Annotated in this window: 42 protein-coding genes, 1 pseudogene and 1 riboswitch; of the genes and pseudogenes, 32 read left to right on the forward strand and 11 right to left on the reverse strand. The window is 41.4% G+C overall.

Annotation, left to right across the window (positions count from 1 at the left end):
* Positions 1 to 143: 143 nt before the first annotated feature.
* Positions 144 to 830, forward strand: coding sequence for a hypothetical protein (locus EV207_RS17560; protein ID WP_132747457.1), 687 nt, complete (start codon positions 144 to 146; stop codon positions 828 to 830).
* Positions 831 to 942: 112 nt separating this feature from the next.
* Here EV207_RS17560 and EV207_RS17565 read toward each other — a convergent pair whose 3' ends face one another.
* The 4 genes from EV207_RS17565 to EV207_RS17580 are packed head-to-tail and all read right to left on the reverse strand — an operon-like array spanning position 943 to position 5,089.
* Entirely contained in the window at positions 943 to 2,142 is a 1,200-nt protein-coding gene (locus EV207_RS17565; RefSeq protein WP_132747458.1) for a Ger(x)C family spore germination protein, read from the reverse strand.
* Positions 2,139 to 3,740: a spore germination protein gene (locus EV207_RS17570; protein ID WP_132747459.1), complete on the reverse strand. Its 1,602-nt coding sequence runs from the start codon at positions 3,738 to 3,740 to the stop codon at positions 2,139 to 2,141. Before EV207_RS17570 ends, EV207_RS17565 begins: the two co-directional genes overlap by 4 nt.
* Positions 3,740 to 4,864 carry a GerAB/ArcD/ProY family transporter gene (locus EV207_RS17575; protein ID WP_132747460.1) on the reverse strand — a complete coding sequence of 375 codons (1,125 nt, stop codon included), beginning with the start codon at positions 4,862 to 4,864 and terminating at the stop codon, positions 3,740 to 3,742. The genes EV207_RS17570 and EV207_RS17575 overlap by 1 nt, the downstream gene beginning before the upstream one ends.
* Before the next feature lie 21 nt (positions 4,865 to 4,885).
* Positions 4,886 to 5,089 carry a hypothetical protein gene (locus tag EV207_RS17580; protein WP_132747461.1) on the reverse strand — a complete coding sequence of 68 codons (204 nt, stop codon included), beginning with the start codon at positions 5,087 to 5,089 and terminating at the stop codon, positions 4,886 to 4,888.
* A gap of 368 nt (positions 5,090 to 5,457) precedes the next feature.
* On the opposite strand from EV207_RS17580, the gene EV207_RS23175 reads away from it, so the two are divergent.
* From EV207_RS23175 to EV207_RS17605, 6 genes are all read left to right on the forward strand, one after another.
* Positions 5,458 to 5,616 carry a hypothetical protein gene (locus EV207_RS23175; protein ID WP_165886994.1) on the forward strand — a complete coding sequence of 53 codons (159 nt, stop codon included), beginning with the start codon at positions 5,458 to 5,460 and terminating at the stop codon, positions 5,614 to 5,616.
* Positions 5,597 to 6,178 carry an SIS domain-containing protein gene (locus tag EV207_RS17585; protein WP_165886995.1) on the forward strand — a complete coding sequence of 194 codons (582 nt, stop codon included), beginning with the start codon at positions 5,597 to 5,599 and terminating at the stop codon, positions 6,176 to 6,178. Before EV207_RS23175 ends, EV207_RS17585 begins: the two co-directional genes overlap by 20 nt.
* A gap of 36 nt (positions 6,179 to 6,214) precedes the next feature.
* A complete protein-coding gene (locus tag EV207_RS17590; RefSeq protein WP_132747463.1) occupies positions 6,215 to 7,756 on the forward strand; it encodes a sulfatase family protein in 1,542 nt (513 codons plus the stop codon).
* Complete coding sequence (locus tag EV207_RS23965) at positions 7,740 to 8,033, forward strand: 2Fe-2S iron-sulfur cluster-binding protein (protein ID WP_132747464.1); 294 nt, start codon at positions 7,740 to 7,742, stop codon at positions 8,031 to 8,033. Before EV207_RS17590 ends, EV207_RS23965 begins: the two co-directional genes overlap by 17 nt.
* A 36-nt stretch (positions 8,034 to 8,069) precedes the next feature.
* The gene (locus EV207_RS17600; RefSeq protein ID WP_279389203.1) at positions 8,070 to 9,536 is read left to right on the forward strand and encodes a sulfatase family protein; all 1,467 of its coding nucleotides are present in this window, start codon (positions 8,070 to 8,072) and stop codon (positions 9,534 to 9,536) included.
* A 149-nt stretch (positions 9,537 to 9,685) separates the two neighbouring features.
* Positions 9,686 to 10,240 carry a DUF2179 domain-containing protein gene (locus EV207_RS17605; RefSeq protein WP_132747494.1) on the forward strand — a complete coding sequence of 185 codons (555 nt, stop codon included), beginning with the start codon at positions 9,686 to 9,688 and terminating at the stop codon, positions 10,238 to 10,240.
* Positions 10,241 to 10,514: 274 nt separating this feature from the next.
* Here EV207_RS17605 and EV207_RS17610 read toward each other — a convergent pair whose 3' ends face one another.
* Complete coding sequence (locus EV207_RS17610) at positions 10,515 to 12,083, reverse strand: glycine betaine uptake BCCT transporter (RefSeq protein WP_132747466.1); 1,569 nt, start codon at positions 12,081 to 12,083, stop codon at positions 10,515 to 10,517.
* Between the two features lie 438 nt (positions 12,084 to 12,521).
* On the opposite strand from EV207_RS17610, the gene EV207_RS17615 reads away from it, so the two are divergent.
* The 9 genes from EV207_RS17615 (at position 12,522) to EV207_RS17655 (ending at position 23,346) form a co-directional block, all read left to right on the forward strand.
* On the forward strand, positions 12,522 to 13,562 hold the full coding sequence (locus EV207_RS17615) for an ornithine cyclodeaminase family protein (RefSeq protein WP_132747467.1): 1,041 nt from the start codon (positions 12,522 to 12,524) through the stop codon (positions 13,560 to 13,562).
* 22 nt (positions 13,563 to 13,584) lie between these two features.
* Entirely contained in the window at positions 13,585 to 15,132 is a 1,548-nt protein-coding gene (gene pruA, locus EV207_RS17620; protein ID WP_132747468.1) for an L-glutamate gamma-semialdehyde dehydrogenase, read from the forward strand.
* A gap of 34 nt (positions 15,133 to 15,166) precedes the next feature.
* Positions 15,167 to 16,327: an aromatic ring-hydroxylating oxygenase subunit alpha gene (locus tag EV207_RS17625; protein WP_132747469.1), complete on the forward strand. Its 1,161-nt coding sequence runs from the start codon at positions 15,167 to 15,169 to the stop codon at positions 16,325 to 16,327.
* Between the two features lie 111 nt (positions 16,328 to 16,438).
* Entirely contained in the window at positions 16,439 to 16,780 is a 342-nt protein-coding gene (locus EV207_RS17630) for a Rieske (2Fe-2S) protein (RefSeq protein ID WP_132747470.1), read from the forward strand.
* A 71-nt stretch (positions 16,781 to 16,851) separates the two neighbouring features.
* A complete protein-coding gene (locus tag EV207_RS17635; RefSeq protein ID WP_132747471.1) occupies positions 16,852 to 18,102 on the forward strand; it encodes an NAD(P)/FAD-dependent oxidoreductase in 1,251 nt (416 codons plus the stop codon).
* Positions 18,103 to 18,304: 202 nt separating this feature from the next.
* On the forward strand, positions 18,305 to 18,967 hold the full coding sequence (locus tag EV207_RS17640) for a TetR/AcrR family transcriptional regulator (RefSeq protein WP_132747472.1): 663 nt from the start codon (positions 18,305 to 18,307) through the stop codon (positions 18,965 to 18,967).
* Between the two features lie 459 nt (positions 18,968 to 19,426).
* Positions 19,427 to 21,028 carry a spore germination protein gene (locus EV207_RS17645; RefSeq protein ID WP_243647130.1) on the forward strand — a complete coding sequence of 534 codons (1,602 nt, stop codon included), beginning with the start codon at positions 19,427 to 19,429 and terminating at the stop codon, positions 21,026 to 21,028.
* A complete protein-coding gene (locus EV207_RS17650; RefSeq protein WP_165886997.1) occupies positions 21,018 to 22,235 on the forward strand; it encodes a GerAB/ArcD/ProY family transporter in 1,218 nt (405 codons plus the stop codon). The genes EV207_RS17645 and EV207_RS17650 overlap by 11 nt, the downstream gene beginning before the upstream one ends.
* Positions 22,195 to 23,346, forward strand: a complete 1,152-nt coding sequence (locus tag EV207_RS17655) for a Ger(x)C family spore germination protein (RefSeq protein WP_132747474.1) — start codon at positions 22,195 to 22,197, stop codon at positions 23,344 to 23,346. Before EV207_RS17650 ends, EV207_RS17655 begins: the two co-directional genes overlap by 41 nt.
* A gap of 42 nt (positions 23,347 to 23,388) precedes the next feature.
* Here the strand turns inward: EV207_RS17655 and EV207_RS17660 are convergent.
* Positions 23,389 to 24,443, reverse strand: a pseudogene (locus EV207_RS17660) (NAD(P)/FAD-dependent oxidoreductase).
* A gap of 129 nt (positions 24,444 to 24,572) precedes the next feature.
* Between EV207_RS17660 and EV207_RS17665 the strand changes: the two are divergent.
* From EV207_RS17665 to EV207_RS23180, 5 genes are all read left to right on the forward strand, one after another.
* Positions 24,573 to 25,421, forward strand: a complete 849-nt coding sequence (locus tag EV207_RS17665) for an ABC transporter ATP-binding protein (protein WP_132747475.1) — start codon at positions 24,573 to 24,575, stop codon at positions 25,419 to 25,421.
* Positions 25,372 to 26,292 carry an iron-hydroxamate ABC transporter substrate-binding protein gene (locus EV207_RS17670; RefSeq protein ID WP_132747476.1) on the forward strand — a complete coding sequence of 307 codons (921 nt, stop codon included), beginning with the start codon at positions 25,372 to 25,374 and terminating at the stop codon, positions 26,290 to 26,292. Before EV207_RS17665 ends, EV207_RS17670 begins: the two co-directional genes overlap by 50 nt.
* Positions 26,293 to 26,330: 38 nt before the next feature.
* Entirely contained in the window at positions 26,331 to 27,335 is a 1,005-nt protein-coding gene (locus EV207_RS17675) for a FecCD family ABC transporter permease (RefSeq protein WP_132747477.1), read from the forward strand.
* The gene (locus tag EV207_RS17680) at positions 27,332 to 28,342 is read left to right on the forward strand and encodes a FecCD family ABC transporter permease (RefSeq protein ID WP_132747478.1); all 1,011 of its coding nucleotides are present in this window, start codon (positions 27,332 to 27,334) and stop codon (positions 28,340 to 28,342) included. Before EV207_RS17675 ends, EV207_RS17680 begins: the two co-directional genes overlap by 4 nt.
* 1,176 nt (positions 28,343 to 29,518) lie before the next feature.
* Positions 29,519 to 30,460, forward strand: coding sequence for a nuclease-related domain-containing protein (locus EV207_RS23180; protein WP_165886998.1), 942 nt, complete (start codon positions 29,519 to 29,521; stop codon positions 30,458 to 30,460).
* Positions 30,461 to 30,580: 120 nt separating this feature from the next.
* On the opposite strand, the gene EV207_RS17690 is transcribed toward EV207_RS23180, so the two are convergent.
* The 3 genes from EV207_RS17690 to EV207_RS17700 are packed head-to-tail and all read right to left on the reverse strand — an operon-like array spanning position 30,581 to position 32,350.
* Complete coding sequence (locus EV207_RS17690; protein WP_132747479.1) at positions 30,581 to 31,090, reverse strand: CBO0543 family protein; 510 nt, start codon at positions 31,088 to 31,090, stop codon at positions 30,581 to 30,583.
* Between the two features lie 4 nt (positions 31,091 to 31,094).
* On the reverse strand, positions 31,095 to 31,562 hold the full coding sequence (locus tag EV207_RS17695) for a hypothetical protein (protein WP_243647133.1): 468 nt from the start codon (positions 31,560 to 31,562) through the stop codon (positions 31,095 to 31,097).
* A complete protein-coding gene (locus EV207_RS17700) occupies positions 31,562 to 32,350 on the reverse strand; it encodes a hypothetical protein (RefSeq protein WP_132747480.1) in 789 nt (262 codons plus the stop codon). The genes EV207_RS17695 and EV207_RS17700 overlap by 1 nt, the downstream gene beginning before the upstream one ends.
* A gap of 261 nt (positions 32,351 to 32,611) precedes the next feature.
* Here EV207_RS17700 and EV207_RS17705 point away from each other — a divergent pair, with 261 nt between their 5' ends.
* From EV207_RS17705 to EV207_RS17715, 3 genes are all read left to right on the forward strand, one after another.
* Positions 32,612 to 33,247: an ABC transporter permease gene (locus tag EV207_RS17705; RefSeq protein WP_132747481.1), complete on the forward strand. Its 636-nt coding sequence runs from the start codon at positions 32,612 to 32,614 to the stop codon at positions 33,245 to 33,247.
* A gap of 305 nt (positions 33,248 to 33,552) precedes the next feature.
* Positions 33,553 to 34,101 (forward strand): DUF2062 domain-containing protein, encoded by a 549-nt coding sequence (locus EV207_RS17710; protein ID WP_132747482.1) that lies wholly within the window; start codon positions 33,553 to 33,555, stop codon positions 34,099 to 34,101.
* Positions 34,102 to 34,177: 76 nt separating this feature from the next.
* On the forward strand, positions 34,178 to 34,384 hold the full coding sequence (locus EV207_RS17715) for a hypothetical protein (RefSeq protein WP_132747483.1): 207 nt from the start codon (positions 34,178 to 34,180) through the stop codon (positions 34,382 to 34,384).
* A gap of 138 nt (positions 34,385 to 34,522) precedes the next feature.
* On the opposite strand, the gene EV207_RS17720 is transcribed toward EV207_RS17715, so the two are convergent.
* Positions 34,523 to 34,783 (reverse strand): efflux RND transporter permease subunit, encoded by a 261-nt coding sequence (locus EV207_RS17720; protein WP_132747484.1) that lies wholly within the window; start codon positions 34,781 to 34,783, stop codon positions 34,523 to 34,525.
* A gap of 381 nt (positions 34,784 to 35,164) precedes the next feature.
* Here EV207_RS17720 and tnpA point away from each other — a divergent pair, with 381 nt between their 5' ends.
* From tnpA to EV207_RS17745, 5 genes are all read left to right on the forward strand, one after another.
* Complete coding sequence (gene tnpA / locus EV207_RS17725) at positions 35,165 to 35,596, forward strand: IS200/IS605 family transposase (RefSeq protein ID WP_132747485.1); 432 nt, start codon at positions 35,165 to 35,167, stop codon at positions 35,594 to 35,596.
* 127 nt (positions 35,597 to 35,723) lie between these two features.
* On the forward strand, positions 35,724 to 35,972 hold the full coding sequence (locus tag EV207_RS17730; protein WP_165886999.1) for a DUF3467 domain-containing protein: 249 nt from the start codon (positions 35,724 to 35,726) through the stop codon (positions 35,970 to 35,972).
* Positions 35,962 to 36,369, forward strand: coding sequence for a hypothetical protein (locus EV207_RS17735; RefSeq protein WP_132747487.1), 408 nt, complete (start codon positions 35,962 to 35,964; stop codon positions 36,367 to 36,369). Before EV207_RS17730 ends, EV207_RS17735 begins: the two co-directional genes overlap by 11 nt.
* A complete protein-coding gene (locus EV207_RS17740) occupies positions 36,335 to 36,577 on the forward strand; it encodes a DUF2283 domain-containing protein (RefSeq protein WP_132747488.1) in 243 nt (80 codons plus the stop codon). The genes EV207_RS17735 and EV207_RS17740 overlap by 35 nt, the downstream gene beginning before the upstream one ends.
* Positions 36,578 to 36,738: 161 nt before the next feature.
* Positions 36,739 to 39,456, forward strand: coding sequence for a cation-translocating P-type ATPase (locus EV207_RS17745; RefSeq protein ID WP_132747489.1), 2,718 nt, complete (start codon positions 36,739 to 36,741; stop codon positions 39,454 to 39,456).
* 43 nt (positions 39,457 to 39,499) lie between these two features.
* Here EV207_RS17745 and thiC read toward each other — a convergent pair whose 3' ends face one another.
* Positions 39,500 to 41,281, reverse strand: coding sequence for a phosphomethylpyrimidine synthase ThiC (thiC, locus tag EV207_RS17750; RefSeq protein WP_132747490.1), 1,782 nt, complete (start codon positions 41,279 to 41,281; stop codon positions 39,500 to 39,502).
* Positions 41,282 to 41,400: 119 nt separating this feature from the next.
* Positions 41,401 to 41,515, reverse strand: a riboswitch (TPP riboswitch).
* Positions 41,516 to 41,670: 155 nt separating this feature from the next.
* Between thiC and bioF the strand changes: the two genes are divergently transcribed.
* From bioF to EV207_RS17765, 3 genes are all read left to right on the forward strand, one after another.
* The gene (gene bioF, locus EV207_RS17755; RefSeq protein ID WP_132747491.1) at positions 41,671 to 42,837 is read left to right on the forward strand and encodes an 8-amino-7-oxononanoate synthase; all 1,167 of its coding nucleotides are present in this window, start codon (positions 41,671 to 41,673) and stop codon (positions 42,835 to 42,837) included.
* A 126-nt stretch (positions 42,838 to 42,963) separates the two neighbouring features.
* On the forward strand, positions 42,964 to 43,821 hold the full coding sequence (locus EV207_RS17760) for an ROK family protein (RefSeq protein WP_132747492.1): 858 nt from the start codon (positions 42,964 to 42,966) through the stop codon (positions 43,819 to 43,821).
* Positions 43,822 to 44,238: 417 nt separating this feature from the next.
* Entirely contained in the window at positions 44,239 to 44,985 is a 747-nt protein-coding gene (locus EV207_RS17765) for a sulfite exporter TauE/SafE family protein (protein ID WP_132747493.1), read from the forward strand.
* Positions 44,986 to 45,103 lie beyond the last annotated feature (118 nt).

The following is a 45,103-nucleotide window of genomic DNA, read 5'->3' on the forward strand; positions in this document are numbered from 1 at the left end:
TTTCATTTATTTGATGCGTAACAGATATTGTGAAATCGCTTGATGGATAAGCATTTTCCGTCTTATTAAGGATTTTCTATGAATAATCTAGGTTAAAAGCTATTAATCCAGATGATTACAATAATAAAGAGTATTTTTTTCATTTGGCTGCCGCATGCCATTATCTTAATAATAAATTAAAGGCATATTTATATGCAGATCAAGCCCTCCAATATTTCAAACAGACAAATAATTTTCGAAGGGTCATTGATACAGAAACTCTTATGTTAGCCCAGACTTGTTATTCCAATGACTTCGAAGAAACTATAGAGCAATACGAAAAGTTAATTAAAAGTTGTAAAATATATAATGAAATTAATAAAAAGAATGTGTTGCTCAATAATTTTGCTTTTGAATATTTTATTAGAAAAAAATATAAAATGGCCAGGCAGTTATATAAAGAATCTATGCAGAGCAGCTTAGCAAACAAAAAAAATGAGTTGTATTTGACTTCCTTAAAAGGCTATATCCATTGCTGTCTTGAGATTGGAAATGTGCATACAAAAAGTGAATTGTTCAACCTGATTCAGGAGGGATTGTCAAAAGCAGAAGATTCCTTTTTACATAAAATGTACTTTACGCTGCTTCTTTCTTTACTTGAAGGTAAAAAAGAAGATTATTATCACAATTTGCACAAAGATGTGATACCGTATCTCAAAAGAATCGGAGATTTATTTACAGCATGTTTTTATGAAAAAGAAATTTACCATTACTTCTTAACGATAGGTGACCTTGAGATGGTTGCCAGGATATCCCGTTCTTTAATTGATAATTATTTAGACTTTAATTAGTGTGTATTTTAATAAAGTGAACCCATGCATCCAAGGCAAACTTAAAGACAATCCCAAGCAAGGGGGAATAGAAGATGCGCCACCTTGCTTTATTGATATATTTTAAACCAACTTATTCGTTTTTCAATTCCGTTAAAAAGCTTTTTGTCCGCACACCAGCACGACGTAAATTCACCTTTACATTGACGGCAATATCAGCCCTAGTAAATTCCTCGTCCCATTTATTTTTCACTTTCTTAAACGCTTGATAATCTTGTCGGTTCATGACGTCACCAAAGCCAAAAATATCGATCTTATATTTATTTTGCACTTTATTAATGGTTGCTGTCATTTTCTGTTCTACATGGTCTTCTATTTTTTTCTCAAGTTTTTTGTAGACGTTAGACTTGGTTATATCAGCATGACAATGGATTTCATCTAACCTTGCTTCCATTTCTATATTTAACTTGATGTTAGGTTCACCCTTTCGATAGTTTGCCTTAATATTTGTCTGTGAATGATAAGCGCGGACGGTAAAAAATTTGTTTTTACCACAGGGAACAGAAATACTTGTGAATTTTAATTTGTTTTGTGTCCAAAGATAATTACGCGTGTCATCGAGTGATAGGTATCCTAATAACTTGTCTCCTTTAAAAACACCAAGGTTAGTGAATGTGACGATTGCCTTTGGTTCCACGTTTTTCCTGTTTTCTACGTTAATTCCTTCTTCAATAGACCCAGTAACGGTAGCCACGGGTATAACTGGTTGCCGACCTTCTGACACCATAGCTGTAATAATGTCTTTCATACGTACCCTTGGGTATGTACCCCATTCTTTTGAACCTGTTTCTAGTTGTGAATAAATTTTCATGGATGGAATATTTTCAGTCGGATATGTCGTGCTCATCAAATCCTCGGCCGAGACTTTTTTCGCTATGATGAAATCAAAATCATTCCGTGTTTCTTTGCTGCTTTCAAAATAATCGAGGAAATCAAGTAAGCCTTCTCGTGCCACTGACTCACCTATGACCAATGTTTGCAAATGAGAAAAATCCAGTTTCTTAGACACCGCAACATTCATCTTATGACTTAATTCAGCTACCGAATTCCCTTCTAAACCATAAACGACAGTCGAAGAATTACCTTTGGATTGTTGTGGAGAAAGTTCGGGAGCATTAATGATCTCTACACTCATTTTTAGCTTTTTTGCCTCTCCCTTATCAATCGCAACGCCTGTTACAATTCCAATTTGATCTAATTCATAAGCATCCCAACAGCCATTAAGTATGAAAGCTATAACAACAATCATGGAAAAAACAAAACAACGATTCATGAATCTGTTCTCCTTTTTGGCGGAGGTGAAGGGGATTTAGCATCATAGGATTTTATGGGAGAACCGGTATTAAGATAGCTCGGCCGTTTCCTAGCCCCCCAAATGGGGAAACGAACAAAAACATCATCCTGATCTTCGATAATAAATGGAGCAACTGGAGCTAAATAAGGAATCCCAAAGGAACGAAGACTAACGAGATGTGCCACTAATAACATCACAATTAAAATAATCCCATAAAAACCCAATAAAGCTGAAAAAAATATAAATAAAAACCTCAACAAACGGGAAGAACTGCCAAAATTATAAACAGGTGACACATAATTACAGATACCGGTTATGGCTACTATAATAATCATTGCATTAGAAACAATACCCGCCTCGACTGCGGCTTGACCGATGACTAAAGCGCCGACAATGGATATCGTTTGGCCCACGGCTCGAGGCATTCTGGCACCGGCTTCACGTAAAAATTCAAATGTTATCTCCATTAACAAAACCTCTACAACAGTTGGAAAAGGTACGCCTTCCCGTTGGGCTGCCAAACTGAAGAATAAACGAGTCGGTATTAATTCATGATGAAAAGTCATAATTGCTACATAAAATGACGGTAACAACAAGGCTATTAGAAAAGCCATATACCGAATGATGCGAAGGAATGAGGCCAAAAAGAAATGTACGTAGTAATCCTCTGATACTTCAAAGAAGTCAGTGAATACGGTAGGCACCAGAAGAATAAAAGGGCTCCCGCCAACAAATATAGCCACCTTCCCCTCAATTAAATTTGATGTTACAGTATCAGGTCTCTCCGTACTATAAATGGTGGGAAAAGGTGTAAATGTTTTATCTGTAATCAACTCCTCAAGGTTGCCGGAATCAAAAATTGCATTTATATCAATACGAGATATTCTTTTGCGGACCTCTGCTATAATTTCTTCGTTGACTGTTCCCTCAATGAAACCAATATTAACTGATGTCAACGTATCTTTCCCAATGTGGTACGTTTCGAACCGGAGGCGTGGGTTTTTAAGTCTTCGACGCACCAAACTAATATTCGTATTAATATCTTCGACAAAAGCATCTTTAGGGCCCCTGACAATGGTTTGGGTTGTGGGTTCTGTAATTGCTCTGGATTCAGTCCCGTTAATTTCGATAGCAAGGGCCTTTGTTATCCCCTCTATGAAGATCACCGCACACCCAGACAGAATGTGCCAAACGGCTTCGTGTTTATAATTGGCAAAATGAAAGTTAATGCCGCCAAAAAAACTTTTGCGAAAGTCGTCTAAATCTTTCACTTTGTTAATCGGCTTTTGCTTAAAAGAACTTTGGGACAATGGCTTCATGATTTGTTCACTAATAAGGCTATGTTTCACCATGCTTTCTAAATAACAAACCAATCCCTCACGGTTTCCGGTATAAACCTTTTCGATATGAAAGTCGCTCGTATCGCCAAATACTTGTTGCAGCAAAGAACGATTTTGTTCCAAATGGTTCTTCAGTCCTGTTTTCTTTTCCCCTTCAGGAACCAATTCTTCACTGGTTGTTTGCGACTGGTGAAATTTGGTTTGCTCTGATGAGGACCATTTTTTAAAAAAATTCATTATCTGTTACCTCCTTTCCGAAAACGGTGTCTTTTCTTTTTCCATATAACAATAAAAAATATTAGTAAAGGAATGTAAATTTGAAACGGCATATGGAAGTATGGGGGAAGAATTTTAAATCCTTTTTCAATGTGCTCCGCAAAGCTTTCCGAATTAATCAAGGAAAATAAAGCGATCAACATTGACATAGGGAAAACAAATGGGCGATACGGCATCCGAAAGACATATTCCAAACCTTTTAGTCCTATAAAGGAAAAAACACTTATTTTTAAGATGATTCCAAACATCATAATAAAGACAATAGTCGCGTCAATTCTCTCAAAGAAGTTAGCAAATGAAACCATCCTCGCGACGCTTAAAAGGGGAAAATCAGAACGTAATTTAATGTCAACTCCCAGTACAGCAATTTGGAGAATGGCTGCCCAAACTAATATGACAGTGCCTGTTCCAAAGGCATACATACCAACTTTGCGAGAATATTTAAAATTACTCGTATGGGCCATTAACACAGTGAAAATAATCGGTATTTCCCCAATCGGGAAACCAAGAAGTTGGGGAAAGATTGCATTCATAATCGGCTGAAAGCCTTCGGATAGGACAGGTTGAAGATTCTTAATTTCGAAATTGCCACTAATCCATACAAATATGGATAAAAGAAAAATAAAAAAGAACATATAAGGCGAAAAAATTTCAGCGACCCGACCGACAACTTCAAATCCAAGGTAAAGGATATAGGCTATGACAAGCATAAGGGTGACAGCAACAACGCCGGAGGGAGTATTAAAAAGGACAGCTGATCCAATCATCTCTACAAAATCCCGTAATACATAACAAGCTAGATAAAAAAAGTATACTGAATATGCTATGGTTAACCCCATAGCGAATTTTCTTCCAAAGGCGACCTCCATAATTTCAAATAAGTTTTTTCCAGGTAAGAGTGACAAAAGATAAGAATACATCCAAATAAGAAGGAAACCAGGTAGGGCTGCGAGAAGAATAGCAATCCATGCATCCTGTTTTGCATCATTTCCGATTCCAACGACAACAGCACTGCCCAACTCAAAAGTGATGGTTAAAACAAAAAACTGCCATAATGAAATATTCTCTTTCATTTCTGCACTCATAAAATAACCCCATTTTAGTCGTTAATTCATCTTATTTTTAGAAAGACGAATATCATTAATCACACTGACAATTAAACCGACAATACTTGCTGCTATGACAATCGTTCTTCCTTCAAACAATGTCTGTAACGAATCAAGAAAATTAGATTTAGAGACGGTCATATCGACAAGACCAATAACAGCTAAAGTAAGAATAAGGATGATGAAATACGCCAAAGTAACCATACTTTTACTCCTATACTAAAATTTTAATTCGTTAAGGCTAGTTTGACTCTGCTGTGATGTTTTATACGAAGCCTTTGACTAAAGTTAGGGTAGAACCCGCATCTCTGGATGAATAGCCAGAAGTTTGTGCCAAGTAAAATTAACGGAAAAGTCTAAATAATATATTGACATAAGAAGTAATCATAAATAAGATTAAAGAATAAATAAATAAAGCCACAAAATACTTCATAAATTTATTTTAATCAGTCATTTCCCAACTATAAAAAACAAGATGCCACACTTAGTTATTTTTAATATATTCACTAATTCCACCACCTGATGGGTGTAGATAGTCTCTCGTTGTATTGATCTTTAGGGAGTGAAAGAGTATGAATCTTCAAAGGCTAACAGGATCTATTGATATTGGAGGGACGAAAACTGCTGTTGGAATAGTAACAAAAAATGGTGCCCTGCTAACCTATGCTGAGTTTCCAACACAACCAAATCGGGCCAATGGGGGGGAAGATCTTGTTCCAAGCTTACTTTGAAAACTATAAGGCCGATTTTATTGCAGCTTTAGGAAATCTGGATTTTTCGGATGTTAATGAGATTTATCAAGTAATAGAAAAGGCCAGAAGGAACAGGCAACAGGTTTTTGTGATTGGGAATGGCGGAAGTGCTGCCTCTGCGGCACATTGGGGCTGTGATTTTGGTAAAGGCATTAATGTGGGAGATAGTGAAAGATTAAAAATCACCACACCTGTAGATGGCATGACTACTTTAACAGCTTTAGCAAATGATATAAGTTATGACGACATATTTAAAGAAATGTTAAAAAACCAAATAAGTGAAAATGATGTTGTGATTGCATTATCTGTTTCCGGCGACTCGGAAAACTTGATTAAAGCACTCGATTTTGCGAAAAAGAAAAATGCTCTAACCGTTGCAATTATTGGTGAAAAAAAGGGCAGAGTCAAAGATTATTCCGATCTAACTCTTATCATTCCATCAGAAGATTATGGCATTGTTGAGGATCTGCATATGTTTATCAATCATGTCATCTCTCAATTTATTAAACAACAAAATAACCAAGCCTTGAAATCAAATTAATTGGGGAACAGTCGTTGGAAAGGTAGATGGGACACAATGAATGTCATTGCAGTGATTATGGATACATTACGAAGGGATCATTTAAGCTGCTACGGTACGGAAAAACCATCAAATTATTTAAACCAGCCCATAGCAACCCCTAACCTCGATGAATTTGCTGCCATGGGAACACTATTTCAGCAGGCATACCTCGGAAGCTTTCCATGTATGCCGGCACGAAGAGATTTATGGACAGGGCGATATGAATTTCCTTGGCGAAGTTGGGGTCCCCTTGAAGACGAAGATCTTGACTTTATCAATTTGCTACGTTCATATGGATGGATCAATATGCTTATAAGCGACCATTATCACCTTCTTGAAAGAGATGCCGGAAACTATCATTTTGGTTTTAACGGCTGGGATATGATAAGGGGTCAGGAACACGATCCGTATATCACCGATCCTTTGGAGGACGGATCGAAAGAAAATATTGATCATCTAACGAGCGGAGCATGGTATCTTCATCAAAAAAATAAGCACGGGGAAAAAAGATATGAAGAAGATTTATACGGACCTCAAGTCTTTAGGCGAGCTATTTCATGGCTTGAAAGAAACGCACTGCCGCAAATTCGGGAGAATAAACCCTTTTTTCTTATGATCGAAAGTTTCGACCCTCATGAACCATGGGATCCGCCATCTTATAGAGCGAAAGGGTTTGATCCAAATTATCAAGGAAAGCTTCCTCACAGTCCTGTCTATGGCTCAGCTGAACGTTTTTCTGAAGCCGAAATCCGGCAAATGAGAGCGCTTTACGCTGGTGAAGTAACAATGATTGATGATTGGTTTGGGCGTTTGCTTGATAAGGTGGACCAGCTTGAATTATGGGATGATACGTTAATCATTATAACGACGGATCATGGCTTCTTTCTTGGCGAACATGGACTTATCGGAAAGCCCGATCTTGTTCCATTATATTCGGAAATGTCCCATATTCCGTTAATGATATACCATCCTCACGGGAAACGTGGTTATTGTTCAAATGAATTGGTACAGCTTGTTGATCTGTTTCCGACAATTACGGATGCTTTGGACATTTCACTGCTGAAAGATATCAGGCGTAATAAGTGGATCCGTGGAACAGGTCACCGCAAAGCTTGGGAAGGCATCAACAAGAGTCAGCTGAATGGTCACGGAAAGAGTTTGCTGCCACTCGTGCAAGGAGAAAGAAGAACGATGCGATCAGCGGCATTCTCTGGGAAATTTGGGGATATTGTGCGTGTTTGTGATGGGAAATGGGCTCTCTATTTAACACCTTGTGAAGGAGTTCCGCTTTATTGGTACGGCACCCGTGAACCAGGGCGGACATTTGCGGGGCGCAGAGGCGTGTATGACCTTGATAACAGGCGTTACCCAGTGACTTATCCAGTTCCGAGATACACTAATGCATTGTACAACTTAGAACAGGATCCAGATGAAAAGCATAATGTCATTGATCAGGAAGAAGATGTTGTAATTAGCCTGATGCAAGCCTTTAAAAAATGGCTGCAAGAAATAGGAGCCCCTTCTGAGGTGACAAGGCGATATGGTGTGCCGAATTAACAAGGTATTCGAAATAAGATGGGAACCTACAGGAGAAGTGTCTCTCGTTTCAGGGGAAAAGATGTTACTGCATAGTCTCTTAGAAAATGGCATTGAACCAGAATTTGATTGCCAGTTCGGTCACTGTGGAAGTTGTATGGTTCGGTTAGTGGAGGGAGAAGTCAGCCATAATACCGTACCGGGTATTTCCCAAGGGGAACTTGATTCGGGGCTTATCTTACTTTGTTCATGTTGTCCAGTAAGCAGATATATTACATTAAATAGGATTTATTTTTAAGGAGCTGAACGGAAACTGAGGAACCAGCCGAACGTCATCCTTATTACTACTGATCAACAGCGATTTGATAGCGTTGGAATGAACGGATCTTCCTTTATCCATACACCAAATATGGATCGGATCGGTAGGGAGGGTGTATCATTCAAACGAGCGTATTGTCCTAACACTGTCTGTACCCCATCAAGAACATCGATGATGACAGGTGTTCATTTATCACGGCACGGGGCTTACAATATCGGTACAACGGCTATCGATAAAAATATTTTTTTTAGCCACTTGTTACGAAATAAAGGGTACCAAACCCATCATATTGGTAAAGCACATTGGTATCCGTGGGGAATTGAAAGTCCAGAAAATGCTATTGTGGATGAAAAAGGAACGCCTTTTAAGGATTTTACAGGTTTTGAAAAAGCTGAACTTAGTGTTGGACACGGGACTTGGGGAGTTACAGGGCATTATAAGAGATGGATTGAGAGTAAGGGCTTTTGTCCCTCGGATTTTAAAGAACAATATATATTAGAAAACGATGCAAACGGGACTGCCGACTGGGAACTGCCAATTGAGCTTCATTCGGGTACGTGGATTGCCGAAAGGGCGGTGGAATTTTTAAGGAACTACGACAACGCCCAGTCATTTTATTTAAATCTGGGATTCCAGGACCCACATCATCCTCATGTCGTTCCTAAAAACTATCAAAGGCGAATTGATGCAGATGATATTCCCTTGACGAATAGAAAATCGTATAATAAGGGACTTTTACCTGAACATATTACTCATTTCCATAACGGTACCATTAATGAAAGTCGATTTAAGGGAAAGTTTGCGATTGCGGGCAATGAAGGTTTTGCGTGGAAGGCTTATTATAATGATGAACCAAAGGCAAGAACGACAAAAGCTTACTATTATACGATGGTTCAACTCATTGATGATCAGCTTGGGGTTATTCTTGAAGAACTAGATAAACTTGGATTATCTGATAATACATTATTGATTTTCACTTCGGATCATGGGGAAATGCTGGGTGATCACTCTATTGGTCAAAAGGGACCAATGGTTTATGAAGGAGTGACACACATACCGCTGCTTATACGTTATCCCAATGGATTTGATCCTTGTGAAGTGGAAGAATGTGTTTCACTTGTGGATCTCGCCCCCACCATTTTGGACTTCTTAAATATAGAAGATTCTATTCAGAGAGACGGCATATCATTAAGGCCAAGACTTGAGAAAGGCAAGCCACTAGAAAGAGATGGTGTGCGAATCGAATATAAAGAAGAACCAAATCGCATTCGTTTTAAATGCTGGGTGACACAAGAATGGAAAATAGCAATCTATTTCGGAGAGTCTTTCGGAGAACTCTATGATTTAAAAAATGATCCCAATGAAATGAACAATTTATTTCAAGAAAGAGGTTTTGAAGGGGTTAAAACAAAATTACTCATTGATCTGTTAAATGATATGGAGCGCAGTGAGCCGCTAAGTAATAGGACTAGCCGAGTATGAAAATATTATAACCCGAATATTAAATTGGAATCGTATTTTATAACAAAAAAAATAGAAAAAGCCAATAAACGACTGATTCCGCATAAATACTCGTATATAATCAGTTCTGTGAGTTATATATTTTGAATATTAAAGGTTGATGCGAGATGATGAAGGAAATTTTAATGATATTGGCATTGCAGTTGATTTATGTTCCTACTTTCACTTTACGGACTATTATGTTGGTTAAAGGTTACACGTTGAACGCAAGCTTTTTAGGTTTTGTTGAAGCCGCCGTTTACGTGTTTGGTTTGTCTCTTGTTTTTAGCGGAGACCAAAACTTTATATCCATGCTCGTGTATGCGCTCGGTTTTGGATTGGGAATTCTTATTGGTTCAAAGATCGAACAGGAACTGGCAATTGGCTATACATCTATTCAAGTCAATACTTTACAAAAAAACGAAGAACTTATCAGCCAATTACGTTTTGAAGGATATGGTGTGACCGTTTTCGAAGGGCATGGCAGAGACAGCATTCGTTATAAAATGGAGATCCTGACCAAGCGAAATCAGGAAGAAGGCTTGTTTGAATTAATTGAGGAATATGAACCGCAGGCATTCATCATCTCATACGAACCGCGAAAATTTCAGGGGGGCTTCCTGTTAAAGGCGATGAAAAAAAGAAGAAGAAAGCGGAAAAAGCTCAAAGAAAATGCGACCTTATAAGGGATGGCGTCAAATAACACCACTTGGTGGCTTTTGGCGCCATCTCTTTTCAGCTCGGAAACATGGTGTAAAGTCCCATAAGCGGAATATAAACTGGGTAAAAAATTACGAAAAATTCGGTGCTGAAAGATTAATGAGAAAGAAACATAAGCTAAATCATTGTCTAAATTCAATATAAGGCTTCTAATCGCATCCAAGCTTAAACTGCTAGATTCCTAAAGGAATGCAACATTCCCCTATAACAAACATATAGTTACCTTCATCTCTATACCAATTATATCTGTTCCGCTTTCTTTGTTTCCGCTATGTTTTCTTTCGTTCTATTTTTCTCTTTTCTAACATTAATCCTTAAGGGTTGTTGGAGATAATCAGACCTAATCGCTTTAAATAAGGAATAGCAAATAAATAACATGATAATTGTAAAAGGAGAAGCTATAACTATTGATATAGTTTTAACTGCTTCCAATCCACCCGCTACAAGAAATACAACGGCAGCCCCTGCAACAATAATCCCCCAGATCATTTTTATTTTTTTCGAGGGATTTAAGTCTCCTTTCATACTAAGAATTCCAAGTACAAAAACAGCTGAATCGGCAGAGGTGATAAAGAAGGTGAAGATAAGAAACATCGCTAAAATACTTAATATTGACCCCATGGGTATGTTGTTAAAGAATAAAAACAATGCCGAAGTCATATCATTGGTAATACTTTTGGCTAGTCCACTGTTATGTAAGTCGTTAACTAGATGGAGTGCTGTTCCTCCTAAAATTGAAAACCAAACAAAAGTAAGCAAGGTTGGCACAATTAAGACACCCATCATAAACTCTTTAATTGTTCTACCCTTTGAAATTCTAGCAATAAATGAACCAACAAAAGGAGCCCATGTCATCCACCATGCCCAATAAAATACAGTCCAGTCGCTAATCCATTTATCTTGTCCTGCATTGTAAGGCGCTAGTCTGAAACTAAAAGGGACAATCTTGGTTAGGTAACTACCTGTACTAGAAATTAAAACTTCAAATATCTGTCTAGTTGGCCCAACTATTAATACTATTAGCATGAGAATAAAAAATATTAACATGTTAGTGTTTGATAAATATTTAATTCCACGATCCAAGCCGGTTGTTGCAGATAGTAAGAATAAAACTGTAGCGATAATGATGATTAACAATTGAATGCTTAATGAGTTAGGGACCCCCCATTCAGTATGGAGTCCACTAGAAATTTGCAAGGCACTTAAACCAAATGTACTAGCTACCCCCACTGCAGTAACAAAAACTGCGAGGATATCAATGACTTTCCCTATTGGGCCTTTTATGTTATCACCTAATATTGGATAAAAAATACTACTTACAGTAGCAGGTAATCCTTTTCTAAATTGAAAATAGGCTAATCCTAAACCAATCGTTGAAAAAATAGCCCATGGGTGTACTCCCCAGTGAAAAAATGTATATACCATGGAAAGTTCAGCTGATTGAGAAGTTGAGCCCTCACCATAAGCTGGTGTGATGTAATGAGTAACAGGTTCAGCAATACTCCAAAAAACCAAGCCGACCCCCATGCCTGCACTAAACAACATAGATATCCAAGAAATAGTATTATAATCCGGTTTATCTTCATCCTTACCTAAACGTATGTTTCCATATTTAGAAAACATTAAATACAGACAAAGCATTACAAAAATAGTACCTACAAGCAGGTAAAACCAGTTAAAATAAGTAACTGCAAAGTCCAGAAAAGCGGATGCTTTCTGGCCTAACCAATCATTAAAGACAACACCGATAACTACGAATAAAATACTAAGTGATAAAGAAATACCAAGAACGCTATGTCTCTTAAGCAAAAAATCTCCTCCTCATTTCATTTCTCCTAAAATAAATCAACACGTTCCGTAGTGATTTCAACAAGTTATTGTGGATCCGTTTGGAGCGGGCACCACTTTTTTAAAAGACAAATTAGAAATTTCAAGGTTGTCGCCATCACTTTTGCAATCGCTTACATAAGTAATTAATCATGATTATAACATAATCATGATACAAATCAATAAGTATTACTTCATTACTCAGAAAATATTTTCTAGGGCAATAATTAAAAAATGTTATTGCATTTTCCGTATAATCATGATTATAATGTAATCGTAGTTAATAACCATGATTATTTAAACATTTGAAAGAGGGGATTCATGAAAAAAATAACAACGCAGCATTTACCAAATAAATGAACAAATCTCTATTTGAATGATGGGTAACTAAAACAAAAAAAGAAGGAAGTGTTTCGTTAAATGAGTAATTCTAAAGAGGTAAACGTTTTATGGTTGTCTCAAGAGGAGTGTATCGAAAGCGGCGCAAAAGATATGGATATGATCCTAGAGTATGTTGAAAAAGTAAATTTATGGCTGGCGGAAGATAAAGTCGTAGAACCGGAATTATTACATCTGTTATGGGAGGAAGGAAACTACTCCGATAAGAGGATCGGTGTCCATGCTGCTCTTATTCGTTCTGAAGAAATGCGGGTTGCTGCTGTGAAAGGGATACCAAGTAATCCGATGAACCCAATACAAAGACAGACACCAAGATCGAACGGAATGATTATTCTTTATAATGAAGACACAGGATATCCTTTTGCTGTTATGGATGACACCATTGTAAGCGCTTTACGTACCGGGGCTTCAAGTGCTTTGGGTGCAAAGTATTGTGCTCGCCCGGATTCAGAGATCATTGGAATGGTAGGCTGTGGTGTCATTCAAAATGCCCATATCGAAGCAACAAGCAAAGTAATGAAAAATATTAAAACTGTACGATTATATGATGTAAGTGAGGAGAGAGCAGAAAAATTTGCTGCTAAATGGAAACATCTTGGATACAGGTTTGAGATCTGTAACGATGTAGAAGCGGCAGTAGCACAGTCGGATATCGTATATACAGCAACAAATGTCAACTTGGGAAATGAATATATCCCTAAAGAATGGATAAAGAAAGGTTCTTTCCACTCCGGTGTTTCTATGTGGGATCATAAAGACGAAGCTATTTTACAAGGCTTTAATAAATATTGCATGGACTATAAACTCCGCTTAAAAGATGATAAATATCCTTTATCGGAATTAACCAAGTCCGGCCAATTGGACCAGAACGATATCATTGAGTTGGGACAAGTGATCAAAGGAGATAAGAACTGCCGGGAAAATGAGGATGACAGCGTCTTTTTTGTAACATTGGGTATTTGTGCAACAGATACAGCGAACAGCTATCGGGTTTATCAAAATGCAAAGGAACGCGGATTGGGTACTGCAGTAAAATTGTGGTCTGAACCTGCAATGTATTAATTATCTTTAGGAGGTGTTTTTGTTGCCTGTTGCACCATTCAAAAATGAAGCCCCTACAGATTGGGGAAATCCCGAAAATAGGGAAGAATTAAATAGGAATCTGGAATTTGTTAAAACAGAATTGGGCAAGGAATATCCTTTAATTATTGGAGAAAAGGAAATTTCAACTGAACATAAGCTGGCTTCTTACAACCCGGCCTTGCATAAAGAAGTGGTAGGCTATGTGTGCCAAGCTGGTAAAGATGATATTGAAACAGCGATAAAGGCTGCACGAAAAGCGTATGAAAGTTGGAGTTCCATGACTTTTCAGGAACGTGCACGCCATTTATTCAAAGCTGCGGAGATTATGAAGCGTCGTAATGCAGAATTGGTCGCCTGGCAGATATACGAAGCAGGTAAAAATTGGGGAGAAGCCGATGGGGAAATTAATGAAGCAATTGATTTTTTGGAAATGTACGGACGTAAAGCGATAGAGCTTGAACAAGGACAGGAGCTTGAATCATTACCTGGGATTGAAAATCGTCTCGAGTATAAACCGCTTGGGGTGGGCGCCATTATTTCTCCGTGGAATTTCCCACTGGCGATTGTAACCGGTATGACGGTGTCTGCCATAGTTACTGGTAATACTGTATTGCTGAAACCAGCTTCCTTGACACCGGTTATAGCAGCAAAATTTATGGAAATCATGCATGAAGCCGATATTCCTGACGGTGTTATCAATTTTGTTCCGGGATCGTCTGGTGAAATTGGTGATTACATGGTAGCACATCGGGATATCAATTTCGTCTCGTTTACCGGGTCTAAAGAAGCGGGACTACACATTGATGAAGTGGCACATACCAGAATACCAGGCCAGCGCTGGATTAAACGTGTCGTTGCAGAAATGGGTGGTAAAAACGGCATCATCGTGGATGAGTCAGCAGATCTTGATGCTGCTGCTGATGGTATTGTAACATCCGCATTTGGTTATCAGGGACAGAAGTGTTCTGCCGGTTCCAGGGCAATCATTCACGAAAACGTTTACGACGTGATGGTGGATAAAATTATCGAGCGAACGAAGACACTTCACGTTGGGCCTGGGACGGAAAATAATGCGATCGGTCCAGTCATTGATGACAAAGCATTTAAGAAAATCAAAGAATATATCGAAGTCGGAAAAGAGGAAGGCGAATTAATCTTTGGCGGCGACAGTGATAATACCAGGGGGTACTATATTACTCCGACCATTTATAAAGATGTTGCACCAGGGTCGCGGATAATGAAAGAAGAAATATTCGGTCCGGTACTGGCCATTTGTAAAGTGGCGAGTGTTGAGGAAGGGATCAATGTATATAATGACACGGAGTATGGGTTGACAGGAGCCTTATATACAAATGATCGCGATAAAATCAGATATGCTCGAAAAAAAATGGATTGCGGGAACCTGTTTTTTAACGGTAAATGTACCGGAGCGTTGGTAGGAGTACAACCATTTGGTGGGTATTACATGTCTGGCACCGGTTCAAAGACAGGGTGTTTGGACTATTTATTAAGCTTTGTGCAAGCTAAGACGTGTGCTGAAAACTTTTAAATTATAAATATATTGAAATAAGGAGGCTTATAGTTTGAAAACGATTGAAGGCGGATGGCCAAGTGATGCGACGTTTGAACCGACATTTCCCGGGAGTGAGTATTATGCTCCGTTTACCTTTCAAAAAGAACTAGATAAGATCTGGTTTAAGACATGGTTATGTGCAGGCAGAGAGGAAGAGATCCCAAATAACGGGGACTACACTACGGTGCAGATCGCGCATGAGAATTTCATTGTCACCCGTGGATCAGATGGTCAGGTCAATGCGTTCTATAATGTGTGCCGGCACCGCGGATCTCAGTTGTGTAGTGCAGAGTCAGGACATTTCAGCAGAGGAAATATTATCTGCCCTTACCATAGCTGGATGTACAGTGGGGATACTGGTGAATTGAAGAAGGCGCCAAATATTCCGGAAGAAGATGCGAATTTTGATAAAAGTGAACATCCCCTAGTGAAAATAAAAACAGAAACATGGGATGGGTTTATTTGGATTAACGTCGATCCCAATGCACCTTCGCTAAAAGAAAGTTTTAATCTGCCGGAATCATGGTCGATCTATGAAAGATATCAGATGGACAGACTTAAACTAGGAGAAAAGAAAACCTATACAGTGAAGGCGAATTGGAAGCTATTGATGGAGAATGCAGAGGAATGCTACCATTGCCCGAATATTCACCCGGAATTAAGTCGTACCACACCACCTAACCAACCTAGAAATTGGGTTGGTGATGACGTACCGGAAACAAAGGTTGTTAAACATGTTGGCGCAATGGAGCTAAAGGCTAGGTTCGAGCGTGTAAATATTGATGGGAATGCTTACCGTCCTGTATTCCCGGGGCTTACCGAGGATGATGAACGTAAAATTGCCTATCTGCACATTTTCCCGCATTCCTATATCTGTATGGCTTCTGATTATGTGTTTATTGCGGCAATGTTCCCGATTAAACCGGACGAAACATTGGTCAAAGGATATTGGTTGTTCGACCCAGACGTTTTGGCAAAGGAAAACTGCCATATCGCCGATGCAGTTGATTTTTGGGATATTACCAGTCATGAGGATTGGGGTGCAAGTGAGCTCGTGCAGCTGGGGAATCAATCAAAGGTATATGAAAATGGCGGTGTTCTAACACCACTCGATTGGCGGGTAGCTAACTTTAAAAAATATGTACAAAAGGAACTGGAAGAAACGGACTAAGTTGCAGGCAGGGATGTGGTAGTGAACGACGGCGCTTAACATCACCCATATCCCTTCTTCCAGCCCTATTGCAGCAGTTTCGGTAACTATTTAAGGGAGGAGCTGAGAAAAATGATTAATCAGGCAGGAAGTCTTCAATTAGGGGATAGTAAGTACACTTTTGTAGCAACTAGTGATTCGGTCGAGGAAGGGGAAATGATCGAAGTAACCGTTGGAAAAGAAACGCTGGTTGTGGCACGTGTACACGGTTCTGTACATGCGGTAGATGGGATATGCTCACATGCTTATTCTGAATTGGTGGATGGTGAGTTGGAGGACCATTGTCTGTATTGTCCACTTCACTTCGCCTGTTTCGATATCCGGGATGGTTCTGTAGTAGAAGGTCCTGCTGATGAACCTTTGTCTGTGTATAGTGTAATAGAACTGGATGGTTTCATATGGGTCAAAGGCTAGTGTGTTTTTTAGGAAATGGTTAGGGATAAAGTGCCAAGTTCCACTTCTAAGTTGATTGGAGAGAATGAATTATGACTACTATTGACAAACCTATTATGATTATAGGAGCTGGGATAGCAGGAGTCCATGCCGCTGAAACGCTCCGTAATGAGGGATATGAAGGCCGGATTGTGCTAGTAGACCGTGATACACAGCTACCTTATGATCGTCCACCACTGTCGAAGGAATTTATGCTTGGCGAATCATCGGAAACGGATATATCCTTGCGCAGCGTTGAAAGTTTGACAGCACTGCGTATTGAGCTGAAGCTAGGTGTTAGGATTGTCTCCATTGATGCGGAAAAGCAAATCGCAATTTCATCAGATGGTGAGATAATGGAATGGGGAAAACTTCTATTAACGACAGGATCCAGTTTAAGGAAATTACAAGTGAATGGCTCAGATCTTGAAGGAATTCATTATTTGAAGACCTTGTCCGATGCGATTGCGATACGCCAAAAATTAGACGGTATTCAACAGATTGTCATTGTTGGAGCGGGATTTATTGGTGCAGAGCTTGCTTCGTCGTTTAAGAGGCTTGGAAAGGAAGTAACCGTGCTGGAGCATGCGCCGCTGCCTTTAGCCCGCATTCTTGGCGATGAAATGGGTGATTACTTTCTTCAGCTACATCAATCTGAAGGTGTACATGTTATTACGGAGGATTCGGTTGTGCAATTTGATGGAACAAATCAGGTTGAAAAAGCCCTGACAAAGAAAGGGCGAGTCATTCCATGTCAGGCAGTCATTGTGGGGATAGGGGTTATACCCAATACATTTTTGTCCGATAAAGGGCTGCATGTTGACCGTGGGTATATTGTAAACGAATTTGGTGAAACATCGTTGCCAAATGTGTATGCTGCAGGGGATTGCGCGATGTGGCCGTTTCGTGGAACCAATATTCACATAGAGCATTGGGACCATGCAGTTAATCATGGCAAATGTGTTGCAAAAAATATGCTGGGCGGAGACTCAAATGCCTATACGACCATTCCTTATTTTTGGTCCGATCAATATGACCATCGTTTACAATATTTTGGTCATACAAAGAATTGGGAGGCTACTGTATTACGGGGAAATATGGTAGATAAGCAATTTACGCATTTTTATTTAAATGCAAGTGGCGTGGTAGAGGCAGCCTTACTTGTGAATCAACCGAAAAATGCTCTGGCAGTACGGCGATTGATTAAACAGCAACAACCGGTGGATCCTGATTTATTATCCAATCCGGAGGTGAATTTAAAAAAAGTGCATATACAAGCAAAGGAAGATAAGGTGTCTAATTAACTTTCCTATTTGAAAAATAATTGTGTAGCATTCGCGAAAAAGAAGGGTGAATGCTGCTTTGCTGTTTTTGGGTATTGTTATAAGAAAATCATGCCGTCTGTTGCTCCTTCTCATTTTTGTAATCTTGATTACATAAAAAAAAAACATTATAGTAATAGGGGAGTTCCACTCAATGATTATAAAAATAAGAGGGGGATCGCAATTGACAAATAAAGAAATCCAAATGCAGCGTATGTGGCAATATTTTGTGGATGCTACGGTTGAGATTATTGACCAAAAGGGAATTGTGAACGTAACCATACGGGAAATTGCTACTAAGGCAGGATATAATAGTGCTACAATTTATAACTATTTTCAGGAAGTTTCTCACTTAATCTTTTTTGCAGCCCTAAAGTATTTAAATAAATTTATTGAAGAGCTTCCAGAGCGGATGGAACAAGGAGATAATTCTCTGGACAAGTACTTGTTGAGCTGGGAAAGTTTTTGTAAACATTCCTTTGAAGAACCTGACATATATTATGCTATCTTTTTAGCGGATTTAGGCGAAAAACCTGAGGAGTTATTAAAATACTATTATAGTGTCTACCAATCCGATTTATTCGGGGAGGTTACAGAAGATATAAAGACATTTATATCAGAATATAACTTTTCAACAAGAAGTAGAAACGCACTGGATAAATCCGTTCAGGAAGGCATTTTATCAAAAGAAGAAGCTGCTGCCATTAATGAGAGAACGGTGTTAATATGGCAAGGTATGTTAGTCACTGTATTAAATAATCGCCGTCACCTGAATGCGGAAGAAGCAACAAATAAGACGATGCAGCACATAGCAGAGATTGTAAACAACTATAGATTAGCCAAATAATAGAGGCTTCGTACATTACTGAAATGCACTCCTGCACTCTTGTTCAAGGATCGTCTTTGACGAGATACACTCCTTAAAAGGAGATTGTACTTCGTTTAATTGAGGCAGCTGAAGAGGACATTCCACGGTTCTTCAAGTATGGAACACGGTATGGCCGGTTTGATTGAATATAATGGTTGAGCATTCGCGAAAATAACGATTAACTTAAATATAAGTTAGTAACCGAGTTCCTTTTGTAAGAGCACAAAAATACTTAGAAATCGATTATCTTACGATTGGGACATTAGCATCCCCATTAATAATAAGGGCAGCCTTTGTAAGCAAGACGTTTACAGAGGCTGCTCTTTCTTTATGGCAAGAATATCGTGGTAATGATTGAGCATTATAAGAAGACACTCTGGATCTTTATGTCATACATATGAGTTTGGCTAGGTCTTCTAGCAAGGAGGGAAGATGACGATGGGATACCGTAAGGGGAAAAGCATGAAAGAGGTACGCAAGCAAAAGGTTTTGCGTGAATGGGAAAAGAAGAAAATGAGCGCTATTAAAGAAGAGATCAGCAAAGATCTGGATGTCAACATCATGCTGGTTAATAAAATTTTAGGCGGGAAAGAGAAAAGCGGAGACTTGATCATCCGCCATTTTAATATCGGTGCCAACAGCGAATTTAAGACTGCAATTGTTTATATGGATGGGTTAGTGGATAACGCCACGATTGATAACTTCATTTTAAAAACACAAATGATTGAGACACGGGGCATTGATCCAGAACGGCCTATAACAAAAGATAACCTGTCTGAAATCATAAAAAGGTACAGTTTAACGATAAATGAAATTGCTGAAATCGATAACATGCAAAAGGTGATCAGTGCGATTCTTTATGGCGATACGGTGCTCTTCATTGATGGTTCTGAAAAGGCTTTTGATCTTAATACAAAGGGGTGGGAACACCGGCCTGTCGGCGAGCCCCATACAGAGAATGTGATCAGGGGACCTAAGGAAGCGTTCACGGAAACATTAAGGGTAAATACTGCTTTAATGCGGATACGTCTAAAAGATCCCGATTTAAGGGTAAAACAGTTAACCGTTGGAGAACGGACCAATACATATGTAGCACTCGTATACATAGAGGGTGTGGCTGACCAAACACTGCTTGAGCAAGTTGAAAGGCGGATTAAGAAGATCGAAATTGACGGGGTGCTTGAAAGCGGCTATATCGAGCAGATGATCGAAGACAGTCACTGGTCGCCGTTTCCAACACTGCAGTATACGGAACGAACCGACAAAGCCGTTGCGAACGTGCTGGAAGGGAAAATAGTGGTCATAGTTGACGGGACACCATTCGTGTTAATTGCCCCGTCCATTTTTACCCAGTTTTATCAAAGTCCAGAGGATTATTATGAACGGTTTTGGATCGGGACCTTTATACGATTTATCCGCTTAATCAGTCTGTTCATTGCGCTATTTGCCCCGTCCCTTTACATCGCGCTTTCGTCGTTTCATCCCGAAATGATTCCTTCCGAGCTTGAAATTACCATGGCAGCGGGCCGGTCGACAGTTCCGTTTCCGGCTATTGTCGAAGCCATGCTAATGGAAATATCTATTGAGATTCTGCGTGAAGCCGGTGTCCGCCTGCCGGGGGTTATCGGTCCGACAATCGGCATCGTCGGTGCCCTTGTTATCGGGCAGGCTGCCGTACAAGCGGGGCTCGTTAGTCCGATCATGGTAATTATAGTGGCCTTAACAACCATCGGTTCCTTTGCTTGTCCAAGTTATAATGCATCCATTGCAATCCGGCTCTTGCGTTTTCCAATGATGATTTCAGCCGCATTGTTCGGGCTATATGGGATGATGCTGTTTACCTTGTTAATTATCCTTCATTTGTGTTCGCTAAAGTCGTTTGGTGTGCCTTATATCGCACCAATCAGCCCGAGCCATTTAGGTGACCTTAAGGATATTTTGTTTCGGGCGCCGCTGCAATGGATGAATCGAAGGCCGGTTACAATGAAGCCTGAAGATGATACACGAGAGGAAACGAGAGGAGGGGGCAATGATGGCTAAAAGCGGACAAAAGAGTCAAATCAATCAGGAGCCTAAAGAAACAAGCACCCAATTCGTCATTACCTCAAGGCAATCTGCCGCTATAATTATTTGCACTATTATAGGCGCCTCAATCTTAACGTTGCCTCGGACTGTTTCTGCGATAACCCATCAAGGCGCCTGGGTTTCTACCTTAATAGGTGGTATTATTGCTATCTTGTTAATAGGAATTGTCACAAAGCTAAATATGCGTTTCCAGGGGCAAACAGTCGTTGAGTATACTGCAATTATCCTGGGGACTGATCGGGCTCCAGTTATCGGGAAACTGTTATCCGCCCCAATTCTTTTCATACTCATTATATTTTGGATTGTCGAGCCAGCTGTAATAACGAGAATATTTGGCGAAGTCATCGTTTCGGCCATATTGCCGAACACACCGATTGAGGCGATTCTGATTACCATGCTGTTCGCCGTTTACTTCCTTATTATCGTGGAAGTTGAGGTGATTGGGCGTTTTAACGAACTTGCCTTTTTCGTTATTTTTATCACAGGCTTTGTTATTACCTTCATGACAATGAAAAATATCCAATGGACGAATGTCGTGCCCTTTTTTACTGTGGGTCCCGTATCATTTCTAAAGGGTTCTTTTACGACGGCTTTTGCTTATCAAGGGTTTGTGGTTATGATGATGTTCTTGGCTTATTCCCAAAAGGAAAAAAATGTTGCGACAAACATGGCGGCAATGGGATTGGTTACCTTGAACTACGTGTTAATTGTTTTTACATGCGTTGCGGTGTTTGGTTTTGAAGAACTGCAGCACTTGACGTGGCCGGTATTAGAGGTTGTAAAATCAACGGATTTTGCTTCGTTTTTACTAGAACGCCTTGATGGCCTTTTCCTTGCCTTATGGGTTGCAGCTGCTTATACGTCGATTGGGAACGTGTATTATGCGGCATGCTTGGCCATTGCACAATGGCTGCCTTTTAAGAAAAAGAACTCAGCAAGAAAATGGATTGGACTGATTTTACTGCCGCTAATCTATGCGATGGCACTGGAGCCTGATAGCGTTCAACAGCTTTTTCGTTGGTCGGAATATCTTGGCTATTATTGTGTGATTACTTTTGCCATTCCGGTGATTTTATATGTCATAGCCCTCATTCGAAGGAAAAGAAGGAAGGGGGAAAACCATGGGAAAATGGCGTCTCAAGAAAATCAGTCAAAGACTTAGTTTGGGGATCCTCCTTATTGTTTGCCTTTACGCATTAACGGGATGCTGGGATGAACGTGATATTGAAGAACGGACGACTGTCTTAGCCTTTGGCGTTGATAAAGCTAAAGAGCCGGGGATGATTCAAGTTTCCATTCAAGTGCCGATTCCGCTTAATATTTCTGGAGGAAGCAGCGGCGGAGGAGGCGGAGGCGCCCCGGTAAGGGTGTTCACTGCAAAAGCGAGGTCGATTAATGAAGCGGTCGGGAAACTTCAAAACATGGTCGATGAGGAAATTGATTTCGGACAAACAAGAATTGCTGCATTCGGGGAAGAGGCAGCGAGAGTTGGCCTCCAAAACTTTGTTGATGCCTCACGGCGTAATCCGGAGGTGCGCCGTCTTCAATCGTTGGTTGTCGTAAAGGATGGTAAAGCTTACGATCTGCTAAAGGTGAAGACTGATTTGGAAAAAATCCCATCGATTTTTCTATCAAATATGATTGAAAACAGTGCCAAACTTCAACGGCTTCCCAGGTTAACCCTTGGTCAGTTTTATAAAGATTTATCAAATACGTCGATTCAGCCAAAAATGATCAGCATTAAAATGGAAGAAAAGAAGCCTGTCGTTTCCGGGATAGCGGCCTTCAAAGGGGCACGGCTCGTCGGTTTTATTAAACAAAAGGATATAGCAAATTTTGAACAGATTTCTGGTGACGGCCGCGGGGGAGGAACGACGATTCATATTACGGATGGATCTGGTCATTTAGGCTCATTAACACCTTTAAAAAGCAAATCACATTATGATTATAGATTAAAAAATGGAAAGGTTATAATCGATGTTGACGTTAACATGGAAGCTAAAATCAAAGAGTTGACCTTTCAGCTGGATATAAGAGATAAGAAAAACAGAGATAAGATTGCAAATAGAGCCGAGAGACACCTGGAACAGGAATCACAAAGGATAATTAAACAGCTTCAACAAGATGGGGCAGATATTATCGGCTTTGGCTCAAGATTAAGGGCCTATCATCACGATATTTGGAAACAAGTGAACTGGGATCAGGCATTCAAAGAAGCCCGTATTCGTGTTCACTATAATATCTTCATACGCCGCTCAGGTGTGGGGAATTAAAAGAAGTAACCGCCGGTTTCCCCGTCTTTTGGAAAACCGGCATCACTTCACTATCTTTTGCACGAGTGCTCTGTTCCTTTCTTCGAAAACGTCATTATGGGAGGAAACCATTGCGACATCGTTTGCTTCGGGCTGGATGAATTGCTTTGCTTTGCTTTGTTTACAGCATTTGCCGCATCCTGAAAAGCCCCGGCAATAAGGTTTAACTTTCCATCATGCTTTAAAATATCCCCCGCAGCGTAAATACCTTTCACGGAAGATTCGGCAGCAGCGGTTCCGGCAATAAACTGCTGATCAATTAAGTCAACATTGATAGGACTTTTCTCAAACAATGAGGCATCGCAAACAAAACCATGATTAATAAGAACATGATCCACAGACAAATGAAACACTTTCCCAGTTTCATGGTTGGTTATTTCGACGTGTTCAATAACTTCCCGGCCTTTGCAGGCTGCAAGCTTTGTTATTGAAGTGTGTGATAAACATTCTACAGTACTGTTCTTCAATTGCGTAATTTGTGATTCATGGCCATCCAACGCAGGCTTTCGATACGTTAAATAAACTTTTTTAGCAAGGGGTTCCAATTCATTAGCCCAATCAATGGCAGAATTACCGCCGCCTGATATAATCACTGTTTTATCTTTAAATTTCTTTAAAGATGGAACGGTGTAGTGCAAGTTTGCTATTTCAAACCTTTCAGCCCCTTCAATTTGCAGCTTTTGGGGTGTGATGATGCCGCTGCCAACAGCAACAATAACGGTTTTTGAAAAATGCTCTTGGCCTTTGGCTGATTTTAAAACAAATAAGTTGTCATCATTTCGGGTGATCGACACAATCTGTTCGTTCAATACAACCGTTGGATCAAACGTTATGCCCTGCTGAACAAGCTGCTCCATCAGCTTAGCTCCTGGAATCGGCGTCTGGCCGCCGACGTCCCAAATCATCTTTTCCGGATAAATTTGAAGTTTGCCGCCGAGTTGCGGCTGATAGTCAATTACTTTTGTTTTCATCTCTCTTAGCCCGCTGTAAAAAGCAGAATAAAGACCAGCGGGCCCCCCGCCAATGATGGTCACATCGTAACTTTCGCAGTTATTCAAGTCATTCACTCCTATCAAATAACTTTGGGTTGACAACGAAAAACGCTCAAATTATAGTATCATTATAAACGAAAATGATAATCATTATCAATACCATTTACATAACTTTTATAAATAGGAGGCTGTATCATGGTTCGCCTTTATACTGAGGCTCTTAACGTGAGTTATGGTGAACGCTTAATTGTCACGGATCTTACGGTTCAGATCCCCGATCAAAAAATCACGACGATTATCGGTCCAAACGGCTGTGGAAAATCAACGCTGCTTAAAGCGATGACGCGAATTATAGCTCATAAATCAGGCAAAATCATGCTTGACGGTAAAAGCATATCTGGAGAAAACACGAAACATTTGGCCAAAAAGATGGCGCTGCTGCCGCAAACACCTGAAAGTTCGAGCGGTTTGAATGTCGGTGAACTAGTATCCTATGGACGCTATCCTTATCAAAAGGGTTTTGGGCGTTTAACGAAAAGAGACATTGAAGTGATCGACTGGGCGCTTAATGTTACCGGAACGGCAGAGTATAAGGACTCGCCGGTCGATGAATTATCAGGCGGTCAACGGCAGCGTGTCTGGATTGCAATGTCGCTTGCTCAAGAAACCGACATCATTTTCCTTGATGAACCGACAACCTACCTTGACATGGCCCATCAGCTGGAGGTTTTAGAGCTTTTGCAAAAACTGAACAGAGAACAGAACCGCACCATTATCATGGTTTTACATGATTTAAACCAAGCAGCCCGGTTTGCCGACTATATCATTGCCTTAAAAAAGGGGCAAATCGTGAAGGCTGGCACGTGCAAAGATGTCATCCAAGCGGATGTCCTGAAAGAGGTCTTTCATATTGATGCAGAAATAGGCCGGGACCCAAGGACGAACAAACCGATGTGCATGACCTACAACCTATTAGAAGAAGGAGATATGATCCATGAAAAAACAACTCATCCCATTCCTGCTCTTGCTGGGTCTTATTCTTAGTGCCTGCAGCAGTCAAACAATAGATAAAGAAGGCGCTAAGGACCAAAGCAAATCATCTGATACCAGAATCTATCAATCTGAGAATGGGCCTGTTAAAGTACCAGCGCATCCAAAGCGAGTTGTTGTCCTCTCGACTTTTGCCGGCAATGTCATGAAACTTGGTGTCAACCTTGTTGGTGTTGATCCTTGGGCAAAAAAGAACCCGCTCTTTAAAAATAAATTAAAAGGGGTTCAAGTCGTTTCAGACGACAGTCTGGAAAAAATTATTGAACTGCATCCAGACTTAATTATCGGACTATCAAACACTAAAAATATTGATAAGTTAAAGCAAATTGCACCTACAGTGACCTACACTTACGGAAAATTAGATTACCTAGAACAGCATATAGAAATCGGCAAACTTTTGAACAAAGAAAAGGCAGCAAAAAAATGGGTTGCTGATTTTAAAAAACGTGAACAAGCAGCCGGTAAAAAAATCAAAAAGAAAATTGGCGCTGATGCGACTGTTTCTGTCATCGAAAGCTCTGGAAAGCAGCTATACGTCTTCGGCAATAACTGGGGCCGGGGAACGGAAATTTTATACCAAGCGATGGGTTTAAAAATGCCTAGGAAGGTAAAAGAACATGCGCTAAAACAAGGGTACTATGCCCTGTCACCTGAAGTTCTTCCGGAATTCGCGGGTGATTACGTCATCTTTAGTAAAGATTCAGGCGTCAAGAACACATTTCAGAAAACAGAGACATACAAGAACATACCAGCTGTAAAAAATAATCGAGTGTTTGAAGTAAATGCAAAAAAATTCTATTTCAATGATCCACTCACTTTAGAATATCAACTGAAATTCTTCAAAAAGGCATTTCTTGGTTCGTGAAGATACGCTTTTTAGCAGAAGAGAAGAAGGTAACGATCATGAAACACACGAATGCTGTATCATTTATTTATAAGTTTATACTGGCCATCCTTCTGTTGATTGGTTCATTTTTGGTTGCAATAAGGTTTGGAGCGGCGGACACGACGATGAAGACGGTTTGGCTTGCGCTGACATCCCATGCAACAACTGATTCGGTCTTAATGGTTCAGGAATTGCGTTTGCCGCGTGAAATGGCAGCCATATTTGTTGGCGCTGCTCTCGCCGTTTCCGGAGCTATCATGCAAGGATTAACAAGGAATCCCTTTGCCGATCCCGGTCTTCTGGGTTTAACGGCTGGTGCCAATGCTGCACTTGCCCTGACCATTGCCCTTATGCCCTCAGCAAATTATGTTGCTATAATGATCACTTGCTTTATCGGGGCAGCGATTGGGGGAATGTTTGTTTTTGGCATTGGCGCAATGAAAAAGGGAGGATTCTCCCCATTTCGAATGGTACTCGCCGGTGCGGCCGTTTCCGCATGCCTTAATGCAGCGGCAGAAGGGATCGGTCTTTATTTTAAAATTTCTAAGGAAGTCTCCATGTGGACAGCAGGGGGGATGGCCAGCACGTCATGGCATCAGCTTCGGATGATTGTTCCCTTTATCGTTATCGGTGTTTTGATTGCCCTTTTCCTTTCAAGGCAGCTAACGATCCTGAGTTTGAATCAGGATCTTGCTGTTGGATTAGGCCAAAGAACAACACAAATCAAGACCATCCTTTTTATTGTCATTATTTTACTCGCTGGCGCCTCTGTGGCTCTCGTAGGAAATCTGGCATTCGTCGGATTAATGATTCCTCACATTGTCCGAGCCATCGTGGGAACAGATTATCGGTTTATCCTGCCCATGTCAGGCCTGTTTGGGGCAGCCTTTATGTTGCTAGCCGATACACTTGGCCGTACGGTCAATGCCCCTTATGAAACACCTGTTGCTGCTATTGTTGCCATCATGGGGCTGCCGTTCTTCCTATTCGTGATTCGTAAAGGAGGCAAGGCATTCTCATGATTCCCTCTTATTTAATCAAGAAGCAGCGATGGTTACTCTTATTCTTCTTAGCATTGATTGTGATAACAGCCGTTATAGGGATGGGAATGGGTTTTGCTTCACTTTCGTATAATAGATTGCTGCCAACCATTTTCGGTCAGGGAACAATGAAAGAGTCATTTGTTTTATTCTCGATTCGTCTGCCGCGGATCACTATTACGCTCTTAAGCGGGATGGCTCTGGCGGCTTCAGGGGCTATTCTGCAAGGCATCACCCGTAATGATCTTGCTGATCCCGGCATCATCGGCATTAATTCTGGTGCTGGTGTGGCCATTGCGGTTTTCTTTTTATTTTTTCCAATTGAAGCAAGTTCATTTGTATACATGCTGCCCGCTGTGGCTTTTATCGGTGCCTTCATCACAGCTGGTTTGATATATGTGTTTTCTTATAATAAAAAGACTGGCCTTGCGCCGGTCAGATTAGTTTTAGTCGGCGTTGGCTTCTCCATTGCTCTGTCAGGGGCGATGATTGTGCTCATTTCATCGGCTGATCGCACAAAAGTTGACTTTATCGCAAAGTGGTTAGCAGGGAACATTTGGGGGGACGATTGGCCGTATGTTTTAGCTATCCTTCCGTGGCTCGTCATTTTGATTCCCTTTACTTTATATAAGGCACACCAATTGAACCTCCTAAATTTAAATGAGTCTGCCGCCGTCGGAGTCGGTGTATCCATTGAAAAGGAGCGATTTATGCTGCTTTTGACAGCCGTTGCCTTAGCGGCTGCAGCGGTCTCGGTCGCGGGCGGGATTGCTTTTATCGGCTTAATGGCTCCCCATATCGCCAAAGCTCTAATTGGACCCAGACATCAACTTTTTATTCCCATTGCCGTCCTTCTTGGCGGATGGCTGTTACTGCTTGCTGATACAATTGGCCGTCATCTTGTTGACCCTGCCGGCATACCTGCAGGGATCATGAATTCACTGATCGGCGGGCCATATTTTATATATTTGCTGTTGAGAAAATCATAGAGGAAAATTAATAGGAACCGAGCGCTTAAAATGCCGCTCGGTTTTTCTTAGTTAATCAGAAAGTATAACTTTCTGACGCACATAAGTGCACTGGCTAAAGACGTAACATCCTGTTACAACGCCAGTACTAGCACGTCCTGTGCGTCGCAACTACGCCTCTGTCTTCGCCAAAGGCTCGCCAATCGGCGAGTTTTCTTTACCGTAAGTGCCCGTGGTAACGATTTAATAAAACAAATGTTGTGTTGAATGGCACAAAATGAAACGATTTATGGTTGTAGCTGCTGCGTTTTGGATGCCATATATATTGGATACATGTCTTTACGCCTGCGAGCGGGGTAAACTGAAGACCCAAAATTGTAAATGAGTGGTGAATGTCTTTCATAAGCAGGATGAACGAAGAAGTTGGTGGGGAGGCAGTCGATGAAAGCCCGAAGTTGGTAAAAAACCGTGGTCGAGGTCGTTCATAAGGTCGATGAAAGCCCGAAGCCGGTAAAAAATCGTGGTCGAGGTCGTTCATAGTGTCGATGAAAGCCCGAAGCCGGTAAAAAATCGTGGTCGAGGTCGTTCATAGTGTCGATGAAAGCCCGAAGTTGGCAAAAAATCGTGGTTGAGGTCGTTCATAGTGTCGATGAAAGCCCGAAGCCGGTAAAAAATCGTGGTCGAGGTCGTTCATAAGGTCGATGAAAGCCCGAAGCTGGTAAAAAATCGTGGTTGAGGTCGTTCATAGTGTCGATGAAAACCCGAAGTTGGCAAAAAATCGTGGTCGAGGTCGTTCATAAGTCGGATGAGCGACAAAAGGCAGCAAATTGTCGGTAAAAAAGGCCTTCTTTTAGGTTGAATTTCCATCTCTGTTAAGCGTTTTTCCGATTATTGTAAATAAACATTAGATGACGATTTTTGACAACTGTTATTACCCACGAACGGTGAAAAATGACGTGAGCGGTCACTAAAGAGGGTGAATGGTGCCCGTGAACGGGGAAAGAGAGCTTGGCAGGAACGCAAAGGGTAGGATCGTTCCCGCATAATTAATCATTAAGGTATTTATCCTGATATTCCTTTCTATTTTTAAACCCTCTTTAAGTCTTTCGTTCCTTTTACAAAATAAAACGAAGCTGTATAATGACATTATGTGGTATATACAACTAAGATGTGATGGACAAGAAAGGGGTATTTGAAATGTGGTACGGCATAGCGGGTTTGGCGGCAGCATTGGTTGTCTGCATTTGGTACATCTTTTATCAGAAACGCAAAATGACGAAGAGACACAGTAATTTAGTGGAAAAAATGACGGCTGAAGAGGCCGCAACTAAGGCTTCCATGATGGATGAACAGAATGAAAAGGAACGGCTGCATAAGGAAGAAGTGGAGCAGCTAACAAATACCTATCATTACGAAATTAATAAATTGCAGATGAATATTAATGAATTGCAGGCTTATTCCAAAAATAAAGGTGAAATCATAACCCATCAAATTTTGGGGGAAATGAAAAGCAGCATAGTTGCGAAGGAGATTCTAGGTTCGTCAGATCTGCACATCTTGCCGAACGTTTTTATCCCTTATAAGGAGAAGGGATTGATCAAAACTCGTCAGATCGATCACTTGGTGATATTACCGACAGGCATCTATGTTATAGAAACAAAATACTGGCGCGGGAAGGTTGTCCATGGTCTGAATCGGAAGAATGCCGGTGACCTTTCTTTTATAACTGATATGATGGCCTCTGAGCACGATGATTTCGCCACGGATCAAACGCTTATCTTTGTTCCTTTCAAGGATGATGAGAGTGAACAGTCATCCATCCGAATCAAATCCTATGGCGATCCGGCAAAACAAGTGAAACACACGTCATACCGATTAAAACAATTTTTATCGGAAGAATGTCATATAGATACATATGTCACACCGATTGTTTATTTTGGCTATCCGAAAGAAAGCAGGAACGGCGCACTTCAAGGTGTTATCGATTTATCGGATGACAAGCAAGTTAAACGATTCGTTAACGAAAAGGGGCTCACCGACTTTTTTGCTAATGAATGCAGCAAAAAAGCTGTTTTCAGCACAGAGGATATAGGAGCGATAAAAGAAACGCTTGAAGGCATTGAATATAGTCGTATCTAGTGAGACTAACTATAATCTATATTACAGCTATCTTCTGCAAAGGAATATCTTATTTTTTAGTTAATCAGAAAATATAACTTTCTGACGCACATAAGTGCAACTATACCTCTGGCTGCGCCATTAAGGCTTGCCAATCGACAAGTTTTCTTTATTATTGGTTTTATTGATCTTTCTTGTAAACATTAAATTAGCAATAAGCAACAAATATAAGATGGGGTAAATAGGGGCTGAATACCAAAGTTTCCAGCCGTGATAAAAGAATAATCCTAATTTTACAGAAAGCCACTCGTAAAATAGAGCAAACGCTGACCAGAGAATGAAATACAAAATTTTAAAGGTAATTTTTTTGTGAAAGGGAAAGTAATTTAGAAAGAGAATATTAATGGCTGGATAGATCCCTAGTATAACAATAAAATCTTTATATTCCGCTTGTTCATGAAAATAGCCATATAAATGATATTGTTCTCCCAAAATTTGATCAACAGTGTAGGTTAGAATAATGGCAAATAATGATGTGCTGTACATTTCTATTCGTGTCATCCTCTTTTTTGCCATTATCACGAAAAAAAGAAAAACCAAAGCAGATATAATAGCAAAAACAACTGGATGTTTATTAAAAAAGGCAATCATCTTCTTACCCTCCCAATTTCGTTACACCAAGAGCAAAATGTTCCCACAAAAGCCTCTCAACTATTTCCACCTGATTTGCATCGTTACAGGAAACAACAACAAAGACCTCTGTGCTTTTTCCCTTTTTTATTTCATGCTTCTTTTTTGCCTTGTTTATCAGAATGTCTATTATAAAACCAACAGTAAAACCGAAGCCTGCACCAATAAGCCCCCAGAGGATCGGACCCCATTCAGCAATAAAGCCATAGGATGAGCCAAAGACAGTAAATACAACAGCCAAAGCAGCCCCCAAATCAAATACACTGACCCCGTCGGATTTGTGTATCGTATCAAAGAGTTTTCTCTCCTTGGTTCTTTTATTGAGAGGGATCGCCAGGATGTTATCTTTTTCAATGCCTTTTTCTTCCAGAGCAGTAATCACTAATTCTAGGTAAATGGTATGATCAAAAGATGAGACCACATGCATGTTCATCACGTCCTCAACTCTTTTATAATATCTTTGGTCCGTTCCCCGCCTTGATAATTCTGTTTCAAATAACGGGCTTGTTCCTTATCAAAAAGCTTATTGTTTTCCACCGTATTGGTATAGGCATCGTAAACCGCGAAAAATAGGATTGAAGGGATAAAAAGGAACCATTCTTTATTAAGTATCGTCGTCGCTTCATGAAAATTAGCCATCAAAGTATAATGTATGGCTTGCATGACATGTGACTTATAACAAATGAGAATCCAAACACCTAATAAATAAAAGGCTGTGACGATCCGATGGATATAGAGCTGCCCCATCCCCGGCATTAGTAATGACCAAATGACGGCAACCCAAGGGGTTCGTTTATCTAGATAATTGATTTCAAGCGGACCGATACTAAATGATTTAAAAGGCGCGTTTTCCCTGTCTGATAAAATATAAACCTTATTTAAGTCCACTGTTGTCCGGTAGCTGTCGTATATGGCGAAAAGATAAACGGGCGCATAAAGTGTCATCCAGCGGAGATCCAACGCAGCCTTAGCCATATCAAATTGGCCCGTAAATGAGTACACGATCGCCATATTAAGGTTGGCCTGTGTATTGATGACCATCTCCCAGAGAATCAGCATGTAGCCCCTTAAATACTTTGATAAAAGAAGATGTCCGAACCCGGGGACTGTAGCCGACCACCAGGCGATAACAACAGGGCTTCGCAAGTGAAGCTGGGTGGTGCCCAATATGCTGATATCCGCTGTCCGGCGGCGCGGTTTTTTGAAACTAAATTCAGTCATTATTTATTCAATCCTTCGCTAAGGGTGGGTGTGGAAAGGTATATTTTTCCTTTTAATTTATTATTTACACTTTTAAATATTTTAACCGCCATTTTTAGTGAAAGCCCCTATTCACCGGAAAGAGGCGCTTGCGGAGGTGCAAGGGGGGAGAAAATTCAAAAAACTATTGACCTGCCGAACTAGTAAATGCTATAATCTTAATTCTCTGACCCTTTTTCCGTCTTTGCCGGTCTCTATTTCTTATTTGCCCGCTTCGGATAAATAAAGGGCTGGGATTTTTACGAAGTGGGGCTGTGTTTTGCAGTCATCCATATGGCTTTTTCAATTAGTGAATGCTTTGCCCGCGGCTTTGACTCATTTTCAACCCTCGTTGCGAGCGGTGATTTTGACAGATTGCTGGTGAGGCCGAGAAGTACGGTTGTCCAGGTGCTCGGCTCGAAGTTTGAGTTTACTAGAATTGGACGCTTGCTGCAGAGTATGATCGTCCTTGTATGGGTACTGCTTAATCTTCCTATAGAATGGGATATTTTCAAGTGTGTCACCTTGATTTTGATGATTGTGAGCGGGGTTTTCATCTTTACGGGAATCTTCATACTGGCCGCCACCTTTTGCTTCTGGACAATTCAAGCGATCGAAGTTGCGAATATTTTCACAGACGGGGGAAGGGAGATGGCTCAATATCCATTAAATATCTATCAGAAATGGGTGGCGAGATTCTTTACATTTGTCATTCCATTCGGGTGCGCTAATTACTTGCCGCTTATGTATCTTCTTGGTAAAACGGATGGAAATGGTATTTTTTATATGTTGACGCCGCTTGCTGGGATCGTTTTTATCTTGCCTTGTATGCTAATTTGGAAGGCAGGTGTCAGACATTATAGATCGACAGGATCATGATGACATTTCGTGTGGGTGTATCCGCCTTCAGTTTGTCAACTTGATTAGTTTCCTAAGCCTTGATCTATCCTGTATAATGATAAATAGATTGATTCATATAATTGAATAAGCCGTGTCAGATGGTAGAGTGCCGTCATATAATAAATAAGGAATTAGCAGGTGAATGATCATGTTGTTGGTACCGCCGAAAGAGACCAAATTCCATTTGTGATATGGAATTTCTTTTTTTGCTTTCCGAGAGAAAGTTTTTGCGTTTTTTCGGCTATAATTGGAGTAGGGATTTTGGATGGAGGGGAGGCTGTCGCATGGGAAAAAAGGTTAAACGCTATAATGCACTACAGAAACTGCACCGTTTGTTTAAACTCAATATGGCTAAGCTATTCCGTTCCCCAGGTGGGGCGAAGAAAGTGTCGCGCGGCTTCGCCGTCGGATTTGGCATGGAGATGCTTGTGATATCAACAGCCTGCCTGATTTATATCTTACTATACCCGGCTGTTAAATTGCTGCGTGCCTCTTTGCCCGCTGCCATCATCGGCAACGTTGTGGCCAAGTTAACCTTTTTGCCCATCATCCTTTTGCCTTTCGCAAAAACGCTCGGCGCGATTATTTATCCAAAGCCGAACCAAGACGGCCATGTGGAAGGAAATGCTTTTATTGAGCTTTTTAAAGGCGACTTTTCCGTTATCGGAGAGATTCTTCATGGCGGGCTCCACATCATTATAGGGATGACTGTTTTCGGCAGTGTCCTGGGCTTTATTTCATACTATGTCATTCTGTTTCTTTATAATAAGGAAAAAGAAAGACGGAGAGCGAAAAAAACCCACTCATCGGACCAGGATATTTCAATTCATTAAGGATCTGCCCCCTTTATATTAAAGTTGGCTTCGAATAATATGATTACTGATAATTCGGACGTAAAGGCGGGGGAATATGATGAATGATCCAGAACGTCAGAAAATGAGAGAAGCTGTGAAAAGAACGATCGACATGAACAGGGCGCTTCTTGAAAAAGCGGAAGAATTGTTGAATGAAAACAAACACCTTGAAGAAGAAAACAAAAAGTGGCGCGAATTTTACGAATCAGGTTCAAGGATTTATAGAATTAGCCAAGGAAATCAGCCTCCCACGAAGGAATGAGGCTGATTTTTTTTTTTTTTTTTTTCGTTTGGGGACTATAAAACTTAGCTTGTGGATAACCCAAAACCGGCGAATAGGAGGGAGGCCTTTATAAGCGGTATGAAGGACAAAGTTCCAATAAAATGATTAACAGACAGTTCATGCTGAAAGTGACTTCCCTTTGCCGGAAGCTGCGTCTTTTGCCGGGAACAGCCAAGAGTAAAGGGTCGGGATCACGATTAGACTCGTTAATGTTGCTGTAATCATGCCACCGACGACCACGAGTCCAAGTGATTGGGAAATCAACGCAGCTGATTGATTTGAAAAGGATAATGGCAAAAGGGTCAATATCGTCGTTGCGGCTGTCAACAACACCGGTCTGACGCGGCTTACTGCCCCTTCGATTATGACGTCATTCAGCGCCTTACCCTTTCCATTCGATCAACCAAAACATTTGTTTAGCCTGCTTAAGAATGCCAAAATTGATGGCATTTGTCGGAGGTCTAAAGGCTCAGGGAATTTAAATACTACGAAGTTGAGGTGAATATCTGAAGGAATTACCCTTAATGTGTAGAATAATTAAACTAGAAAAGTTGTTTTACTTTTATACAATAATGGTAAATATTAATAAAGGGGCGTACTACTTATGGTAGAAACGAAAAATCAAAATGAGGTTAGGATCGGGATTGACTTTAACCAATTTAATTTCCAAATGCGTGGTCTAACTCCACCGTCTTTAGACGGTATCAGCTTTTAGCCTTATCTCTGCGTGTCCATACTTAGGGGTGAGGTGAAAAAAGTATGGACGGCTATAGAAAAACGAGTCATGCAGTATATGATATCAAGTATCATGTCATCTGGGTCACAAAATATAGATATAAAGTGTTACATGGTCCCATTGCAGTAAGAACACGTGAGTTAATCAGGCAAGGGTGTGAAGCAAGGGGCATCACAATCTTACAAGGAAGTGTAGGGAAAGACCACATACACTTATTATTATCATGTCCGCCAAGTTTGGTGCCCAGTAAAATCATGCAGTACCTAAAAGGAAGATCCTCAAGAATTCTTCAGGATCAATTCCCTGAACTAAAAAAGAAATACTGGGGTCAACATTTATGGGCAAGGGGCTATTTTTGTGCCACAGTTGGAACAGTGACAGAAGAAACAATTAGAAACTATATAGCAAATCAGTTCAACGAAGAGAAGAACGACATATTCAGGATTGAAGAATGAGTTTACTCAAAATATTGATTGAGCTTAAGCTTAAGGCTTTGAGATGACTTTAGTCTTAAGTTTACGACTTTAGTCGTTGACATTTATGTCCAAATCCACCTGCTTTAGCAGGTGGTCGTTTAACACAATGTTCTCAGATCATGTTCAGCTTGAATCAAGTGCTGAACACGCTGTATTGAATTTCATCCAAATGGTACCTGGGGCACCAGAAGGTCAACCAAATGGAAAAATAATTTCTAGAATTGCATTGACTTGGCCGCATGTAGCTCGATTAGCAGGGTTATTGGATAGTACGATAGACAGACAAAAAAGAGAAATTTTGAATAACTTAGAACAAAACTTATTTGTGAAAGAGCATAAGGAAAATGACCTATAAGAATCATAGTGGTGATACAAGGGAATATATATGGGTTACGGAGAATTCACAAGGAACAAAGGTCGCTTTGACGCAAGACACATTTGAAAAACATGTTATTGCAGATCATGTCAATGACAAAGCCAGGGAATTGTCATATGATTATGTTAGGGGTACAATAGAATTCCCAAGGTTCATTTACAAAGATCAAAACCATTATAAAAACCAACGAGTTAGGTATACTGAACAGGTATATATCGAGGAATACGGCCATATACAAAATATGGTTATTGTTGTTGATACTGACCGAGAACCTAATGAGGTTGCAACCTGGATGGTTAAGAGTAGTTTAAAACAAGAAAAAATTAATGGAGGGATGATCTATGACTCGCGTGCAAATACAAAAGAGACAAATTAAATATGATCAGAGTCACGATATTCTCCATGTCTATTTTCATCCAGAAATACTGTCGGAGGATGATGAAAGGTTCCCCGGAATTGTTATCCGGAAATCGCTTAATGATGAACAGGTTACCGGCTTGACGATAATAGACTTTTCTCAATATGATCAAGAAACATTAAATAAATTGTTGCCGGATTATAAATTCCCAGATATTTTACACTAAGACGAAAAACCCTTTCTGTCCTGTTTGGATAGAGAGGGTTTTTACATGCAATGTCATCTGATCAACTCATCGATACATAGTCTTACCAGGCAAAGGATTCTATCATATTTCATGGACGGGCCTCATATATAATAGAAAATGATATTATGAGGTGGGAAAAAATGAACTGGTACAATATGTCTCCTGACGACGTAGAAAAAAACACGAACAGCCGCATGAAGACGGGTCTAACGACAGACGAATCAAAGAAAAGGCTTGCTGAAGACGGCTACAATCAATTAAAGGAAGCGAAAAAACCGTCAGCTATTCTTGTGTTCCTGAATCAGTTTAAAGATTTTATGGTTCTGGTTCTTTTAGCCGCCATTCTATTATCCGGACTATTAGGTGAATATTTGGATGCGATTGCTATTCTTTTAATTGTTATAATGAACGGTATTTTGGGATTTGTGCAAGAGCGGAAAGCAGAAAAGTCGCTGTCAGCACTCTTGGCACTGTCTGCTCCGACGGCCAGTGTGCTTCGTGATGGTGAATGGGTCACACTTCCAGCAAGAGAAATAACAGCAGGGGATATTATCAAAGTCTCAAGCGGCGACCGTGTAGGGGCGGATATTCGTTTCACTGGCACAAAAGGGCTCGCGATTGAGGAGTCGGCGTTAACCGGCGAGTCAGTTCCGGTTCAAAAGCAATCAGAAAGAATCAGTGGAAACGACCTGCCGCTTGGCGATCAATCCAATATGGGGTTCATGGGCACAATGGTAACCCAGGGAAGCGGTGAAGGGATCGTTATTGCCACTGGCATGAAAACGGAAATGGGGAAAATCGCTCATTTGATTCAAAGTGCGGAATCAATGGTTACCCCTCTTCAACATAAACTTGAACAATTAGGTAAAATTCTCATAGCCCTTTCGATAGCTTTAACCGTTCTCGTTGTTGGTATCGGTGTCTATCAAGGCCACAGCATCTACGATATGATTCTTTCAGGTGTTTCGCTCGCCGTGGCCGCTATTCCTGAAGGATTACCCGCTATTGTGACCATAGCTTTGGCTCTTGGGGTCCAAAAGATGATTAGGAGGAAAGCAATCGTCAGAAAGCTGCCTTCAGTAGAGACGCTTGGCTCAACGACGGTTATTTGCTCCGATAAGACCGGGACGTTAACGCAAAACAAAATGACCGTAACACATTTGTGGGTTGAAGGGAAGGACTGGCAGGTAACTGAAGGTAATGGCGGCATGGCGGGCCGTTTTTTAAAAGGTGGGAAACCCGTCGATGTTGAAAATGAAAAAACACTTGTTCAATTGCTTTCATATGCTGTCCTTTGCAATAATGCAGAGGCAACGCTCGAAGAAGATGAAAACGATGATATCCTTTTAAAGGGTGATCCGACCGAAAGCGCGCTTGTCGTCAGCGGTCTCAAGGCTGGCTTAACAAGAAAACAACTATTAAAGCTTTATGAGAGGCTGGATGAGTTCCCTTTTGACTCTTCAAGAAAAATGATGAGTGTTGTTGTCAAAAATAACAAAGGTGAGCGTTTTGTGATTACAAAAGGGGCCCCCGATGTTCTGCTGGAAAAATGTGACGCAATTATCTGGAATGGGAAACCCCAGCGTATGCAGAGGTGGTATTCAGAAAAGGTGCGAAAGGCATTGTCAACCCTTGGAAGCCAAGCGCTGAGGACGATTGCCATTGCCTATAAGCCTTTGAAAGGTTCATATGAAACGGCTGACCAAGCGGAAAAAAATTTAACATTTGTCGGGCTGCAAGGGATGATTGATCCCCCAAGACCGGAAGTCTACGAAAGTATTCAACAATGCAAACAGGCGGGTATTAAAACGGTGATGATAACCGGAGACCATGTGGTAACGGCAACTGCAATTGCAAAACAATTGGATATTCTTCCGCCAGACGGTAAAGTGCTTGAGGGCCGGGCGCTATCAGCAATGACGGATCGTGAGCTCGAAAACGAAGTGGATCAGATTTATGTCTACGCCCGTGTATCGCCGGAGCATAAATTGAAAATCGTCAAAGCTCTGCAGAAAAAGGATCATATTGTCGCCATGACTGGTGACGGTGTCAATGATGCTCCTGCGATTAAGTCGGCAAATATTGGGATTGCGATGGGTCATACGGGTACGGACGTTGCAAAAGAGGCCTCATCATTAGTATTGAGTGATGATAACTTTGCCACGATTCGTTCAGCGATTGAAGAAGGCAGAAATATATATGAAAACATTAGAAAGTTCATTCGTTATTTACTTGCTTCTAATGTTGGAGAAATTCTGGTCATGCTGTTTGCTATGCTGATCGGGCTGCCGCTGCCGCTATTACCGATCCAAATCCTTTGGGTAAACCTTGTAACTGACGGTTTGCCTGCCATGGCTCTGGGTGTTGACCAAGCAGAAGAAAATGTCATGACACGGGGGCCAAGAATGGTGAATGAAGGGGTTTTTTCAAGAGGATTGGGATGGAAAATCATCTCCAGAGGCTTTTTAATCGGAGTGATGACACTCTTCGCATTTTGGTTGTCATTGCAACAAAGTCCTGATCAATTAGTAAAAGCTCAGACCGTTGCCTTTTCGACATTAGTTATGGCCCAATTAATTCATGTCTTTGATTGCCGCAGCGAGCGTTCAGTCTTCCATCGTCATTTGCTTGAAAATCGTTATCTTGTGGGAGCCGTGCTCTCATCCGTAATATTATTGCTGATTGTAATCTATACACCAATGCTTCAACCTGTCTTTCACACGGTCCCATTGACCATCCGAGATTGGCTGCTCATACTGGCAATGGCGTCGGTTCCAACCGTTTGTCCTCCGGGCTTTCACTTTTTCAAGAAAAAAGGAACTTCAGAGCCGCATCGACCTCATAAAACGGCAATATAGGCAGATAATCAAGGTGTCCGAACTGATCGGACACCTTGGTACCTTATCTGTAAATTTTACCTCCTAAGTCCCTGAATTCCTTTGCCTTCTCTTTTAATCCCTCGTCGATCGCTTCAACAGTATCCAGTCCTTTTTCCTTTGCATAGTCACGAATATCTTGAGAGATTCTCATGCTGCAAAACTTAGGACCGCACATGGAGCAAAAGTGTGCTGTTTTTGCGCCTTCGGCAGGGAGTGTTTCGTCATGGTATTCCAGCGCTTTTTCCGGATCAAGCGACAGGTTGAATTGATCGCGCCAGCGGAATTCGAACCTGGCCTTGGACAGAGCATCATCTCTCTTTTGTGCACCTGGGTGGCCCTTCGCGAGATCAGCAGCATGAGCCGCAATTTTATAGGTAATCACACCTTCTCTCACATCTTCTTTATTAGGAAGACCGAGGTGCTCTTTCGGTGTAACATAACACAGCATCGCTGTCCCGAACCAGCCGATCATTGCCGCGCCAATCGCTGAGGTAATATGGTCATACCCGGGTGCAATATCCGTCGTTAACGGACCGAGTGTATAAAATGGCGCTTCGTTGCATATTTCCATTTGTTTATCAACATTTTCTTTGATCAAATGCATTGGCACGTGTCCTGGTCCCTCAATCATGACCTGAACATCGTGCTTCCAGGCAATCTTGGTTAATTCGCCGAGCGCTTCCAGTTCCGCAAACTGTGCTTCGTCATTGCTGTCAGCAATAGAGCCGGGACGCAGACCATCCCCTAAGGAAAAAGAGATATCATAGGCCTTCATAATGTCACAAATGTCTTCAAAGTGAGTGTATAAAAAGTTTTCCTTATGGTGATGCAGGCACCACTGCGCCATGATCGAGCCGCCCCTGGATACAATGCCTGTGACGCGTTTGGCTGTCAGCGGCACATAACGCAGCAGAACGCCTGCATGGATTGTAAAATAATCGACGCCTTGCTCAGCTTGTTCAATTAATGTGTCGCGGTAGATTTCCCATGTCAGATCCTCAGCGATGCCGTTTACTTTTTCAAGAGCCTGATAGATTGGCACGGTCCCCACTGGTACCGGGGAGTTCCTAATGATCCACTCGCGGGTCTTATGAATATTTTTACCTGTAGAAAGATCCATCATCGTATCTGCACCCCAACGAGTAGCCCATGTCATCTTTTCAACCTCTTGTTCGATTGAGGAAGTCACAGCCGAATTACCGATATTAGCATTAATTTTGACGTGGAAATGACGGCCGATGATCATTGGCTCACATTCTGGATGATTGATGTTTGCCGGGATGATCGCGCGACCCTTTGCCACTTCATCGCGGACAAATTCGGGTGATACGTTTTCCCTGATCGCGATAAACGCCATCTCTGGAGTAATGATCCCTTTGCGTGCATAATGCAGCTGTGTGACATTTTTCCCTTTTTTCGCTCGCAGTGGCTGCCTTTTTAAGCCGGGGAACTCACCTGCATTGGTACGGTCATCACCTGGTTTATAGCCGTTATCCTCAGGTTTGTTATCACGGCCTTGGTAAACCTCGACGTCATCGCGGTTGACTTTCCACTCCTTGCCGAGTTCAGGTAGACCCTTTCGAATATCTACGGTATAGTCGGGGTCAGTATACGGTCCGCTTGTGTCATATACACGGACTGGAGCGTTTTCTTCCTCTCCGAAACTTCCCGATGTCGGGCTTAACTTGATTTCCCGCATTGGCACTTTCAAATCTTCCCGGGAACCTTGTACGTAAACCTTTTTGCTTCCTGAAAAATTTGACATAATCGACAGGTTCATGTCACTCAATGTCTTGTCTAACATGATTCATCTCTCCTTATAATAAAATGAAGGACAAGATCCGAATCATACCAGCCATAAAAAGCCGGATCCTAAATAAAGGACCCGGCTTTAAAGTTTCCAAATAGAGCTTTACTCAATCGAAAACAGCACGTTAACTTCCCCACGCTGGTATGAACCAGATCAGGTCCCGAGGGTCAAGAAACTTCATTGTGTTTCTCTCTCAGCCCAACTCATTGGACGCCCCTAGTTGAAAATTATTAAATTCTCACTCTTACTTTATCTTATTTATCTAAATGTTCAATGGGATAAAATGCCTATATTTAAAAGGATTCCTTTAGCCTTGTTTTTGCGGGTGTATATTTGTTAACCTATTTTATATTATAGTTAACTATTGAGATGGAGGAACTAAGATGCTAGATCTGTCTACTGAACTTGATAGAATCGAGAAAAAAGGGCTGTGGCGAACGTTAAGAAGACTGGATGCTGCCAATACAGCTGAGACGACTATCGAATCGAAACAGCAGCTGCTGCTATCATCCAATAATTACTTGGGTCTTGCCACAGATCCGCGTCTAAAAGAAGCAGCTATAAAGGCGATTAATGAGTATGGTACCGGCAGTGGAGGGGCAAGGCTGACGACCGGAAACCTGCATCTCCATGAAGAACTTGAACAGACGATCGCTTCTTTTAAAAAAACAGAAGCTGCGCTCCTTTTTAGCAGCGGGTATCTAGCAAACGTTGGCACAATATCGTCCATGGCCGGAAAAGCAGATCTGATATTAAGTGATGCCTATAATCATGCCAGCATTATCGATGGCTGCCGGTTGAGTAAAGCCAAGACGGTAGTATACGGTCACGTGAATATGGATGACTTGCAAAACAAGTTAATAGAAAACAAAAACCACCGAAGGAGATTTATCGTGACTGACGGTGTTTTCAGCATGGATGGCAATATTGCCCCGCTACCAGAAATCACGCTGCTTGCGGCAAAACATGGCGCAAAAGTCATTGTAGATGATGCTCATGCCACCAGTGTGATAGGGGAAAATGGCACCGGAACGGCGGAGTATTTCGGACTAGAATCGTGTGTTGATATCACAATCGGGACCCTTAGCAAAGCTGCGGGATGTGAGGGAGGATTTGTGGCAGCTTCACGCCTGGTTATTGATTACCTAAGAAACCGGGCAAGGACATTTATTTTCCAAACATCTCTGTCCCCCGGCGTGGTGGCGGCTGCTACGACCGGACTCCATATTATTAATAGTGAACCCGAACGGCGCCAAATTCTGGCTGCCAATGCAGACTTTTTTCGAACTGAACTTCGGAGTTTGGGGTTTAATCTTGTAAATGGGGAAACACCAATCCTTGCGGTCATAATTGGCGAAGCTGAAGCAGCTTGTCAGTTTTCCAGTCGGCTGGAAGAAGAAGGTATTTTCGCACCAGCCATTCGTCCGCCCACAGTTCCGGATGGCGAAAGCCGGATCAGGGCTACTTTAATGGCAACACATACTAAGGAACATCTTCAACAAGCAATCTCCTCCTTTGAGAAAGTCGGGAAGGATATGGGTGTGATTTAGGGTTGATTTATCCGTTTTATGAAAACAGGAAAAATAAAAATGTCATTTCTTGCAGGTGATTTGGCTCCTTTTGCAGTAACTCTAATAAACATGTTAAAAATCTATAAAATAAACTGAGGTGTCATTATGGTTTACGGCGCGATTGAAGCGGGAGGAACAAAATTTGTTTGTGCAGTTGGGGATGAGAAAGGGCATATTATCGAATCTATTCAGCTTCCAACCAAAACACCAGACGAAACGATGCCTTCCGTCATCGACTTTTTTAAAAGGTATGAGCTGAAGGCCTTGGGCATAGGCTCCTTTGGGCCTGTTGATGTCAATAAAGAGAGTCTGACATACGGCAATATTACGTCTACACCAAAGCCTGGCTGGCGTGACTTTCCATTTGCCCGCACAATGGAGCAGGCTTTAAAGATTCCGATTGGCTTTAATACCGATGTCAATGCCGCAGCATTGGGTGAATTGACACATGGCGCCGCAAAGGGCCTCGGCAGCTGCTTATATATAACTGTCGGAACCGGCATAGGAGGCGGGGCGGTTGTCAGGAATAACATGCTTCAAGGGTTAAGTCACCCGGAAATGGGCCATATTCTCGTAAGGCGCCTTCCTAGTGATTCGTATATCGGAAAATGCCCTTATCATGGCGATTGTTTGGAAGGGTTGGCGGCGGGACCGGCAATTGAGGAACGGTGGGGCAAAAAAGGTGCCGATCTTGCTGGGCAACCCGAAGTCTGGGAGCTTGAGGCGTACTATCTTGCCCAGGCTCTCATGCAATATATATTGATTTTATCGCCAGAAAAAATAATCTTAGGCGGCGGTGTCATGAAGCAATCACAAGTTTTCCCATTAATAAGGGAAAAGCTTAACGAGCTGAACAATGGTTATATTGCCTTGCCGGAACTCGCAGATTTTATTGTGCCTCCGGGATTAGGAGATCAGGCTGGTATAACCGGGGCCCTGATGCTGGCGCTAGCTGCAGAATAAAAATTAAGCGAAAAACGCTCACGTGTTATAGTGAGCGTTTTTTAAGTTAATCAGAAAGTATAACTTTCTGACGCACATAAGTGCACTGGCTAAAGACGTAACATCCTGTTACAACGCCAGTACTAGCACGTCCTGTGCGTCGCAACTACGCCTCTGTCTTCACCAAAGGCTCGCCAATCGGCGAGTTTTCTTTATGGGTTGTGATTCAATCTCAATCCCTAATGTATTATTGCTGTTTTAAGCCTCATTTTGTACCTTATATTCCACTTTCAAGATAGGTTGCTTTAAAAATGACTTAAAACAAATAAAGTCGCTTATAAACGATAGCGTGGCTGTTTAGTATGGTATAATATTTCATAAGTGATGTATGACAATTATACTGCTTTTTATAGCGGAAAAGGGTTGGGATATTGTCCAATGACAACAACACTTATTGTATCAGTTATTGCAGCCGTATTTGTTGGTGCGCTAATGCGGGCCACATTTGGCTTTGGCGAGGCTGTTGTTAGCATGCCGCTCCTTGCTCTGCTTCCTATTGATTTGCACACGGCGATTTCCCTGATTGGATTAGCCGGCCTTACAGTCGCACTGCTTACCGTTGTTAGCGGATGGCGCCACATTGACCGTCCGATTTTGTTGCGTTTGGCGGCCGCAACCTTAATCGGTATCCCCGCAGGTCTCATATTGGTGACGCTGATGCCTGCTAGTGTGGTTACTGCCGGGCTTGGCTTCTTTTTGATCGCCTATGGCGGCTATTCATTTGTTCGCCATACGGTCGTGAAGGCAGAGGTACAGCCTCGGTTTACAGCTAACTATTGGGCATTACCCGCGGGCTTTGCAGCCGGGGCACTGGGCAGTGCTTTCAACTTTAACGGTGTGCCCGTTGTCGTCTATGGGACCATGCGCCGCTGGGATCCGGAACGGTTCCGAGGCACCTTGCAGGCCCACTTCCTTATTTCCGGTGTATTTGTTGTCGGCGGTCAAGCCCTTGGCGGTCTATGGAGTCCCGACTTGTTTGTTCTATACGGATTGTCCTTGCCAGCCATCCTTGCTGCAACCTTGGCCGGTGTAATGATAAATAAGCGTATCCCCGCAAAAAAGTTTGAACGTTATGTTTTCCTTCTAATCATTTTGCTAGGGGCTCTGTTGTTGACAGGGGTCTGACCCCTCGGGGTCAGACCCCTGTTTCATTACGACTTTAGTCCGTTGAGCACGCGATAGCGTGCGAAACAATAAACCACCTGCTATGCAGGTGGGAAACAAATGGTTATACCAAAAAACT

This window comes from Scopulibacillus darangshiensis, assembly GCF_004341035.1.
Taxonomy (GTDB): Bacteria; Bacillota; Bacilli; order Bacillales; family Sporolactobacillaceae; genus Scopulibacillus; species Scopulibacillus darangshiensis.

Coding starts and splice junctions, on each gene's coding strand:
- EV207_RS17670 (WP_132747476.1), top strand. CDS start 25,372: ATGAAAAAACAACTCATCCCATTCCTGCTCTTGCTGGGTCTTATTCTT.
- EV207_RS23175 (WP_165886994.1), top strand. CDS start 5,458: ATGAATCTTCAAAGGCTAACAGGATCTATTGATATTGGAGGGACGAAA.
- EV207_RS17565 (WP_132747458.1), bottom strand. CDS start 2,142: ATGAATCGTTGTTTTGTTTTTTCCATGATTGTTGTTATAGCTTTCATA.
- thiC (WP_132747490.1), bottom strand. CDS start 41,281: ATGTTAGACAAGACATTGAGTGACATGAACCTGTCGATTATGTCAAAT.
- EV207_RS17700 (WP_132747480.1), bottom strand. CDS start 32,350: ATGACTGAATTTAGTTTCAAAAAACCGCGCCGCCGGACAGCGGATATC.
- EV207_RS17590 (WP_132747463.1), top strand. CDS start 6,215: ATGAATGTCATTGCAGTGATTATGGATACATTACGAAGGGATCATTTA.
- EV207_RS17655 (WP_132747474.1), top strand. CDS start 22,195: ATGGGAAAATGGCGTCTCAAGAAAATCAGTCAAAGACTTAGTTTGGGG.
- EV207_RS17630 (WP_132747470.1), top strand. CDS start 16,439: ATGATTAATCAGGCAGGAAGTCTTCAATTAGGGGATAGTAAGTACACT.
- EV207_RS17645 (WP_243647130.1), top strand. CDS start 19,427: ATGGGATACCGTAAGGGGAAAAGCATGAAAGAGGTACGCAAGCAAAAG.
- EV207_RS17575 (WP_132747460.1), bottom strand. CDS start 4,864: ATGAGTGCAGAAATGAAAGAGAATATTTCATTATGGCAGTTTTTTGTT.
- EV207_RS17745 (WP_132747489.1), top strand. CDS start 36,739: ATGAACTGGTACAATATGTCTCCTGACGACGTAGAAAAAAACACGAAC.
- EV207_RS17650 (WP_165886997.1), top strand. CDS start 21,018: ATGATGGCTAAAAGCGGACAAAAGAGTCAAATCAATCAGGAGCCTAAA.
- EV207_RS17710 (WP_132747482.1), top strand. CDS start 33,553: ATGGGAAAAAAGGTTAAACGCTATAATGCACTACAGAAACTGCACCGT.
- EV207_RS23965 (WP_132747464.1), top strand. CDS start 7,740: ATGGTGTGCCGAATTAACAAGGTATTCGAAATAAGATGGGAACCTACA.
- EV207_RS17760 (WP_132747492.1), top strand. CDS start 42,964: ATGGTTTACGGCGCGATTGAAGCGGGAGGAACAAAATTTGTTTGTGCA.
- EV207_RS17580 (WP_132747461.1), bottom strand. CDS start 5,089: ATGGTTACTTTGGCGTATTTCATCATCCTTATTCTTACTTTAGCTGTT.
- EV207_RS17665 (WP_132747475.1), top strand. CDS start 24,573: ATGGTTCGCCTTTATACTGAGGCTCTTAACGTGAGTTATGGTGAACGC.
- bioF (WP_132747491.1), top strand. CDS start 41,671: ATGCTAGATCTGTCTACTGAACTTGATAGAATCGAGAAAAAAGGGCTG.
- EV207_RS23180 (WP_165886998.1), top strand. CDS start 29,519: ATGTGGTACGGCATAGCGGGTTTGGCGGCAGCATTGGTTGTCTGCATT.
- EV207_RS17615 (WP_132747467.1), top strand. CDS start 12,522: ATGAGTAATTCTAAAGAGGTAAACGTTTTATGGTTGTCTCAAGAGGAG.
- EV207_RS17735 (WP_132747487.1), top strand. CDS start 35,962: ATGACCTATAAGAATCATAGTGGTGATACAAGGGAATATATATGGGTT.
- EV207_RS17730 (WP_165886999.1), top strand. CDS start 35,724: ATGTTCTCAGATCATGTTCAGCTTGAATCAAGTGCTGAACACGCTGTA.
- EV207_RS17695 (WP_243647133.1), bottom strand. CDS start 31,562: ATGAACATGCATGTGGTCTCATCTTTTGATCATACCATTTACCTAGAA.
- EV207_RS17690 (WP_132747479.1), bottom strand. CDS start 31,090: ATGATTGCCTTTTTTAATAAACATCCAGTTGTTTTTGCTATTATATCT.
- EV207_RS17635 (WP_132747471.1), top strand. CDS start 16,852: ATGACTACTATTGACAAACCTATTATGATTATAGGAGCTGGGATAGCA.
- EV207_RS17715 (WP_132747483.1), top strand. CDS start 34,178: ATGATGAATGATCCAGAACGTCAGAAAATGAGAGAAGCTGTGAAAAGA.
- EV207_RS17570 (WP_132747459.1), bottom strand. CDS start 3,740: ATGAATTTTTTTAAAAAATGGTCCTCATCAGAGCAAACCAAATTTCAC.
- EV207_RS17765 (WP_132747493.1), top strand. CDS start 44,239: ATGACAACAACACTTATTGTATCAGTTATTGCAGCCGTATTTGTTGGT.
- EV207_RS17680 (WP_132747478.1), top strand. CDS start 27,332: ATGATTCCCTCTTATTTAATCAAGAAGCAGCGATGGTTACTCTTATTC.
- tnpA (WP_132747485.1), top strand. CDS start 35,165: ATGGACGGCTATAGAAAAACGAGTCATGCAGTATATGATATCAAGTAT.
- EV207_RS17605 (WP_132747494.1), top strand. CDS start 9,686: ATGAAGGAAATTTTAATGATATTGGCATTGCAGTTGATTTATGTTCCT.
- EV207_RS17675 (WP_132747477.1), top strand. CDS start 26,331: ATGAAACACACGAATGCTGTATCATTTATTTATAAGTTTATACTGGCC.
- EV207_RS17740 (WP_132747488.1), top strand. CDS start 36,335: ATGACTCGCGTGCAAATACAAAAGAGACAAATTAAATATGATCAGAGT.